The sequence below is a fragment of the Leucobacter chironomi DSM 19883 genome (assembly GCF_000421845.1).
Classification (GTDB): Bacteria; Actinomycetota; Actinomycetes; order Actinomycetales; family Microbacteriaceae; genus Leucobacter; species Leucobacter chironomi.
The window spans coordinates 228,051-268,438 of record NZ_ATXU01000005.1 but is presented as its reverse complement, the minus strand read 5'-3'; the positions used below and the strand labels follow the sequence as shown (position 1 = coordinate 268,438).

The 40,388-nt window shown below is 69.0% G+C and carries 28 protein-coding genes, 1 tRNA gene and 2 pseudogenes; 22 read left to right on the top strand and 9 right to left on the bottom strand.

What is annotated here, in order from left to right; genetic code table 11:
* Positions 1-293: IS256 family transposase (locus tag H629_RS0107485; RefSeq protein ID WP_024356669.1), on the top strand; the 293-nt coding region annotated here is incomplete at its 5' end.
* 41 nt (positions 294-334) lie between these two features.
* Here H629_RS0107485 and H629_RS0107480 read toward each other — a convergent pair.
* Positions 335-712, bottom strand: a pseudogene (locus tag H629_RS0107480) (IS5 family transposase); the annotation flags it as partial.
* 394 nt (positions 713-1,106) lie between these two features.
* Between H629_RS0107480 and H629_RS14080 the strand changes: the two are divergent.
* Positions 1,107-2,783, top strand: a complete 1,677-nt coding sequence (locus H629_RS14080; RefSeq protein ID WP_338034114.1) for a heavy metal translocating P-type ATPase — start codon at positions 1,107-1,109, stop codon at positions 2,781-2,783.
* Here the strand turns inward: H629_RS14080 and H629_RS0107470 are convergent.
* The gene (locus H629_RS0107470; protein ID WP_029746707.1) at positions 2,746-3,747 is read right to left on the bottom strand and encodes a hypothetical protein; all 1,002 of its coding nucleotides are present in this window, start codon (positions 3,745-3,747) and stop codon (positions 2,746-2,748) included. The genes H629_RS14080 and H629_RS0107470 overlap by 38 nt on opposite strands.
* A 135-nt stretch (positions 3,748-3,882) precedes the next feature.
* On the opposite strand from H629_RS0107470, the gene H629_RS0107465 reads away from it, so the two are divergent.
* From H629_RS0107465 to H629_RS0107430, 7 genes are all read left to right on the top strand, one after another.
* Entirely contained in the window at positions 3,883-5,469 is a 1,587-nt protein-coding gene (locus H629_RS0107465; RefSeq protein WP_024356666.1) for a helix-turn-helix transcriptional regulator, read from the top strand.
* Positions 5,470-6,049: 580 nt separating this feature from the next.
* Positions 6,050-16,012, top strand: a complete 9,963-nt coding sequence (locus H629_RS0107460; protein ID WP_161607999.1) for an isopeptide-forming domain-containing fimbrial protein — start codon at positions 6,050-6,052, stop codon at positions 16,010-16,012.
* A gap of 99 nt (positions 16,013-16,111) precedes the next feature.
* Positions 16,112-16,456, top strand: coding sequence for an ATP-binding protein (locus tag H629_RS0107455; protein WP_024356664.1), 345 nt, complete (start codon positions 16,112-16,114; stop codon positions 16,454-16,456).
* 46 nt (positions 16,457-16,502) lie between these two features.
* A protein-coding gene (locus tag H629_RS0107445; protein ID WP_152485663.1) for an IS3 family transposase occupies positions 16,503-17,725 on the top strand; the annotation gives its coding sequence in 2 pieces (ribosomal slippage) (positions 16,503-16,788 and positions 16,788-17,725; 1,224 coding nt in all).
* A 426-nt stretch (positions 17,726-18,151) separates the two neighbouring features.
* Entirely contained in the window at positions 18,152-18,427 is a 276-nt protein-coding gene (locus tag H629_RS0107440) for a hypothetical protein (RefSeq protein WP_024356662.1), read from the top strand.
* Positions 18,428-18,590: 163 nt separating this feature from the next.
* Positions 18,591-18,884, top strand: a complete 294-nt coding sequence (locus H629_RS0107435; RefSeq protein ID WP_024356661.1) for a hypothetical protein — start codon at positions 18,591-18,593, stop codon at positions 18,882-18,884.
* Positions 18,885-18,922: 38 nt separating this feature from the next.
* A complete protein-coding gene (locus H629_RS0107430; RefSeq protein ID WP_024356660.1) occupies positions 18,923-19,588 on the top strand; it encodes an SOS response-associated peptidase family protein in 666 nt (221 codons plus the stop codon).
* Positions 19,589-19,865: 277 nt separating this feature from the next.
* Here H629_RS0107430 and H629_RS15155 read toward each other — a convergent pair whose 3' ends face one another.
* A complete protein-coding gene (locus H629_RS15155; RefSeq protein ID WP_152485662.1) occupies positions 19,866-21,167 on the bottom strand; it encodes a hypothetical protein in 1,302 nt (433 codons plus the stop codon).
* A gap of 334 nt (positions 21,168-21,501) precedes the next feature.
* The gene (locus H629_RS0107425) at positions 21,502-22,146 is read right to left on the bottom strand and encodes a YoaK family protein (RefSeq protein ID WP_024356659.1); all 645 of its coding nucleotides are present in this window, start codon (positions 22,144-22,146) and stop codon (positions 21,502-21,504) included.
* 220 nt (positions 22,147-22,366) lie between these two features.
* Between H629_RS0107425 and H629_RS0107415 the strand changes: the two genes are divergently transcribed.
* From H629_RS0107415 to H629_RS0107405, 3 genes are all read left to right on the top strand, one after another.
* Complete coding sequence (locus H629_RS0107415; protein WP_024356658.1) at positions 22,367-22,588, top strand: hypothetical protein; 222 nt, start codon at positions 22,367-22,369, stop codon at positions 22,586-22,588.
* A gap of 135 nt (positions 22,589-22,723) precedes the next feature.
* A complete protein-coding gene (locus tag H629_RS0107410) occupies positions 22,724-23,515 on the top strand; it encodes an SDR family NAD(P)-dependent oxidoreductase (RefSeq protein WP_024356657.1) in 792 nt (263 codons plus the stop codon).
* 84 nt (positions 23,516-23,599) lie between these two features.
* Positions 23,600-23,977: a hypothetical protein gene (locus tag H629_RS0107405; protein WP_024356656.1), complete on the top strand. Its 378-nt coding sequence runs from the start codon at positions 23,600-23,602 to the stop codon at positions 23,975-23,977.
* A gap of 163 nt (positions 23,978-24,140) precedes the next feature.
* Here H629_RS0107405 and H629_RS0107400 read toward each other — a convergent pair whose 3' ends face one another.
* The gene (locus H629_RS0107400; RefSeq protein ID WP_152485661.1) at positions 24,141-24,485 is read right to left on the bottom strand and encodes a hypothetical protein; all 345 of its coding nucleotides are present in this window, start codon (positions 24,483-24,485) and stop codon (positions 24,141-24,143) included.
* 319 nt (positions 24,486-24,804) lie between these two features.
* Here H629_RS0107400 and H629_RS0107395 point away from each other — a divergent pair, with 319 nt between their 5' ends.
* On the top strand, positions 24,805-25,962 hold the full coding sequence (locus tag H629_RS0107395) for a carboxylate-amine ligase (protein ID WP_024356654.1): 1,158 nt from the start codon (positions 24,805-24,807) through the stop codon (positions 25,960-25,962).
* A gap of 389 nt (positions 25,963-26,351) precedes the next feature.
* Here H629_RS0107395 and H629_RS0107385 read toward each other — a convergent pair.
* Positions 26,352-26,428: transfer RNA gene (locus tag H629_RS0107385), tRNA-Arg, on the bottom strand.
* A 219-nt stretch (positions 26,429-26,647) separates the two neighbouring features.
* On the opposite strand from H629_RS0107385, the gene H629_RS0107380 reads away from it, so the two are divergent.
* The gene (locus tag H629_RS0107380; RefSeq protein WP_024356653.1) at positions 26,648-27,217 is read left to right on the top strand and encodes an adenine phosphoribosyltransferase; all 570 of its coding nucleotides are present in this window, start codon (positions 26,648-26,650) and stop codon (positions 27,215-27,217) included.
* 87 nt (positions 27,218-27,304) lie between these two features.
* On the top strand, positions 27,305-29,041 hold the full coding sequence (locus H629_RS0107375; RefSeq protein WP_024356652.1) for an AMP-binding protein: 1,737 nt from the start codon (positions 27,305-27,307) through the stop codon (positions 29,039-29,041).
* A gap of 44 nt (positions 29,042-29,085) precedes the next feature.
* Here H629_RS0107375 and H629_RS0107370 read toward each other — a convergent pair whose 3' ends face one another.
* The gene (locus tag H629_RS0107370; RefSeq protein WP_024356651.1) at positions 29,086-30,204 is read right to left on the bottom strand and encodes an o-succinylbenzoate synthase; all 1,119 of its coding nucleotides are present in this window, start codon (positions 30,202-30,204) and stop codon (positions 29,086-29,088) included.
* A 79-nt stretch (positions 30,205-30,283) separates the two neighbouring features.
* Here H629_RS0107370 and H629_RS0107365 point away from each other — a divergent pair, with 79 nt between their 5' ends.
* From H629_RS0107365 to H629_RS0107345, 5 genes are read left to right on the top strand one after another with little or no spacing between them, the layout of a single operon-like run.
* Complete coding sequence (locus tag H629_RS0107365; RefSeq protein ID WP_024356650.1) at positions 30,284-30,613, top strand: TfoX/Sxy family protein; 330 nt, start codon at positions 30,284-30,286, stop codon at positions 30,611-30,613.
* 10 nt (positions 30,614-30,623) lie between these two features.
* Positions 30,624-31,577, top strand: a complete 954-nt coding sequence (locus H629_RS0107360; RefSeq protein ID WP_024356649.1) for a 1,4-dihydroxy-2-naphthoyl-CoA synthase — start codon at positions 30,624-30,626, stop codon at positions 31,575-31,577.
* A 53-nt stretch (positions 31,578-31,630) separates the two neighbouring features.
* Entirely contained in the window at positions 31,631-33,055 is a 1,425-nt protein-coding gene (locus tag H629_RS0107355; protein ID WP_024356648.1) for an MFS transporter, read from the top strand.
* 9 nt (positions 33,056-33,064) lie between these two features.
* On the top strand, positions 33,065-34,324 hold the full coding sequence (locus tag H629_RS0107350; protein ID WP_240471075.1) for an AMP-binding protein: 1,260 nt from the start codon (positions 33,065-33,067) through the stop codon (positions 34,322-34,324).
* Positions 34,321-35,274 (top strand): 1,4-dihydroxy-2-naphthoate polyprenyltransferase, encoded by a 954-nt coding sequence (locus tag H629_RS0107345; protein WP_024356646.1) that lies wholly within the window; start codon positions 34,321-34,323, stop codon positions 35,272-35,274. The genes H629_RS0107350 and H629_RS0107345 overlap by 4 nt, the downstream gene beginning before the upstream one ends.
* A gap of 60 nt (positions 35,275-35,334) precedes the next feature.
* On the opposite strand, the pseudogene H629_RS14075 reads toward H629_RS0107345, so the two are convergent.
* Together H629_RS14075 and H629_RS14500 are read right to left on the bottom strand one after the other, a co-directional pair.
* A pseudogene (locus H629_RS14075) lies at positions 35,335-37,087 on the bottom strand (bifunctional 3'-5' exonuclease/DNA polymerase).
* Positions 37,088-37,360: 273 nt separating this feature from the next.
* Complete coding sequence (locus tag H629_RS14500) at positions 37,361-37,843, bottom strand: DUF4229 domain-containing protein (RefSeq protein ID WP_152485660.1); 483 nt, start codon at positions 37,841-37,843, stop codon at positions 37,361-37,363.
* Between the two features lie 185 nt (positions 37,844-38,028).
* Here H629_RS14500 and H629_RS0107330 point away from each other — a divergent pair, with 185 nt between their 5' ends.
* Together H629_RS0107330 and menD are read left to right on the top strand one after the other, a co-directional pair.
* A complete protein-coding gene (locus tag H629_RS0107330) occupies positions 38,029-38,436 on the top strand; it encodes a PLDc N-terminal domain-containing protein (protein WP_024356644.1) in 408 nt (135 codons plus the stop codon).
* A complete protein-coding gene (menD, locus tag H629_RS0107325) occupies positions 38,433-40,262 on the top strand; it encodes a 2-succinyl-5-enolpyruvyl-6-hydroxy-3-cyclohexene-1-carboxylic-acid synthase (RefSeq protein WP_024356643.1) in 1,830 nt (609 codons plus the stop codon). The genes H629_RS0107330 and menD overlap by 4 nt, the downstream gene beginning before the upstream one ends.
* Positions 40,263-40,388 lie beyond the last annotated feature (126 nt).

The window sequence follows — 40,388 nt, the reverse complement described above, 5'->3', positions numbered from 1 at the left end:
ACATCCTCGCGTTCACCGGGTTCCCCGAAGGACTCTGGCAGCAGATCTGGTCCAACAACCCCAACGAGCGCCTCAACCGGGAGATCCGCCGCCGCACCGACTCCGTCGGCATCTTCCCGAACCGCGACGCGATCATCCGCCTCGTCGGCGCCGTCCTGGCCGAGCAGACCGACGAATGGGCCGAAGGACGCCGCTACCTCGGCCTCGATATTCTCGCCAAAAGCAGACTCACCCTCGTCGCCGACAACAACCCCGAGGAGGTGACCGACAGCATCCTCGAACTCAGCGCCTAACCCCACACATCGAAGGACCCACCGCTACACCACTACCGGGGACTTGACCCTGTGTCCTGATCCGGGCGCGGCAGATTCGTACCGTGCTGATGGGCACGGTTGATCGTCGCATCGACCGATACACCCCAGTCGATGTCACCGGCAGCGTCGGCCTCGGCAAGGATCTGCATCAGCACGCGATCCCAGGTGCCATCGACGGCGTATCGACGGTGCCGCTTCCACACTGTCTGCCACGGACCGAACCGCTCTGGGAGATCCCGCCACGGGATCCCGGTCCGATACCGGTAGACAATGCCCTCGACCACCCGGCGATTGTCTTCGAACGGACGGCCTTTCCGGCCCTCGTTGGAGGGGAGTAGCGGATCGACTCGCTCCCACTGCTCGTTCGTGAACTGCGTAAACCTCGACCGGCGAACCATGCACTTCAGTCTGCCGAAACATCACCCACCGATATAGGAGACACGCCCTAGCCGCTGACGCGCTCGCGGGGCCCGGGTCGGATTCGTTCCGATCCGGGCCCCGCGGCGTTTCCGGCCGAGGCCGACGGTCGCGCGGATGAGGTGAGGCTCGCCTTCGATGCGCCCGGCACCGCACCCGGCCAGAATGGAGGCATGAGCAGGCTGCGCACGGCGATCCGGTCCTACCCGCTGGTCGCGGTGACGCTGCTCGTGGGCGCGGTCGGCCTGCTGCTGCTCGCCACTCCGGCCCGCCCGGCCGCGGCCTGGATCGTGGGCGCCTACGCGATCGGCGTCGCGGTGTGGCAGGGGTTCGGCATGATCCGCCAGCTCGTCCGCGGGCACGCCGGCCGTGCTCGTGGGCGAGCCGTGGGCCGCGCTCGTGGTGGTGCTGATGCTCACGGGAGGCGAGGCGCTCGAGGACTACGCGCAGCACCGCTCGAAGAGGGAGCTCACGGCGCTGCTCACCCGGACCCCGCAGCGAGCGATGCGGATCACCGGTGGCGGTGCGAGCGGCGGTGCGGACGACGCCGAGGATCGCTCCGGCGCCGACGACGGCGCCGGTGAGCGCACCGAGACCGTGCCCGTGGAGCAGATCGAGGTGGGGGACCTGCTGCTCGTGCGGCCGGGCGAGGTCGTGCCGGTCGACGCGATCCTGCTCACCGCCGAGGCGGAGTTCGACGAGTCGTCGGTGACCGGCGAGAGCCTGCCGGTCGAGCGCGCGGCGGGCGAGCGGGTCGCGAGCGGCGTCGTCAACGGCAGCACCGCGATCCGGATGCGGGCGGCGGCCGGCGCCGCCGAGAGCCAGTATCAGCAGATCGTCGAGCTCGTGCGGCAGGCTCAGGGCAGCCGCGCGAAGACGGTGCGCCTCGCCGATCGCTATGCGGTGCCGTTCACGGTGCTCTCCCTGCTGATCGCGGGGACGGCCTGGGTGCTGAGCGGAGACCCGGTGCGCTTCGCCGAGGTGCTCGTCGTCGCGACCCCCTGCCCGCTGCTGATCGCGGCTCCCGTCGCCTTCCTCGGCGGCATGAGCCGGGCGACCCGCTTCGGTCTCATCGTGAAGGGCGGCGGCACGCTCGAGCAGCTCGCCGAGGTGAGGTCTGCGGCCTTCGACAAGACCGGCACGCTCACCACGGGCAGGCCGGAGCCTCGCGCGGTGCGGCCCGAGCCGGGCTTCACCGAAGAGCGACTGCTGCAGCTCGCCGCTTCGGCCGAGGTGTACTCGTCGCATGTGCTGGCGGGCGCGGTCGTGTCCGCGGCGAAGGCGCGGGGCGTCGCGCTGCTGCCGGTCGCGTCGGCAGCCGAGAGCGCGACCAACGGGGTCGAGGCGCGAATCGAGACGCAGGTCGCCGAGGGCGTGATCCGCGTCGGCAAGCCGTCCTGGGTCGCCGAGTCTGCGCCCGAGCTGCGGCGCGCTTCGCTCGACGCGGGCGAGCTCGCGATTTACGTCGCCCTCGACGACCGGTTCGCAGGCACCCTCGTGATGCGGGATCGATTGCGGGAGGAGGCCCCGGCGACGCTCGCCGAGCTGCGCGAGCTGGGGATCGAGCGCATGGTCATGGTGACGGGCGACGTCGCCGCGACCGCTGACGCGATGGCGGCGCGCGCGGGCATCTCCGAAGTGCACGCCGAGTGCAGCCCGGCCGACAAGGTGCGGATCGTCGCGGGTCTGCGACCCCGCCCGCTCGCGATGGTCGGCGACGGGCTCAACGACGCCCCGGTGCTCGCCGCCGCCGATGTCGGATTCGCGATGGGCGCGCGCGGGGCGACCGCTGCGAGCGAGTCCGCCGATGTGGTGAACCGCTTCGACCGCATCGACGGCGTGACGCGGGCGATCAGGATCGGCCGCGACACCGTGCGCATCGCCCTGCAGAGCATCTGGCTCGGCATCGTGATCAGCGTCGGTCTCATGGCGGTGGCGGCCTTCGGGTTCCTGCCTGCTCTGGCCGGCGCGTGGCTGCAGGAGGCGGTCGATCTGGTCGCGATCCTCGGCGCGCTCAGGGCCGTGGGGCCACGCTCCGAGCGGCGCCGATAGCCGCGAGCACCCGTTCGCGCAGGGCGTTGCCGCATTCTGCGAAGCCGCGCTGCAGCTCCGCGTACTCGCGCTTGCCGGCCGCCGTCTCGATCGCGATCGGCGCGAGCGGCGTCCCGTCCGCCCCCGCGTATCCGGTCACGTCGTAGGGCGAGGCCCGCATGTCGACCTCGCGGATGTCGCGCGCCAGCACGAACGCGTCGAGCAGCACCTCGCCCGGCACGATCGGGCCGAGCTTCGCGGCCCACTTGTAGACGTCCATGCCGGCGTGCAGGCAGGCGGGCTGCTCGAACCGGGGCTGCGTCTCGCGGGTAGGGCGCAGCGTGTTGAGCGGCGACGCCTCGGGCGTGAAGAAGCGGTAGGCGTCGAAGTGGGTGCACGCGATGCGGTGCGACTCGACGACCCGGTCGGTGGCCTCGTGACCGATGCGGAGCGGCAGGCCGGCGTGCCGCACCTGCTCCGGCCCGAGGCGGTAGACCATCGCCCACTCGTGCAGGCCGAAGCAGCCGAACTGCGCGGGGCGCTCAAGCGTCGCGCCGAGCAGCCGCTCGACGTAGTCGACGGTGCCGCCGCGCTTCGAGAAGTAGGCTGGCAGGTCGAGGGCGGCATCGGGTTGCGATCCTGAATCGATCGAGGATCCCGGGCCAACTGCAGATCCCGACACCTTCCGGTAGTAGCGCCAGCCGGCGCGATCCTCTGCTGCTCCTTCGAGCACCACTCCCGCACCCGGGTGCCACCGGCGCAGTTCGCCCGGCTTCACCGAGTAGTAGGTCCAGAGGAAGTCCTCGACCGGATGCCGCTCGCGCCGCGACCGGCGCGACCGGTGGCCGGCGGTGAGGGCGTCGGCTCGTTGCTGATGCTCGTGCTCGCGCCGTGACCACTCTGCGCGGGGCAGCAGCACCGTCGCCGAAGCGTGCGCCCGAGTGCGGGTGCGGGCGCGCGCTTCGGGGCCGGCGGTGACGGGCATCATCCCAGGTTACTGCGCACGCGGGAGCGCGGATGCGCGACTTATGCGGTGAGCCCCGGTGTGCGCTCTGCCGGCGGAGCAGGGCCTGCGCTACTCTCGAAACAATGTGATTACGGCGAACGCTGGGAGTTGTCGATGTCGAATGCGGAGCATCAGCCGCCGAACGACCCGGTCTCCGCCCGCCCGCCCATGGTGCTCCGCCGCGCAAGCGATCGCACGCCGCTTGGGAGCATCATCGGCAGTATCGAGCGTGCGTTCGACCTGGGCGATTACGATCTGCTCGCCGAACTGCTCGATCGCAACATACTGGCCGCCTGGTTCGGCCTTCGGCCCGAGCGTCTCGGGCTGATCATCGCGACGATGACCGAGGCGGGTGCGCCGGTCAACCTGGTACTGCGCACCATCGCCACTCTGCTCGCCTCACCGGGCTCGGCGCACGCCATCGGCGAGCAGCTGAGCGACAGCGCACCCGAGGCCGGCACGCTCGACGAGCTGGCGGCGCTCTCCCAGCGCATGTTCGCCCTCCGACTGCAGGGTCGCCCGGTCGAGGCGATGCAGTTCTCGGCGAGCCTCGACCGCCGATCCGGCATCAGCTACCCGTTGTTCGACACGCAGAACGGGTGGGGGCTGTTCGCGCCGGTGCAGTTTGGGGTGACGGCCATGCTCGCGGGAGATTTCTCGGCCGCGCTGGCGAGCTTCACGCAGGCCCGCATGCATGTGATCGTGCCGCACCTCGCCTTTCTCACGCGTGATGCCTACGTCAAGTCCGCGCTCATCGAGGCGCTGTACGGGGATGCCGAGCGTGCCAGCGCACTGCTCGACGATGCGAGCAGGGTGCTGCGCACCGAGAGCTGGGCCGAGGGCGGGCTCGACGCCTGTGCCGTGATCGCCGGGTCGCTGCTGCCGAGTCGGGCTCCCACCGAGGCGCTCCGGATGCTCGAGTCGGTGCCCCTGCACGAGGTCGGCGAGATGTGGCCCTTCCATGCTGCGGCCGTGCATCGTGCCCTTGTGGCGGCCGGCTATCAGGAGGAGGCGAGACGGCGGGTTGAGATGTTCGAGGGCATGCCCTTGCCGCGCCAGGAGGGCCAAGGTTATACCGGCAGCGTGCTGTTGCTTTGCCGCATCGCCGACTCGGTGGCGCATGGGGATCTGCTCGATGCGAGGGAGAGGATCGGCCGAGCAGACGATTCGATCGCCGTCACCCGGCTCGTCGCTGCGCGACTCGAGCTGGCCGCGGGCAGGCCGAGGGAGTCGCTGCGGCGGCTGGAGGGCGTGCGCGAGCAGACTGGCAGCCTGCGAAGTCTTGAGGTGCAGCGTCTCGCGGTGATCGCGGGATGCCATCTGGCTCTCGGATCGGCCGATGAGTGCCGGGAGGTGCTCGAGCTGGCGGCGCGGCTGCCCGGAGGTTTGAGCCCGCACGAGGCGCAGTTCTTCCCTGCCGACGTGCACCGGTTCGCCGGCGCCGGTGTGGGAACGTGGCCCTTCGCCGAGGAGCCGGGGTTCGACGACTCCGAGATGTTCCAGACGGGGGTGCCGCTCACGGCCCGTGAGCTCGATGTGTTGCAGCAGCTCTCGGGTGGGCATTCGCGGGAGGAGATCGCGCGGTCGCAGTTCATCTCGCTCAACACGCTGAAGGCTCACTTGCGATCGATCTATCGCAAGCTGGGTGTCAGCTCGCGGGCGGGCGCCGTGCTCGAGGCGGAGCGCCGCGGGATCGTCTGAGTTGCGGATCCGAATGTCTGGTCTGGGCGCAGCGCCGTGGCCGCATCGCGGTCGTCGCACCGATCGCCGGGCCAGATATCGCCCCCGATTTCACCCTCGTCGCCATTTTGTGCAGCTTGCTGTGGCATAGGTTTGTATGAGATAGGTGGTCTTGTTTGTTCGGGGCCGTCTGCTGGAGTAGCTTGTTCGAGCGCCCAGATGGATGCGTTCGATGCGGACATCCAGCGTTGACTTAGAGGAATAGGGTCGGCCGCCCGTGTGCGGCCGGTTTGCTTGGGGGAGCAGCATGTCGCGTCATGCGGAAGAGAAGACCGAGCGGTCGAGCGTGAACGCTCGCATCAAAAAGTGGATCGCGGGCGTCTCAGCTGCGGCTCTCGGTGCTGGCTTGCTCGTGGTTGCTGGCTTTGGCGTGAATTCGGCATTGGCGGGAGCGCCTGCGCCCGGTGTCTCCGTCGCTCAGAGTGGCACCTACCTGGCGGGCGAGGATCTGTCGCTGAATCTCACGTTTACCAGTGCTGGTGCAGCTGCGGGTGATGAGTACAACCTGAGCGCCGGTGTTGTGATGCCGCAGGGGATCACCGTGGTTGATTCGGGCACGCTCGGCGCCTCGGTCGTCCACACCGGCCGCGCACTGCCGCTCGACCCCGTGAGCCCCGCTGCGCGCGTGCAACTGCCCGGCAACTACTCGATGAGCGAAGCCCAGTGCGCCGCGCTCGGGCTCGAGCCCTGGACTCCGGACCAGGCCTCCGGCAAGTGCGTCGTGCCCGACGGCATGCAGTACCTCGTCTTCCAGAACATTTCCGACCTGCCCGAGGGCGCCTCGGCCACGCATTCGGTGACGCTGCGCCCCGATGCCTTGGTGTTCCCGGTGGGTTCGCGGGTTGAGCTCGACGTCACCGCCTTCACGAGCGAGGATGTGAGCTACATTCCCGTGTTCCCGGGAAGCACCGGCGTTGCCGATGACTCCGGGAAAACTTCGGCCCCCGGTTTTCCGGCCGCACCCAACCGCACCACCTCGGTGCTCGTGAACGCCCTGCGCCTTGAAAAGAGCGAGCCCAGCCCCGAGAGCGAACTGCTGCGCGGGGTGCACGCGAACTCGACCACATACACCTTGCGTGTGTGGCACACGGGCGAGGGCGACATCGACGATGTGACGGTGACCGACTTCATCCCGGCCGGCCTCGAATACTTGGGACTGGGCAGCGCGGTTGACCCCGACCGCACGACGAATGCGAACGGCACGCAGGGGCTCGTCGAGTACCCGGGTGCCCCGCGCCTCGACAGCACCCCGGCCCCTGCCGGCAGCACTTACGCTGGCACCGGCGTGATTGACGCCAGCCGCAACGCCGCGAACATGGGCGAAGAGACCGTCACGACCAGGGTGGCGACCGCCGCCGACGCTGCGGCCCACCCCGGCGTCGTCGCAGGCGACGTCTACACCGTCGTGAGCTGGAACATCGGCGAGCTCTTGAAGACGGGTCTCGCAAGCTACAGCATTCTTGATCCGGTTGCGCAGACGTATGACGCTATGCCCGGTACGCCTGGCTTCTTTGAGATTCGCTACCGTGCCGCCGTGCCGCTGTTCGAGAACACCGTCGACTTCGATGGCAACGGCAACCAACCGACCGCAGATGGCGGGCGCCACCAGATCGCAAACCTCGATAACAACCGTGGTGCCTCGACACGTCATGGCTCGGTGCAGACGACGCCCGGTTTCGGCGACGACGGCGATGCGAAGAGCTACACGAACGTGGCCACCGCCGCGGGTGTCTATAATGGCGAAGTTGCGGACGAGGCGGATCGCATCCTCACCGACACCGACACCGAGACGATCGACGCGGTCGACGTGCGTCTGCTGAAGTCGGTCGACTATGAAGAGTTCACGCAGGGTGGGCTCGCCACCTACACGCTCGACATTCACACGAGCGAGTACACGAGCGCCGACCTGGGTGCTGGTGGCAGCGGTGCGATCCGCCCGAACCGCCTCGTTGATGACCTGGGCGACGGCATCTGCCCCGTGTTCCCGGCGGGTGTCGCGGTCACTCCGGGTGCGAGTACGGCAGGCACCGATATTCCCCGCCTCGTCATCGGCAACCCGAATCCTGGTGGGAGCGTGGGCCCCGACTTGACCGCGGCGGATTGGACCGCTGCGCTCGGTTCGAGCCTTGCGAGTGCCTGCGGCTTCCCCTCGTCTCGCACCGGTGCGGCGCTGACTGGCACCCCTGGTGCGACGACACTGACGGGCATCGCCTACGACCCCACGTCGGGCCACTTCTACCTTGACCTCAACACGGCAGCACTCGCCGCGAACAGCCAACAGGTCATCACGTATACGGCGTTGCAGAATACCGTCTACTCAGAAGGCGGCGGCGTGCCCGGTGCGACGACTTCAGGCGACACCATCGTCAACACCGCTGAGCTGATGATGACCACGCAGTCGATTCCGGCCCTTGACAATGTGGAGTCTGCCTCGGGCGCCGAGGCTGATGGCACATGGCGCGCCTGGGACGACTCGGATGCGACGCTGCAGGCTAGTCTCAGCGAGCTGAATAAGTGGGTGCTGAAGCGAGAAGCTGGGGTGCCTGCTCGCAATGTCGTGATGAACGTAGACGACGATGACTGGGTGAAAACGCCCGAAGAGAACACGCCGTTCGCGGTGGGTGACCAGGTCTGGTACAAGATCAAGGTCACGCCACCGAGCGGGGCCGACGTGCGAAATGCGAAGCTCACCGACTTCCTCCCCGAGGGCGTGAGCTTCGATAGCACCACCATGAATGGCAGCACGAAGCGGCTCGAGGATATGTGGATCGTGCCCTCGGGCGACTGGGGTGCCGCTGGAGAGAACCTACCCTGGATCGGCACCTGCACCGCAGCGAACGCCCCGATCCCCTCTGACATTGTTGGTACTCCGGGTGATAACAATTTCACGCGGTGGCTCTACACCTTCGTGCCGAACCCGACAGTTTCAGGCAACGTTCTCACCTTTGAGCTGGGGCAGAATTGCGGATTGGGCGGCACGGATCGCTTCATGCCGCTGGCCGCCCCGCTCGAGGTGTACCTGAAAGTTTCCGTCAAGAATCCGGCCGCCTTCGCCGAGGTCGATCTGCCGCAGAACCTCGCGAAGTACCAGCAGAACAACGTCGACGGCGAGATCTTCTTCCTGCGTGACATGGCCGAGATCGAAGTCGACGGCAGCCCGCGCCTGTTGAAGGGCATCCGCAGCAACACCAACGCCGACAGCCCTTCGCGCCCTGCCGTGCTGCCGGGTGGCAACCTATTCAACACCAACGTCGACGGCACGCCGACCTCCGAGACCGTCGTGCAGGGCGATGAGGTGACCTTCCGCCTCGACGTGTCGGCGCCGCGCACCGGCACCACGAACTACCAGGTCTGGGACGCGCTGCCGGTGGGGATCAAGGCCGCTGACGTGAAGCCCGGCAGCTACACCGCCGCCGACGTGAACCAGGTCTGGGTGCCGATCGCGGCGCCCAACCCCGGGCATCCCGGATTCTGGGAGGTCGCCGAGACCCCGGTTCCCGCAACCTCGGGCGCGACCACGAACTGGACCGCCGACGTCTACGACTACGATCCCGCGTTCAACGCCGGTGCGGGCGGCTACCCGGGTGCACCGGCAGACGTCAACGATCACCTGCGCGATGAGATCAAGGATGCCGAGCGCAGCATCGTCGTATGGAGCTACAGTGCGCCCGTGCTCGGCTCCATCGCCGAGGACGACTCGGTCGATCCGGTGATTCCTGCCGCCTTCCGCGGCATCACGCTCGGCTACACCGTCGTGGTGCCCGACGGCACGACCGGCAGCGCCGCGGCGGAGCTGACGCAGCGCTACCAGAACGACGCCTCGATCGTGCAGTTCGCCTACCAGGGCAACAGCAGCACCCCGGGCAACGCGGTCAACAACGAGGTCATCGTCAACGGCACCGAGAACCTCGCCGACGAGCGGCATCCCGCCCCCGGCTCCGGCGTCTTCGAGCTCGACGACGAGGACAACACGACGAGCGACCCCTCGCAGGTCTACGTGCTGGGCACCGGTATCGACAAGGTCCTCGTCGAGACCGAGGTCAAGCCCACCGGCTCGAACCCGGCGGACGCGAATAACACCTCGAATCTCGGCCCCGCTCCCGCGGCGCGCCCCGACGACGCGATCGTGCAGGGTGAGCACGCGACCTTCCAGTACTCGGTCGTCATCCCCGGCAACACGACGGTGAAGGATGCGAAGCTCTCCGACGACGGCAAGCTCCGCTGGACGGGCAGCCCGAGCACGCCGAGCAGCCGCGAGGTCGACTACAACTTCGTGGACGGCAGCGCCGTGTTCGAGGTGCGCGACAAGGACGGCGCAGTGATCCCGGGCTTCGTCTGGACCGGCTTCGACCGGGTGGGCGCGACGGGGGGCGCCGAGCGCCCCGGCACGCTGGTGTTCCCGGCCACCTACACGAACACGGGGGCCGATCCGCTCACCTTCGTCGTGCAGATCAAGGTCTGGGTAGAGGATCGCGACGAGACCGACAACACCTACAACCCGGATTTCCCGCACTCCAAGACGCTCACCAACACCGCGCGCCTCGAGTTCACCAACCCGAACTACGATCCGGGTCTGCCCCCAGGTCCCGACAACCGGCAGAAGATCGAGGCCGATGACGACGCGAACGTGACGTATATCGAGCCGCTGCCCACGCTGTCGAAGACGGTCGTCGGCACGCCCGGCGGAGCAGACGGCCTCGTCACCTTCGAGCTCACCGCGGGCAGCACCGCGGGGCTCCCGGCGCTCTACGATGCGGTGGTCTATGACTGCCTGCCCGCCGGATTCGCGGAGCCCGCAGCTGCCCCAGGCTGGAACTTCACCACCGCCAACGGTACCGCTCAGGTTTCGGCGCTGGCTGGCGGCAAGTGCCGCGTCGACGGCACGGGCGCCGATCAGCGCGTGATCCCCGATGCGGCGGGCACCGGCACTCTTATAGAGTGGACGGACATCGGCCGCCTCGATGCGGGCAGCCCCAGCACGCTGCTCTTCACCGCCAAGCTCGACCCCGCCGCCGGCGGCGGCGCGAGCTACATCAACCGTGCGCACATCGTCGGATATACGCTGCCCGGCACGATCGGCGGCGAGAGCACCGCTGATCGCCGCGGCGATCGCGCAACCGGTGCCGAACGGGACGTCACGCTCACTCGAGCCACCCTGGCGAAGACGGTATCCCCTGCCTACGCACCCGTCGGCGGCACCGTGCGCTACACGCTCACGACCACCATCCCGGCGAATGCAAACTTCTGGGATGCTCAGCTCGTTGACACCCTGCCGCCAGGGTTCAGCTACGCGGGCAACCCGACGGTCTCCTTCGTCGGCGGGCCCGCGGTGACGAACGATCTGCACGTCTCGGGACAGACCGTGACCTGGCCGGCGACCGCCGGCCCGCCGTCCGCGGGGTCCAGGATCGACATTCCGTTCGATACCGTCAGCCGCACGATCGTGATTTCCTTCGATGCGAGGGTGACCGACAGCGTCGCAGCGAGCCCGACGGCAGCCAACCGCACCAACCGCGCCACATTCTTCTGGAACATGAGCGATGGGGTCGACAGCACGCGCACGAACACTGATGAGGCGACCGCAATCATCACCGTGCAGCACCCGCGCGTGGGCCTCGTGAAGAAGGTTGACGCACGCACCGCGAGCCCGGTGAACCAAGATGCGATGACGTTGAACCCCGACGGTACCTTTAGGTATGCCATCACGGTGAACAACACCGGTACCGGTGCTGTCGGTTCAGCCAACCGCACCCCGGCACACCATGTCTCCATGCAAGACGTGGTGCCCGCGGGCGTGATTGTTGACCCGGCATCGATCTCGCCAGTGCCCACGAACCTGGCAGCCATCAGCACCGCGCTCTCAACGGGCACCGGTGCCACGATTCAGTGGCAAGATTTCGGGCCGCTCTATCCGTTGGCCGATTCCAACGGCACCACCAGGCTGAACTCGATGGTGTTCTCTTACAATGGCTCGTTCGTCGGTGCAGCGAACCTGACAGATGCGACGAAGACCAATACGGCGACGGTTACCGAGTACTTCTCGTGGGATCCGAGCAATGAGGGCCGTCGCTACGTGCCAGGCGCCGGCGGGGTACCGGCGGCTACCGACACCGCGCAGGTCACGCCCGTGTTCCCGAACGTGGCGCTGCTGAAGCAGGTCTCGCCAGACAACCCAGCGAACCCGGCGATCGACGTGGCCTACGTTGACACACCCTTTGCCTGGACGCTGCGCGCCACCAACAACGGCGCCGGCCACACGCAAAACATCGAGATCCAAGACGAACTGCCGGAGAACTGGAGCTACGACGGCGACCCCTCACGCGCACCCCAGATTCGCCTCAACGGCGGGGCTTGGGTGACGCTCGCAGCACCGACGGGCACCACCAACCTGGTGTGGAGCGAGGCGAGCGTTCGTGCGGCGCTTGAGAACGGTGGCGTGATCGCGGCCGGTAGCCCGGTGATCCCGGGCAAGGTCGGGAGCAATGCGAGCTCGTACCTCGAGATTCGCTTCAGCACGATCCCACAGACCGGGGCGCTCACTGACGCGGGCGTCACCACCGACGCAGGCGTAGCGGTGCCGCACACCAACACGTTGACCGCGGTCGCGAAGGACACCCGTGGCGACACTGGCCGGCAGGGCGTTCCTTCGTACTCGCCGGGCAGCAGCCCCGCGAACGGCTACATCCACTCAGCCGACCTGAAGCTGGTCAAGGATGCCGTCGGCGGCACCACGGGCAACGCGCCCGCGGGCCACCCGCTGCACGGGGTACCGGCCGACCAGTGGGTCATCGGGCAGAGCCTTGAGGCAGGTGTGTACACTCAGCCGCAGTGGCGCATCACCGTTGACAACCACGGCCCCAATGCGAGCTACGGCCCGTTTGAGATCACCGACACGCTGGATCTACCTGCGGGTGTGACGACGACCGGTTGGGCAGCTCAGTACTTCGCTCCGGGAGCCACGACGGGCACGCCGATCTCGTTGAGCACCTCGGGCAGCGGTACCACCGCTGATCCTTACCGGTTCACCGTGGGCGGAAACACTACCAGCCTGAACGCGGCGGGCACAGACAGGATCGTGCTGACCGCGAACGTGAACATCACGACGGCCGCCGACCCGGGCGCCAAGCCGGCAAACGACGCGAGCGTGCTCGGCCGCACCTATGAAGCGCCGAGCAAGTTGCCCAATGACGGCACCAACCCGAACCCCAACGAGGATGACGCCGAGCGGACGCTCACCGAGAGCGCCGACCTCGCAGTGGTGAAGACGATGACGAACGCCGGCGGCACCGTGAACGCGGGCGGAACGATCAACTGGTCGATCCAGCCCGTGAACAACGGGCCATCGGTCTCGCGAAATTCTGCAGCCAATCCGATCACCATCACCGACACGATCCCCACGGGAGTGAGCGGTGTGGCCGACCCGTCGAATGCGACATGGATCGCGACGCTGAACGGCGCGGCCTGGCCCGTGGGCACCACCGCGACCGCAGGCGATACGATCACGTTCACACTCGACCCTGCGATCTCGTCACTCGGGATCGGCGGTGCCGGAGTGCATGCGCCGATTACGATGAGCGGCACCGTCGATGCGGCATGGACCCCGACCTCGGGGCCGGCCGGAAACGGCAGCATCGTCAATGTTGCGGTCATCACGCCCGGCTCGACCCCCGATCCGGTGACACCGAACAACACCGACGACGCCCCGGCAAACCCGGCGTTCGACGCGACCCTCGGCATCACCAAAGTGCGCGTGATCTGGGACACCACGGCGAACGCCTGGGTGCCAGCCGCCACCCTGTCGCCGGTGCCTCCGGTCAACGCAGGCGATCAGGTGAGCTACCTGGTGACCGTCTCGAACAGTGGGCTCGCGGTCGCCCGCGGCGTGCAGGTGGTCGATGAGCACCCGACGACGCTCTTCAACGCGACCTGGGTGACCCACGCGGCGACTGGTGATCCTACCGGTACCGCGGTGTGGACGCGAGCAGACCACGCGGCCCCCAACACCCACTGGGATGTGTTCTCGCTCACCGGCAATCTGCCGGTCGGCCAGTCGCGCGCGTTCGTCGTCACCTACGACACCGCGCCGACGCTGCCCGCCAACGTCACCAACTGGGTCGAGGCGAGCTCTGAAGACAACCCCTCGAAACCGCGAGACGACGAGCCGTTCGATTCAGACAGGCTCTCGATGCTCTCGATCGAGAAGACGCACACGGTACCCGCGGCAGGAGCCGCTGCGCTGGCCGGTCAAGCCGTCACCTATCGCATGGTGATCACCAACGATGGGCCGAGTGACTCCCTAGGTGTGATCAGCCTGAGCGATGCGCTCCCCACGAAGTTCAGCTTCGTCCCGGGATCAGCCACGGTCGACGGCGTCGGCGGTGAGGCCTCACAACCGACCGTAACCGGCGATCCAAATGCCGGTGGTCAGACGTTGACCTGGGCGGCTCTTCGCGACGCGACGGGCACCCTGCCCGCCACGGCACCGAACAATACGATCGTCGTGACCTTCCAAGCGCTCGTCGCAGCCGATCACCCAGAACAGAACGGGGTGCAGAACGCTGCAACGGTGACCGGGCCCGATAACAGCGACACCGATCGCGATCCGGTCGATATCGACACCGAGGCGACGATGACGATCGTCAAGACAACGACAAACCCAGCCGACCCAGGCCCATGGCATGCGGGTACCGACGTCGAATACACGCTGACGGTCACCAACAACGGCCCATCTGCGGCTCCCGCGCAGGTCGTTGACACGCTGCCTGCAGGGCTCACTCTGGTCTCGATGAGCGGCACAGACTGGACCTGCACGGCGACCCCGGGCACCCAGAGCGGCAGCTGCACCTACGATGGTCTGCACCCGGTGGGCGCAGCAGCGGCGACCGAGATCACCGTCGTCGCGCACATCGCGAGCGACCTGCCCACGGCGACGTTGACGAACCCGTTCGTCAACGAGGCGGTGCTGACGTGGACCGACAGCCGCCAGTTCCCGGATCCCACCCAGGATCCGCGCAAGGACGACGACGACGCGTCGATCATCGTCACCGCGCAGGCCGACCTCGGCCTGGTGAAGACCGCGGTCGATCCGGCAGACGATGTCACAGAGGTGACGTCGGCCGTCGCCGGCGAGCAGGCCCGCTACCGCATCGACGTCACCAACTACGGCCCGAGCGATGCGGCGCCCGACCTGGTCGTCACCGACACGCTGCCGCTCGGCGTCAGCTACGTCGGCCCGGCCGGCGACACAGCAAGCAACTGGAGCATTGTTGCCTCGGCCTACAACCCCGCGGTGCAGCAGACGGTCACGTTCACTCGAACGGCGGGCGGCTCCAACGTCGGGTTGCCGATGGTGGGCACCAGTGCGACCCCGGCACCGGTGATCCTCTTCGACGTGCTGCTCGACCCGAGCCTGCAGCCGACCGATCCCGCGGCTGCACCCCCGGTGACGCCGCTCGTCAACACGGCGACCGTCACCTCCGGCACTCCGGAGCCTGCGGTAGACCCGCACCCGAACACCGACACCGCTCCGCTCGACGTGGCGCGCTCCGCCGACCTCGCGGTAGTGAAGTCGCACCCGACCGACCTGAACGGCCAGCTGCACGTCGGCGATCCGCTCGACTACACCATCCAGGTGACGAACAACGGGCCGTCGATCTCGAGTGGCTTCACCGTGACCGACACCGTGCCGGCCGGCATCGAGGTTACGAGCACCACCGGGCCCGTCACAGGCACCGCGTGGACGATCGACTCGATCACCTTGGTCGATCCGCTCGACCCGACCGGTGGCGCGATCGTGGTGGCCACCTACGCCGGTACGCTCGGCGTAACCGCCGGTATTGATACCGAGGCGGATCCGCTGATCATCTCGACGCTGATCCACGAGAACGCCCGCGGCACGGTGCCGAACCACGTGGAGATCACGAGTGCGAACGAGCCCGATCCCGACACGAGCAACAACGAGTGGTCGGATCCGCTCGACGTGACCCCGGTCGTCAAGCTCGTGGTCGAGAAGACCGCCGTCGGGCAGTTCCAGGTCGGCAAGGTCGGCACCTACCGCATCACGGTCGAGAACCAGGGACCGCATGACGATCCCGGCCCCATCACCGTGACCGACGTGCTGCCGAACGGCCTCGCCTACCACTCCTCGCCGAGCCTGCCCGCAGGCGTCAGCATGGCGGTGAGCGGCAAGACCGTCACCTGGACGCTCACCGGCGGCCTCGCCGTCGGCGACACCGCGGAGCTCACGCTCAAGGTGAACGTGCTGCAGGCCGCCTACCCGCAGGTGACCAACACGGTCGTGATCGACTCGCCCGCCGACCTCACGCCCGACTCGGTGCTGAGCGACGACGCGACGGTGCCCGTCAAGGCGCTCGACCCGCTGTCGATCACCGGTGCGAGCGCGGTCGGCTACCTGGCGATGCTCGCGGCGCTGCTGATGCTCGGCGGCGCTGTCGCCGCCGCCGCACGCGGTCGTCGCGAGGTTCGCGGAGTCCGCGCGGACTAGCGGCAGAAGCTGGGGGGAATCGGGGCCCGGAGGGATGAGCCTCCGGGCCCTCGCCCGTTCCCGAGCACGAATGTCAGCCGTGAACGATAGCCTGAATCCATGGACTTCTGGAGCGAGATCGTCGGGCAGCCCGCGGCGGTCGACGCGCTCGAGCGCGCCGCCTCGCCGGGGGGCGAACTCGCCCACGCCTGGCTCATCACCGGCCCGCCCGGCTCGGGCCGCTCGAATCTCGCCCTGCGCTTCGCGGCGGCCCTCACCGCCCGCGAGCCGGGCGATCGCGAGCGCGTCTTCGCCCAGGTGCGGGCCCGCACCCATCCCGACGTCGCAGTGCTCACGACCCAGAAGGTCGTGATCGGCATCGACTTGCGCGACATCGCCACCACCGCCCACTACGCTCCGGCAGAGGGGCGGCATCGGGTGATCGTGATCGAGGATGCCGACTGAATTGGCCTGGTTTGAGTTCCGATCTTTATACAAGGATGGAACTACGATGCCAAGCAAATATGACCCTGAACTTCGCCAGCGCGCACTTCGGATGCTCGCCGAAGCCCGCCCCGAGCACGAGTCGCTGACCGCGGCCTGCCGACACGTCGGTGGGCTCCTCGGAGTGAGCCCGGAGACGCTGCGCGTGTGGCAGCGCCGCTACGACATCGATACCGGCGCGAAGCCTGGCACCTCGATCGATATGGCCCAGGAGAACCGGCGGTTACGCCGCGAGGTGAGCGAGCTCCGGAAGGCCAACGAGGTACTCAAAGCCGCGAGCGTGTTTTTCGCGAAGGAACTCGACCGGCCACGAACGAAATGATCAGATTCATCGACGAGTACCGTGATCGTTTCGGGGTCGAGTTCCTCTGTCGTACGCTGCGTGCGGCAGTTCGTGGGTTCCTCATCTCCCGCGGATACCGGGCCGCGAAAGCCCGGTCGGCCTCAGCCAGGCAGCTGCGCGACGAGTTGCTCCTCCCTGAGATCCGGCGGCTCCACGCGAAGCACTATGGCGTGTACGGGCGCCGGAAGATGCATGCCCTGCTGAAGCGTGAGGGGTGGAAGATCGGCCGCGACCAGACCGAGCGTCTGATGCGGCTCGCCGGCGTGCGCGGGGTACGGAAATCAAAGCGCGTGTTCACCACACGCCCCAACAAAACGGCGGCACTGCCTACCGATCTCGTCAACCGGAGATTCGCCGCTGACGGGCCGCGCAAGCTCTGGGTGTGCGACGTGACCTACGTCGCCACCTGGTCTGGGTTCGCCTATGTCGCGTTCGTCACTGACGTGTACTCGCGCAGAATCGTGGGCTGGAATGTCGCTGCGACGCTGAAATCTGAGGTTCTGCCGATGCAGGCACTCGATATGGCTGCGTGGCAATCGGGCGGCAGGCTCGATGGGCTGATCCATCACGCCGATCACGGGTCGAATTACACCGCCATGGTCTATACGGATCGCATTGCGGAACTCGGAGCAGTGCCCTCGACCGGGACGGTCGGCGACAGTTTTGACAATGCCATGGCTGAGGCGGTCAACAACCTCTACAAGGCCGAACTGATCCGACAGCAGGGCCCCTGGCGGACGGTTGAGCAGGTCGAACTCGCGACCCTCGAATACGTGTGGTGGTGGAACCATGAGCGCCTTCACGGGGAGCTCGATATGCGTACCCCGATCGAGGTCGAGCAGGCCTACTATGCTGAGGCCGAGGAACTTCTGTCACCGACAGGTTGACAGGAAAACCGGTCGGAACTCAAACCAGGCCAATTCATAGCGGCGTCCCTTGTTCTTGTGTTGGGGCATGAATCCATTCTCCATCCGTAACTCTGGAGCCTCCAACAAACCCAGGGCGCTTCAGCATGCGAGTGGCAACGGAATGGCAACACCCTGTCTTAATCAACGCGAGGTCGCCATCGTTCTAGAAATCAAATTGCCGCGTGAAAACAGTGATCTGAGATTGGCGTTAGCGGTGCACTCGGGTCTGGCAGGTTTCAAATCCCCCCGTCTCCGCCAGACGAACAACAGATAGAAGCCCCCGACTCCCCTAGGAAACACTGGGAAGTCGGGGGCTCATCTGTTTCTGGGAGACCGGCCGATTTGGGCCTTTGCCCACATTTTGCCCACACTCTGCGCGCCCAGACCGGGCGGTAGGCTCGTCTCATGCTGCATGCCACGATCCGTCGAGTCGAGACCGTCTCTGTCGAGGTGGCAGGTGAAGGTCTCGACGCGGTGCGGGCCGAGTTGGAGGCGAAGCGTCCGGCGGGATTCGATCTGGTTTCGGCGCCAGTCGCGATGCGAGCCGGCACGACCGCGCTCACTGCGGCCGGTGTTTTCGAGCGCCGCGATGAGGTCGGCGAGATCGAAGCAGAGACGATGGACGACCTGCGCAAGCTGATCCCCGAGGGCTGGCAGATGATCTCCGTACGGCGTTCCTGATCATGTGGCCCTGCCCTGGCTGCGGTGCGGCGATGAGGCGCGTCGACATGGCCCGGCTGACGTGCCCGACGTGTGGGCTTGAGCGCATCCTTGCTGCCCCGCAGGATCGTCTTCCCTGGGAGCCCGAGGACTGAATGTCGGGGGCGGGGCGTACCCTGCCCACATGACCAGACCGGCACCCATTCGCCTTGACGTAGACACGTGGGCCATAATGCGTGAGGCTCCCGATCATCCGGCCGCGATTGTGCACCGCGTCACCGACACCGTTGGCGAGGCGCGCTATCTGGTGCTCGCCTGGCACGTCGAACCGTCCCGGCGGCGCATGACCGCGATCCACACCTCACTCGCCGATGCCGACCTCTCTGTGCGATACCAGCGCCCGACGCAGAGCAGCGAAACTGCGAGTCGGATGGGCGCGCCGAACGGCGGCGGCACCATCCACCCCGGGGAGAGGTAGGGCTACCGGGCCCGGGCCGGCGGGCGTAGCCTGTGCGCATGTGCGCTTCATACGGTCTCAGCGGCGACAGTACCCCCATCCCTCTGCCGGGCGAGGACGAGCCGATCAGCGAACCAGGATCGCTCGCGCTGCTCAACGACTGGATCACGCAGCACAACGGGCACGCAAAGATCACCGGGCGCAAAGCGAAAAACCTGAACCCAGTCCTCATCGGAGACCGCCTCGAACTCGGATGGTGGTCGCTCTGGGCAGACGGCAGGGGTCCCCGCGGACGCAACAGCTTCAACGCGAGAGACGACTCGCTCGTGAGGCGATGGAGCCACGCCTTCCAACACCGCGCCCTCCTGCCGGCGAGCTGGTACGACGAGGGCAAGCCCAGATGGTCGCTCGCCGATGGGTCACCGTTTTGGCTCGCTGCCGTCACTTCGACCGTCACGGACGATGAGACCGGTGAGACCCGCCTGACCTACGCCATGGTCACCAGACGAGGGACCGGCAAGGCCTCGGCCGTGAAGTCGAAGAGTAGCGGCGGCACCGAGTCGCGCATGCCGCTCCCCATCCCCGCGGACTTCGCCGCCGAGTGGCTCGACCCCGAGCGTGCAGGTGACGCCGAGCTCGTGGCGGAGGCGCAGATCGCATCGGAGGAGCTCAGCCGGGCGATGCAACCCGATCGCCCAGTCGAGACGCTGCCTACGCTGTTCTGAAATGACGAAAGCGCCCCCGCACCCACTCGTGAGAGTGTGCACGGGGGCGCAGTGCGTTGGTGAGGTCAGTCGGCAGCTTAGCCGCCTGGGCCGCGAGTAGCGGGGATGCAAGCCGCGTCCCCGTAGATACAAGGAAAATCCCTCTGTGGAGCCAAGGCAGAACAGGAGAGTGGCGTGCGGAATGCGAGTATTACAGATCTGCAGTGCCCATGATTATCCCTTCTCTGACTACTTCATGCTAATGGTCCGCTGCTCACACCGAAGTGAATCTTCTCAGCTACGACCAATCTGTATGATCGCGAACATTTTTCAGGAGCGGCCAGGTCAGGATGTGAGCGGGCTTTAGTTCCCCGCGCGCGAGGAGACTTCGTGCGAACTCTACGGCTTCATCAATCTCGTCCAATAGCGCGGCTTTGGCCATCTTGTATCGATCATCCTTCGAACGTGCGTTGAATGCTTCGACCTCGCCCCGGATCTTATGGAACTCACCGCATTCTTTGAATGCGAGCCATCTATTGATTCTAAGAATCCAGGAGAGTTCTTCGAGCTCGGGAGTCTTTTCGAGCTCTCGGTGTGGTGCCGCCTGGGAAATCTGTTTCACAAGGTCCAGTCGTCCCTCTTGAATCAAGAACATCGTGCGATCTCCTAGAGCACCTATCGCGCGCCCGAGCGCTTCTCTGTCATCGAGCGCTTTCGTGGCGAGAGCCCATGTGAGGCTGTAGGCGACCATGAAGAGGCTGTCCGCCGCCTTTGCTAGGTAGTCAGCATCGACCTTGAGGTCGTCGTCTACTTTAACTTTTGTTTTTAGATCCGGCAGGTTGTCGATATAGGCCTGGGACACTTTGCTTCCGTTGTGCACCACGCAGTTCCGTCGTTGAATTGCTTCACGCGCATCGAGAGATTTTGCCGCCTTGTTTTCGGATAGACCGAAACGATCCTGGAAGAAGCTCATCCAATCGGGAAGGCCTTTTCGAAGAAGATTCTTGACTATCGAGTCCACAAGTTCGTCCCGCATCTCGTCGATCGAATTATGGGCGGATATTTCTGCCCACGTGAACTTCTTCTCGCTCTGGGTCAGAGGTTCAGGGTTGTATTCGAAGGCGACTCGCGCGATGAGATTAATGAAGACTTCGAGTTCTCCCACGAGTGTTGTGAGCATTGAGCCGTAGAGAAACGTCACACCGACTGCCGGGCGCATCGAGTTCAAGATCGATTCGGCGTACGTCTGAGCGATTCCCTCAGGGAGCTCGTTGGATACCTCCGCAAATGCAACCCGGAAGGCATCCATTCTCTCGGAACTCGGAAGAGAGCCTTCCTCGCCATCTTGTCTCTCGGTTTCAACTGACTGAAAAAGTGCGATCAAGCGGTCGAGCACATCCTCGTCGACCTCTGTTAGCTGTTGGCTGATAGCGCGCTTCGCCCGCTCCTTCGCATCATGAAGCTCATGTTCCCGTTCTCTTACGAACTCTGACATTCGAAGAACTTCCAGCTGACGTTCCGAGAAGACACCGATGAGATGTTCGAGGTAGTGAGCGAGTGCCATCTGCGGCGACATCTCATCAGCTTCCTCAGCTGCCAAGGCTTCTTTCTCAGGCTGGTCAGTTTCGGTGCCATCAGACTCAAAGGACCTAGCCGGTACTTTACACAGCTACACATCTATCGGGCTTATGGGGAATAGTTGCTACCACCTGAGGCCAAAACCACCAACCTCATGGACGCGAAGAGGCCCTGCACCCAAATGCTGCACGGCGTGCCTGATCGAGTGCAGCACTACCGGGGTGAGCCCTGCTGGCCTCGCCTTTGACCGAAGACTCCAGCACATTTTCGGAACCAAGGAGTAGGCGCCCGGCAGCGGGTGGGGCTGCGAAACGGCTCCCACGCGGTCCGCCCTTCGTTGACTATGTCGCCAGAGGTCAGATCACGCGACGACTTCGAGTGCGCAACATCTGCGCGACACCGAGCAGGACGAGCGTGACCGATGCGATGACGAGCGACCACAGCCCGCACAACCGCCAGGTGATCGCCCCGACCACAGCACCACCGCTGATCGCTCCCCAAAGCAACAAAGGCCGGAGCCAACTGCTGCGGCTACTCCCGTTCATGCGCTCCGCGACGCCGAGCCCGAAACTCACGAGCGTCCCAGTCGCATAGGTCAGTGCGATCCGAGCCCGCCCATCCACCACGAACAGGGTATTCATCGCACCCATCACGGCTGCGAGACCAATCAGCGGAGCGCCCGCGGTGGGTACGAGCGCCAAAGCGCCGGTGGCAGCGCCGAGCCCGAACGCGATGGTCACAATCCGGCCGCCTACCCCGTACCCCGGAAAGCGCAACGTCAACAGCCGCCCCAGCACGACCCCACCGACAAACGACGCGACGAGGCTGAGAGCCAGCACCGCAGTCTCAGTATCGCCTCGGGTCAATTCCACACCCGCCTGGGTCGAGTTCCCGCTCATAAACGAGACAAACAATCCGCCAGAGAGAATGAAGCCGATCGCGTCCACAAAGCCGGCGACACCGGTGAGCACGAGAGACCCGCCGTACGCGGCCCCCGACATTGACTTCACCTCTCTGTTATACCCCCTGCCGGAACACCGCGAGCGTGAGCGTAGGAGGCGATGCCAGAATCCGGACCGTCACTTCATCGAACTCGACCGACATTCCCGACCTCCTCGTCAGGATCGCGCAGGGTGATCCGCCCGGCGCGAGCCGGGTGGGCGAGTCGTGAGATATGCGACGTGCGATGAAATGTCAGTGGCTACGGCTACTCTCGGCGGCATGGGGATTCGAGAGAACGGAGCACTCGATGCAGCGGCGTCGCGGTACGACGCCGCGCACGCCGAGACCGTGATCGCCGAACTCGAAGAACAGTACGCGGCGGGTGCGATCGAGCGGCACGCGTATCTCGAGAAGAAGCGCGGTCTCGTGCGCCTCTTCCTCAAGTCGACCACGCAGCCGAAGAAGCGCCGCCGCCCCGTCGAGAACTACGACGGCGACTAGTTCCGGGCGGCTGTCGTGCGGTGCCGCGACGCTGCTCGTCGACTGCGCAACCCCACTCGCCGTGCACGTGCACTCGTCGCCGTATGGTGCAGGATGTCGCTTCGGAGATGCCAGGCGCATCGCTAGGCTCGCGACATGATCAGAACTGAGCGGCGGAGAACAGCAATCGTGACCGGAGCCGGGGCGGCGGACGGGATCGGCTTCGCGATCTCGCGGCGACTGCTCCACGCGGGCATGAACGTCGTGATCGGTGCGACGTCGGAGCGCATCCACCTGCGGCGAGAAGAGCTGCTGGCCGAGCTGTCGGAGACCGGAGCCGAGCAACGCGTCCGGGCGAGCGTCGGAGATCTGTCCGACGAAGCGGGAGCGGCTGAGATCGTGGAGGAGGCGGTGTCGGCGTTCGGAGGGGTGGACGTGCTCGTCAACAATGCGGGCATGACCTCGGTCACCGACCCCCAGGATCCTGCCGCGATCGATGGCATCGGGCTCGCGGGCTGGAACCACGCTCTGCAACGCAATCTGACCACGAGCTTTCTGGTCACGAGGGCGGCCCTGCCGTGGGTGAATGCGAGCCCTGCGGGCCGCGTCATCATGATGTCCTCCGTTTCTGGTCCGCTGCTGGCCTACCGGGGCGACATCGGATATCACGCGGCGAAGGCCGGCATGGTGGGGCTGGTTCGAGGCCTCGCGGTCGATGTCGCCCAGCACGGCACCACCGTGAACGCTGTGGCTCCGGGTTGGATCCATACCGGGTCGGCCACCCCGCACGAGGATGCGATGGGTCTCGCGACACCGTTGCAGAGGTCGGGCACTCCCGATGAGGTTGCCGCCGTTGCGGAGTTCCTCGCGTCGGAGGGCGCCTCATACGTGACCGGACAGCTGCTGGTCGTCGACGGAGGGAATTCGATCCAGGACGAGAAGGGGTGACTGCTTCGGGGCATTCGACCGGTTCGGCTGCGGCATCGGGCTTTCCGGCGCTCCGCGTGGTGCCTACGATGGGCGCTATGCCGCATGCACGCGAGAGACGTCGTCGACGTGTTCGTCTACACCGTTGTCCTCGCCACCTTCGCCCAACTCTTCCCCGAGGTCATCAGCGAGTCCTTTCTCACCTCGCTCATCACGGCGGTGCTGCTGAAGGCGGTGCTCGAGATCGTCGTGCGGGTGAAGACCCGCATCGTCGCGAAGTTCAAGCGCGCTGCGACGGCGCGGGAGCGCGCGGTCGCAGCGGTGGCTCTCGCCCTCGTCGCGGGTGGCAGCAAAGCCCTCATTCTCTGGCTCACCGACCTCCTGCTCGGCGACGCCGTGCACCTGGGCGGGTTCTTCTCGGTCACGCTCCTGGTAGTCGTGCTGATGCTGGCGCGCGCCGGCGTGAGGCGCCTCCTCGACTGAGACGGTCGGCGTGGCCGAGATGCGCGGCGCGGAAGAGATGCGCGGCGCGGCCGAGATGCGCGGCGCGGCCAAGATGCGCGACTCCGCCCGAACAGCACGGAGGCCCCCGCCGTAGCGAAGGCCTCCGTTTCCCTCTCCCCCCGGAGTCGGGTGGCGGATCCGGTCAGTCGGGCGTGTCGAGGGTGATCTGATCCTCGTCCCGCCGTTCCGGTCCGCCGGTATACGCCCCCGAGTCGGCCTCCTCGGGGGTCTCGAAAGCGTCGGCGCCCTCGTCGGCGTCGAGCTCTGGTTCTGCGTCGGCCCCGCCGTCGCCCGAGCCTTGTTCCTGCTCGTGCTTGCCGGCCGTCCGCGGCGGGTCTGCGGCGTCCGGGCCGGTCTTGCCGGCGTCGTCGGCCGTGGGCACCGACCGGTCCACCGAATCCGGTGCGGTCGCGGTGGGCTGCGCGGGATCCTGGCCGCGACGCTCGTCGGGCGAGGGGATGTTCCGCTGGTCGTCCTGCTCCATCACGCGCACCGCCTTTCGAGTCGTCGGGCGTCGATGCTACCGCCGGCGGGAATCCCTCGGAGAGGGCTTGTTCGCGGGTGGCGGCTCTGCTAGAGGGGCCCAGGCGGCGTCGCCGATCCGCTGCGATGCATCGGGAGGGACCGAGTTCTGCTCGGCCCGCAGCCGAAAAGTCAAGGGGCTGACCCGGCGGTGCTCCACCCTTGAAGCTGGAGACGATTCCCGACGGGGTGTCGGCGGCGCAATCGGCGGGCCGGATCGGCTCGGGATCGGCTGACCGCCGGTGCAGAAGCCCGGATCGAGTGCGGTGAACGGGAGAAGCAGGATGGTCGCGAGGGACGCCGGTTCCGAGCCCCGCACGGTCGGGGTGGAGGAGGAGCTGCTGCTCGTGGACGGCCGGTCGGGGCAGCCTGTCGCGGTGGTCGAGGCGGTGGTCGCAGCAGCAGAGGCGGCACCCGGTGAGGCGGCGTCTCCCGGGCTCGAACGGGAGGTGAAGCGGGAGCAGATCGAGGTCGTCTCGCCCCCGTGCCGCAGCCTCGACGAACTCGCGCGATCCATCCTCGTCGGGCGACGCCGGGCGGACGACGCGGCGCGGCGGATCGGGGTGCGGGCCGCAGCGCTCGGCACGAGCGTGCTCCCCGTCGACTCGCACGTCACGCCGAGCCCGCGCTATGCCGCGATCGGCAAGCGCTTCGGCCTCACGATGCGCGAGCAGCTGACCTGCGGCTTCCACGTGCACGTGGCGGTCTCGAACGATGCGGAGGGGGTCGCCGTGCTCGACCGGATCAGACCGTGGCTGCCCGTGCTGCTGGCGCTGAGCGGCAACTCGCCGTTCTGGCGGGGAGAAGACACCGGCTATGTCAGCTACCGCTATCAGGCGTGGGGGCGCTGGCCCTCGGCGGGCGCATACGATCTCTTCGGCTCGCCGGGTGAGTACCACCGCGTCGTCGCCTCCCTGATCGCGAGCGGGGTGGTGCTCGACCCCGGCATGGTCTACTTCGACGCCCGCTTGAGCGCTCACTACCCGACGGTCGAGGTGCGGGTGGCTGATGCATGCATGGATGCCGAGGATGCCCTGGTGATCGCTGCGCTGGTGCGGGCGCTCGTCGAGACCGCCGCTCGCGAGTGGCGCGGCGGCATCGCTCCAGCGCCGGCCGAGAGCGCGGTGCTGCGGCTCGCGATGTGGTCGGCGAGCCGGTTCGGGACCGGCGGCACGGGTCTCGTGGATCCGGTGACGGGCGCCCCTCGCAGCCCCCGTGCCGCTGTTGCGGAGCTGCTGGGCCACGCGGCCGTCGCGCTGGAGCACGCCGGCGACCGCGAGCGCGTGGAACGCGGGGTGGCCCGCATCCTCGCCGAGGGCACCGGGGCGGACCGTCAGCGCCGTGTGCTGGCCGGCACCGGCAGCCTGCGCGCCGTCGTGATGGACGCCGTCGAGCTCACCAATCGTGGCTCGAAGCCGTCGAGCGCCCCGTCGGCGGCGTAGCGGAGCTTGATGCGCTCCTGCGCGGCGAGCAGTTCTCGGCTGTGGGGGCCGTGAGCGTATTGCGCTCAGATGAGACGCTCGGGGCGGTAATGGGGGAGCGGGATCGTGGCTTCGAGATCGTCGGAGTCGTCGTGGCTGACCGCGGCGGGCGGGGTCACGGGGGACGGCGTGATATCGGTCATGGAGCGCTCCTTCGTGCGGAATCCTCAGTATCCGGGAGCGGACGGTGGCGCGGGAGGGGCTGGCGCCGCCGAGCGCTCGCCGGATAGGATGCGCGGTCGAGATGCGGGCTGCGGGAGGGGGAGGCCGACCCGGAGGCCCTGTGATCCACATGATCCGAGTATCAAAAAACCCGGGGTTCCGCATCTGCGTGCAGAACCCCGGGTGAGTGGTGCGCCCCGAGGGATTCGAACCCCCGACCTTCTGATCCGTAGTCAGATGCTCTATCCAGCTGAGCTAGGGGCGCATGTTGGCTTCACCAACCAGAAGAACATTACACGACTCGGGTTCGCTCTTCAAATCGGGGCGGCTGCGGCGTCGGGCGGGCGTGTCGCGCGGTGCGGAGAGGCGGTGCGGGACGGTAGAACCGGAGGAGCGCGGCGGCATCCGGCGCACGATCGCAGTCATCGGGCCATCGGGCGCGCTCGCACTCCGCCTCGTCGAGACTCCCGGTACCCTGGGTCGAGTGACGGAGACCACGAACGAGCCCCTCGACCTGCCCAGCTTTCCCGAGCCGAGTCCTGAGCTCGAGCGCGCCGAATCGCTGATCCTCGAGATCCCCGACTACCCGAGCGCGGGCATCCTGTTCCGCGACATCACGCCGCTGCTGGCCGACGGGCCCGCGCTGCGCGCCACCGTCGACGCGCTCATCGCCCCGTTCCGCGGCACCTTCGACGTGGTCGCAGGCCTCGAAGCGCGCGGCTTCCTGCTCGCGAGCGCCGCCGCCTACGCCACCGGTGCAGGCCTCATGCCGATCCGCAAGGCCGGCAAGCTGCCGCGGCCGGCGGCGAACGTCGGCTACGCGCTCGAGTACGGCATCGCTGAGGTCGAGGCGCACGCCGACTTCCCGCGCGGCTCGCGCGTGCTCGTCATCGACGACGTGCTCGCCACCGGCGGCACTCTCGCGGCAGCCCATCAGGTGCTGCGCGAACTCGACTACGAGGTGGCCGGCACCGCGGTGCTCTTCGAGATCGAAGGTCTGGGCGGCCGCGACGCGATCCGCGATCCGCATCTGCACACGGTCTTCCGCAGCTGAAGCCGCCGCCGGTGCCCGGCACCGCGCCCAACCCGCCGCGGACGTCGGCGCCGCACGCGACCCGCGGTCGCGAGGCAGAATAGTCACATGACCCACACCGATGCCACGCGCGCGTTCTTCGCGGCCCGCGACCAGCTGCTCGAACTCGCCGGCGATCCGGCCCGCGCCCGCGCCGAGTTCCGCTGGCCCGACGTGGGGCCGAGTTTCAACTGGGCCCACGACGTCTTCGACGCGATCGCCGAAGGCAACGACGATACCGCGCTGTGGATCGTCGACGCCGACGGCAGCGAGCAGAAGCGCAGCTTCGCGCAGATGAAGCAGCGCTCCGATCAGGTCGCCAACTGGATGCGCAGCATCGGAGCGCGCAAGGGCGATGTCGCGATGCTCATGCTCGACAACCGGGTCGAGCTCTGGGAGATCATGCTCGCCGCGCTCAAGCTGGGCGTCGTGATCCTGCCGACCTCGACGGTGCTCGGCGCGCATGAGCTGCGCGACCGAGTCGACCGGGGTCGCGTGCGCTGGGTGTTCGCCGCCGCGGCCGACGCGCTCAAGTTCGCCGAGGTGCCCGGCGGGTACGGCCGCGTGGGCGTCGGCTTCGAGCAGGCGAACCGCGACCAGCGCGCCGCCCTCTTCGACTGGCACCGCTACGAGGAGTCGAGTGCCGCGTCGCTCGCCGCGATCCCGCGCACGACCGCGAGCGCCGAGCCCTCGCTCATCTACTTCACCTCGGGCACGACGAGCCTGCCCAAGATCGTGGAGCACTCCCACACCAGCTACCCGCTCGGGCACCTCACCACGACGGCCTGGATCGGGGTGCGCCCCGGCGACGTGCACTCCGTGGTGAGCGCGCCGGGCTGGGGCAAGCACGCATGGTCGAGCTTCTTCTCGCCCTGGAACGTGGGCGCCACCATCTTCGTGCTGAGCTACGCCCGCTTCGACGCCGAGCACTTCGTCTCCGAGCTCGATCGCGCAGGCGTCAGCACCTTCTGCGCGCCGCCCACGGTGTGGCGCATGCTCATCCAGCACCGCCTGGAGCGCAAGCCGCGCGCCCTGCGAGAACTGCTCTCGGCCGGCGAACCGCTCAACCCCGAGGTGATCGCCCGCATCCAGGAGTGGTGGGGGCTCGAGATCCGCGACGGCTACGGGCAGACCGAGACCACCGCGCTCATCGGTAACATGCCGGGCGACCCCGTCGTGCCGGGTGCGATGGGCATCCCGCTGCCGGGCGTCGACGCCGTGCTCGTCGATCCGCTCACGGGTGCGGAGGCCGACGAGGGGGAGATCTGCCTGCGGCTCGCCCCGGAGCCGCCCGAGAACCTCATGACCGGGTACTTCGGCAACCCTGATGCCACCGCGAAGGCCACCGCGGGCGGGCTCTTCCACACCGGCGACGTGGCGCAGCGGGACCGCGAGACCGGCGTGCTCACCTTCGTGGGGCGCACCGACGACATCTTCAAGTCGAGCGACTACAAGGTGTCGCCGTTCGAGGTGGAGAGCGCGCTCATCGAACACGAGTTCGTCGCCGAGGCGGCCGTGGTCGGCGCCCCCGACGACACCCGGCTCAATGTCACGAAGGCGTACGTCGCGCTCGCCGCGGGCGCACCCGCCGATGCCGAGACGGCCCGCGCGATCCTCGCCCACGCCCGCATCGCGCTGCCGCCCTACATGCGCGTGCGTCGGGTGGAGTTCTTCGAGCTGCCCAAGACCTCGTCGGGCAAGATCCGCCGGGTCGAGCTGCGGGAGCGCGAGCTCGCCGCGCATCGCGCAGGGGAGCGGATCGCCGCCGAGTGGCGCGAAGAGGACTTCCCCGGGCTCAAAGGCTGAGCCGCCGCGCGCGGCCGGCGGAAGCGCTCAGCGAGCGGTGACGCTCAGTGAGCGGCAGCGCTGAGCAGCGCGTGGCAGCGGGTCACGCGCTCCCGCCACCACCGCTCGCGCTCGGCCGGGGCCGCGTAGCGAGTGAGCTGCTCGGGGTCGAGCCGGGGGCGGCGCACCTCGATCTCGCCACCGTTCGGCAGCAGCGGATCGGCGGTCACGTCTCCCTCCAACAGGGCGGCCGTGCCGAGGCCGCACGCCCCGGCGAGCACGGCACCGCTGGCCCCCTCGCCCTCGGCGAGCGGGAGCGCGGCCGCGAGCTGCAGCCCCATCGCAATGCCCACCGAGGTGTCGAGCGCGCTCGACACGACCACCGGCAGGCCGGCCTCGGCCACGATCCCGAGCGCGCGCCGGATGCCGCCCAGCGGCTGCGCCTTCACGATCAGCAGATCCGCCGCACCGGCCCGCGCCACCGCGAGCGGATCGGCCGCCTTGCGCACGCTCTCATCGGCGGCGATGCGCACGAGTGGCGAGGTGCGGGCGTGCAATCCCAGGGTCGCGGCGGCCTCGCCGAGCAGCGGGCCCTCGCCGGTATCACCCGGGCTCAGCCGTCGCCGCACCTCGACGAGCTCGTCGACGCCCCCGCACGGCTGCTCGGCGTAGTCGAGGTCGAACTCGGCGAGCGCTCGCAGCGCCGTCACGGCTTCCTCGACGCCCCAGCCCCCGTTCGCGTCCACGCGCACCAGCGCGTCCGGCCCCATCACCTCGCGCACCGCCCGCACCCGCGCCGCATCGTCGGCGAGACCCTGGCCGCGCTCGGCGACCTTCACCTTCGCGGTGCGGCACCCCGGGAAGCGGGCGAGGATCTCGGGCACCCGACCCGCCGCCACCGCGGGCACGGTCGCGTTCACCTCGACGCGGTCGCGCAGCGCCGCCGGCTGCTCGCGCCAGCCGAAATCGAGAGCGGCCGCCAGCCACGCCGACGCCTCGGCGTCACCGTACTCGGGGAAGGGCGAGAACTCGCTCGCCCCCAGCGGCGAATCGAAGATCGCCGCCTCCCGCACCGAGATCCCGCGGAACCGGGTGCGGGTGGGGATCGCGACCACGCGCATCACCGCGAGCACCTCGTCGAGCGGGGGAAGGGCGGCCGTCTCGGGGCCCCGGGCATCACTCATGCTCCGATCCTGCCACGGCCCCTCGAACTCGCGCCCGCGGGGGTGGTGGCGCGAGCGCGAGCGGCGATACTCTGGCGGCATGAGCACCCGGGCCGAGACTATCGAGTTCCTCACCGACCAGCTGAGCGCGCTGCCCGCCATCCGCAGCCGCAAGATGTTCGGCGAGTACTGCCTCTACTGCGATGACAAGCCCGTCGCCCTCGTCTGCGACGACGAACTGTTCGTGAAGCCCACCGATGCCGGCCGCGAATACCTGGGCGAACCCGAGGAAGCGCCCGCCTACCCCGGATCGAAGCCCTACTTCCGGGTGAGCGGCGACCGCTGGGAGGATCGCGAATGGCTCACCGAGCTCATCGACTTGACGGCGGCGGCGCTGCCCGCCCCGAAACCGAAGAAGCCGCGCAAGTAGGCTGGGTGGCATGACGCAGCGCGATCCGCACCCCGCACCGCAAGACCCGCAGCACGAGCGGGTCTCCGAGCTCTTCGACCCCGCCGAGTGGGAGACCGCGCCCGGCGCCGAAAGCTACACCGACATCACCGCGCATCTCAGCCGCGACGGCCGCATCGCGCGCATCGCCTTCGACCGGCCGGAGGTGCGCAACGCGTTCCGGCCGCACACCGTCGACGAACTCTACGACGCCCTCGACCGCGTGCGGGTGAACCCCCGCGTAGGCGTGGTGCTGCTGACCGGCAACGGGCCCTCGCCGCGCGATGGCGGCTGGGCGTTCTGCTCGGGCGGCGACCAGCGCATCCGCGGCCGCGACGGCTACAAGTACAGCGACTCCGAGACGAACGTCGGCCCCGAAGCCACCGCACGCGCCGGCCGCCTGCACATCCTCGAGGTGCAGCGCCTCATCCGCTTCATGCCGAAGGTCGTCATCGCGCTCGTGCCCGGATGGGCGGCGGGCGGCGGGCACTCGCTCAACGTGGTGTGCGACCTCACGATCGCGAGCCGCGAGCACGCGAAGTTCAAGCAGACCGACGCCGATGTGGGCTCCTTCGACGCCGGCTACGGCAGCGCCTATTTCGCCCGCCAGGTGGGCCAGAAGAACGCGCGCGAGATCTTCTTCCTCGCCCGCGAGTACGACGCTGATCGCGCCCGCGAGATCGGCGCCGTCAACGAGGTCGTGGCGCACGCAGACCTGGAGCGCACCGGCATCGAATGGGCGCGCACCATCCTCGGCAAGTCGCCCACCGCGATCCGCATGCTGAAGTACGCGATGAACGCAGTGGACGACGGCATCGTAGGCCAGCAGCTCTTCGCGGGTGAGACCACGCGCCTCGCCTACGGCACCGACGAGGCCGTCGAGGGCCGCGACTCCTTCCTCGAGAAGCGCGAGCCCGACTGGGCGCCGTTCCCGTACCACTACTAGGCCGGGCGCACCGGGGGCGGCCTTGCCGGCCCCCAGGTGTAGCCTGGCAGGTGATGACGAAACCCAGCCCGCCACCGCCCGGCTGGACCACCGTCGGCGCTCTCGCCTTCGTCGGTCTCGTCTCGGCGTTCATGTTCACGCTGGTGGTGCCGCTGCAGGCCGAACTGCCCGAGCTGCTGCAGGCGTCCCGCGAGGACACCTCCTGGGTGGTGACGATCACGCTGCTCGTGGCAGCCGTGGCCACGCCCATCTCGGGGCGGCTCGGCGACATGTACGGCAAGCGGCGCGTGGTCTTCGTGCTGCTGGTCGCGCTGATCGTCGGCTCGCTGGTCGCGGCGCTGTCGTCGTCGATCCTCGGGGTGATCGTGGGGCGCGGTCTGCAGGGCATCACGACGGGGGTGATCCCGCTCGGGATCGCGATCATGCGCGACGTGCTGCCGCCCGCCCGCCTGGGCACCGCGGTGGCCCTCATGAGCGCCACGATGGGCGTCGGCGGCGCCGTGGGCATGCCGCTCGCCGCGCTGATCGCCGAGACGGCCGACTGGCACGCGCTGTTCTGGCTGTCGGCCGCGCTGGGCGCGCTCGGGATCGTGGCGGTGCGGTTCGCGGTGCCCGAGGACACGCTCGTCACGGGCGGCCGCCTCGACGTGATCGGGGCGTTCGGGCTCGCCGTGGGCCTGACGGGCCTGCTGCTGTTCGTGTCGCGCGGCGCCGACTGGGGCTGGGGATCGCCGCTCGCGCTCGGCTCTGCGGGTGCCGGCGTCGTGGTGCTGCTGATCTGGGGCGTGTATCAGCTGCGGGCGCGCGATCCGCTCGTCGATCTGCGGGTGGCGGCCCGGCCGACGGTGCTGCTGACGAACCTCGCCGCGATCGGCATGGGGTTCTCGCTGTTCGGATCCAACGTGACGTTCCCCCAGCTGCTCGAGATGCCGCGCGAGACGGGCGCCGGCTTCGGCCTCACGATGATCGAGGCGGCCATCTGCATCATGCCGGCGGGCCTCATCATGATGGTGCTGTCGCCGCTGTCGGGCAAGCTCGAGCGCATCTTCGGCCCGCGGCCGCTGTTCACGATCGGCACCTCGTCGATCGTGGTCGCGCACGTGTTCGTGCTGCTGTGGTCGAGCGAGGTGTGGCACGTCGTGGTGGCGAACGCCATCATCGGCGTCGGTATCGCGTTCTCGTTCGCCGCGATGCCGATGATCATCATGGGCGCCGTGCCGGCCCACGAGACGGGGGTCTCGAACGGCCTGAACGCGCTGTTCCGATCCGTCGGCACGTCGAGCGCCTCAGCCGTGATGGGCGGCGTGCTCGCGGCGATGAGCGTCGAGCACGAGGGCCGCGCCGTGCCCACCGCCGAGGCCTTCGCGACCTGCTTCTGGATCGCGCTCGGCGCGGCGGTGGTGGCGACCGTGCTCACCCTGCTCATCCCGCGCGGCAGCCCGGAGCCGCGACCGTCGCTGCCCGCCGCCACCGAGTAGCCTGGAACGGTGACTGCGCCCAACGGACTCCGCACCATCCCGACAGGGGATCGCGCCTGGCTCATGGCCGCGCTCGGCGACGCGCTGAGCGGCGGTGCGCCCATCCTCCCGGTCGCCGACGACCGCGCCGACGCCGAGGCGGTCGCGGCGCTGCAGCGCGCCGAACTGCCCGAGGGCACCGCGGTGGTGGTGCGCACCTCGGGCTCGAGCGGCGTGCCGAAGGCGGTCGCGCTGTCGGCCGCCGCCCTGCGCGCGGCCGCCGAGGCGACGCACGAGCGCCTCGGCGGCGCGGGCCAGTGGCTGGTCGACCTGCCGTCGCACCTGATCTCGGGGCTGCAGATGCTGGTGCGCAGCGAGGTCTCCGGAATCCCGCCGCGGTTCTTCGACGCGGCGGGCGGCTTCGACCCGGCGGCGCTGCTCGACGCGGCCGAGGGGCTCGACGGGCAGCGCCGCTACGTCTCGCTCGTGCCGCTGCAGTTCTCGCGGCTGCTCGATCTCGCCGAGCAGGATCGCGCCGCCGCCGACGCACTGCGCCGCTTCGACGCGGTGCTCGTGGGCGGGCAGGCGGTGTCGTTGGAGATGCGCCGGCGAGCGCACGAGCTCGGCGTCGCGCTGAAGCGCAGCTACGGCATGACCGAGACGGCGGGCGGCTGCGTCTACGACGGGGTCGAGATCGGCGACACGCGCGTGCGCATCCGCGCGGGCGAGGTGCAGCTGGCCGGCCCGTCGCTGGCACTGGGCTATGTGGGCGACCCCGAGCTCACCGCGGACCGCTTCATCGAGGACCGGGATCGCGACGGCTCGGTGCACCGCTGGTATCGCACCGGCGATGCGGGCGAGCTGCTCGGCGGCATGCTCACCGTCACGGGACGGCTCGACCGGGTGGTCATCTCGGGCGGCGTCAACGTGTCGCTCGACGAGGTGGAGCGCGCCGCCCGTGAGTTCGCGGGCTGGTCGAGCGCGGTCGCGGTCGCGGCCCCGCACCCCGAGTGGGGTGAGCGTGTGAGCCTGGTGGTCGAGACGGGCAAGGCAGAGGCCGACGGCGAGGGGGCCGGCGGCGCCGCGCCGCGGGCGACGTTCGACGAGGTGCGCGATGCGATCCGGAATCGCCTCGGCGCGGCGGCGGCCCCGGTGTGGGCCACCGCAACCGACGAGCTGCCGCGCCTCGCGGGCGGCAAGCCCGATCTGCGGGCGATCGAGCAGTGGCTGGAACGGCTGCGGGCGAGCTTCCGCGAGACGCGGGCCGTCGCAGGGGAGGAGCAGGAGTGAACGCGAAGGATCGGCGCAAGTCGGGCAACCCGGCGGTGCGGGCCGCCGCCGAACGACAGGTGGGCTCGGGCGAGGCGCCGCGCATCACCTGGCGAAACTGGGTGGGCGGCGCGCGGCTGCGCACCCTGCCCCTGGCGGTCGCCCCGGTGGCCGCGGGATCCGGTGTGGCGCACATGGTGCAGGGCTTCTCACTGCCGCTCGCACTGCTCGCGCTCGCCGTCGCCGTGTTCCTGCAGATCGGCGTGAACTACGCCAACGACTACTCCGACGGCATCCGCGGCACCGATGCGTACCGGGTCGGCCCGGCCCGGCTCACGGGCTCGGGTCTCGTGAACCCGAAGCGGGTGCTCGCGGCGGCGCTCGTGTTCTTCGCGCTCGCCGCCGTCGCGGGCCTCGTGGCCGTGGTGCTGAGCGGGCGCTGGTGGTTCCTGGCGCTCGGCGTGGTCGCGATCCTCGCCGCCTGGTTCTACACCGGCGGCAAGCGGCCCTACGGCTACGCCGGCCTGGGCGAGGTGATGGTGTTCATCTTCTTCGGGATCGTGGCGACCGTCGGCACGGTCTACCTGCAGACCGAGGTGCAGACGCAGGAGGCGTGGATCACGGGCGCCGGCGTCGGCCTCTTCGCCGTGGCCGTGCTCGTGGTCAACAACCTGCGCGACATCCCCACCGACAGGCTCGCGGGCAAGAAGACCCTCGCCGTGCGCATGGGCGATCGCGCCTCGCGCGCCCTCTACATCGCGTGCGTGGTGCTGCCGTTCGCGGTGCCGGCGCTCTACGGCTTCGTGAACCCCGGCATGGTGCTGGTGTGGTTCGTGCTGTTGATCGTGGCGCCCTGCGTGCTCATCGTGATCACGGCGAAGACACCGCGCGAGCTGATCCTCGTGCTGCAGCTCACGAGCCTCGCGGCGCTCGCCTACGGCGTGCTCGTGGGCATCGCCTTCGCGTTCTAGGGCGCCGCGCTCCGCTCGGCGCCTGCCGGGGCTCGGGCTTCGCACCGCGCCCGGGCGGCGTCACTCCTTCGCGGCGCGCTCGGCGACCCGCACGTCGAGCGGGAAGTCGACGGGTGCTCCGCCGAAGAGCAGTCGTCCGGCGGCCTCGGCCGAGGCCCGCACCGCCTCGGCGACGGCGTCGGCCTGCGCGGCAGGCGTGTGCACGATCACCTCGTCGTGGAGGAAGAACACGAGGTGCGGCCCGTGCGAGAAGACCGGCCCCGACGCCGGCGCGGGTGCCGCGTCGACGGCGGGCATGGCGGCGAGCCGCAGCCGCAGTTCTGCGAGCCAGGCGAGCGCCCACTCGGCGGCCGTGCCCTGCACCACGAAGTTGCGGGTGAATCGCCCGAAGTCGCGCGCGGCGCGGCGGGCGCGCGCCTCGTCGCGGGGCGTGGCCGAGGGCAGGCTCGCGAGCGCCTGCAGCTCTGACCACTCGGGCCCCGGCAGGGGAGAGGAGCGTCCGAGCCAGGTCGACACGACACCGCCCTGCTCGCCGACCTCGGCGGCGCGATCCACCAGGCGCATCGCGGCGGGGAAGCCGCGCCGAAGCCGCGGCACCAGCCGCCCGCTGTCACCCGTGGTCGCGCCGTACATGGCGCCGAGCACGGCGATCTTCGCCTCCTGCCGGCTCGCGACGATACCGCTCTCGACGATGCCGGAGTAGAGATCCTTGCCCGATCCCGCCGCGGCCATCGCCCGATCGCCCGACATGGCGGCGAGGACGCGCGGTTCGAGCTGCGCGACATCGGCGGAGACGAGCGTCCAGCCCGGGTCGGCGCGCAGTGCGGGGCGCAGCGCCCGCGGCAGCTGCAGCGCGCCCCCGCCGCTCGACGCCCAGCGGCCGGTGACCACCCCGCCGGGCACGTAGACCGGCCGGTATCGGCCGTCGCGCACCCACTCGTCGATCCAGGACCAGCCGTTCGCGGTCAGCAGCCGAGAGAGCTTCTTGTAGCGCAGCAGCGGCTCGATCGCCGGGTGCTCGCTCTCCATCAGCTCCCAGCGCGAGGTCGACGCGACGTCGATGCCCGCCCGCCGCAGCGCGCCCAGCAGCTTCGGCGGCGAGTCGAGGCTCGCCCCGGGGTCGCCGAGCGCAGACCGCACCTCCTCGGCCAGCGCCACCATCCGGGCGGGCTTCGCGCTGCCGACCGAGTCGCGGGCCCAGCACCTCGCTCAGCAGGCGGTCATGCTCGGCCGCGTCCCATGGCACGCCGGCGCTGCGCATCTCGACGGCCACGAGCGCGCCGGCCGACTCGGCGGCGAGCAGCAGCCGCAGGCGGTTCGGGTCGGTGGACGCGGAGATCGCGGCGAGCTGCCGTTCGAACTCGGCGCTCACCGACTCCGGGTCGTGCGGCACGGTCGGCGGTCCAGTGCCGGCCTCGTCGAAATCGAAGAGCGTCGAGTCGTCGGGCCTCTCGTCGGCGTCGAGACCCGGCGGGGCATCCCACTCGCGGGCCGCGAGCAGCGCCGTCCGCTCGCGCACCAGCTCGCTCTGCCGCAGGATCGCGTGTCCGAGCCGCAGGTCGTGGCAGCGCTCCACGCGCACCCCGGCGGCCAGCAGCTGCGGATACCAGCTCGGTGCGTCGCTCCACACCCAGCGCGTCGCCGACCCGCTGCGCTCGCGCTCGGCGATGAATTGCGGCAGGGCGGCGGCTTCGAGGCGCACGGCTTCGCCGCGGGAGCCGTCGGCGAGCACGTCGACGACGGTCACCGCAGTGTCGTCGCGGCGGCCCAGCAGGCTCCACCGGGGTGCGGGCTGCGCGCTCGTCTCGGTCACGCCTCCACGCTACTGCGCACCACTGACACCGCAGATGCCGCGGCCCGCGGCCTGCGGCCTGCGGCCTGCGCTTGCGCCTGCGGCCCGCGGCCTGCGGCCCGCGGCCCGCGGTCGGTCCTGAAAATCGGGGTCACTTTTGGCCGCGTGTCGCCCTGCGACACGGCAAAAAGTGACCCCGATCGTGAGAAGCAGGTGGTCGGAGAGGGGGCTGAACCGCAGCAAGCGTCGGGGCCTCAGTCGACGTCGTGCGCGGCGGCCCCGGCCGTCGCGAGGTCAGGGACGGTCGGAGCGCGCGGGATCCGCGTCGCCGCCCGCGACCGGCTCGACCGCAGCCCGCTCCGGCTCGTCCGCGCCGCGCTCCGGCTCGTCCGCGCCGCGCTCCGGCTCGACCGCAGCCCGCTTGGGCTCGTCCGCCGGGGTGTCGGCGCGGTCAGCGCCGTCGGCGAGCGCCGGCTCGGCGTCGCCGCCCGCGGCCTCCGCGGCGTCCATCGCGTCGTCTTCGATGATGTCGTCCGCCGTGCGCTCGCGGTTGCGCCAGTCGTAGATGCTCTCCGAGGCGACCTCGCGCGACTTCGAGAGCAGCAGCACCGAGAGGGACACGCTGATGAGCGCCGCCAGCACCGCCGCGATGAGCGCGGACACCATCATCGAGAACTGCAGCGAGAGCCCCAGCACGTAGAGAAGGGCGAACGGCACTGCGAAGAAGAGCAGGCGCAGTGCGGTGTACGTGATCCAGGCGGAGCGGGGGTTCTTCACGGGCACGAGTGTAGCGAGGCAGGCTGAGCCGACGCCGAACCGCGGGCGGCTCCGGGGGCGGGCGCCCCCGACGGGCCATGAACCGGAGCCCCGGCGGCGGCCCGCGATCCGCCATCGTCTGCGGCTGCGGCTGACGGGTTCGACACGGTCGAGATTGGCACAGTTGAGGTCGGTAGCATGGGTGTATGGTGCGATTCGTGATTATCGGAATCGTCATCGCCGTGGCGTTCACGCTGTACGCGCTTGTCGATGCGGCGATGACTGACGGGTCGCGTGCGCGGGGCGTCTCGAAGCCGGTGTGGGTGGTGCTCGTGGTGGTGCTGCCGGTGATCGGCGGGGTGCTCTGGTTCATGATCGGCAAGGGCGCGCCTCCCGCCAAGCGGCCCACGCCGCCCGATGACGATCCGCGCTTCACGGGCACGCGCATGTCCTCCGCCGATCTCGACTCGCACATGCGCGATCTCGAGCAGCGCCTGCGCGAGCTCGACGACGAGAAGTTCCCCGGCGAGGAGGGTCCGGAGCGGCCCGCCGCCGACGGCGAGTCCCGGGGTGAGGAGCAGCCCGGCCCCGACGACGACGCGGCGCAGAAGTGAGCGGCGGGCCGCACGGCTCGGACCGGACCGGCCGCCCCGCTGCGGGGCTCGCCGCCGCCTCGGTCTTCGCGGTCGAACTGCTCGGCGAGCTGATCCGGCGCGGCGTGCGAGACGTGGTGGTCTGCCCCGGATCGCGCTCGCAAGCCCTCGCCCTCGCGGCGGCCGCCGCTGAGCAGGCCGACGCGATCAGGCTGCACGTGCGCCTCGACGAGCGCTCGGCGGCGTTCTTCGCGCTCGGCGTTGCACGTGAAACAGGGCTGCCCGCGCCGGTGATCGTGACCAGCGGCACTGCGGTGGCCAATCTGGCGCCGGCCGTGCTCGAAGCCCATGAGGCTCGGGTGCCGCTGCTGCTCATCACCGCGGATCGCCCCGATGAGCTGCGCGGCATCCGCAGCAATCAGACCACGCGCCAGGCGGCGCTCTTCGGCTCGGTCGCCCGGCTGTCGCTCGACGTGCCCGCGCCCCGGTTCGGCGAGGACGGCGATCTTGCGCGGGATCCGGACCGCGATCCGGGATCCCTCGCCAGGGCCGTGCTGCACGCTTCGCTCGGGGCGCCGGGCGCCGCCCCGGCCGGCCCCGTCCAGCTCAACATCGCGTTCCGCGAACCGCTCTCGGGAACGCACGGCTTCGACGAGATGATCGGGCGCGGTTTCGAGGCCGCCGCCGAGGAGAGCGCAGCGCTGCGGGCGGAACCGGAGCGGGCGGTGGATCGCGTCGCCGATCCCGACCCCTACCTGCACCGCGGCGACACCCTCGCCGTGGTGATCGCGGGAGAGGGCGCGGGCCTGGAAGCCGAGGCGTTCGCCCACGCCGCGGGGCTGCCGCTGCTCGCCGAGGTGGTGAGCGGCGCCCGCTTCGGCCGCGAGGCGATCGCGGGCTACGCCGCTCTGCTCGCCGCGCCGCGCGCCGAGGGCCCGCCCCTCGGTGAACTCGTGGAGCAGGCGATCGTGTTCGGCCACCCCACGCTCACCCGCGCCGTGCCGGCCCTGCTGCGCCGCGACGATGTCGAGGTGGTCGTGGTCGATCCGCACCCCCGAGCCGAGCACTACGACCCGTCGCGCGGAGCCCGCGTGGTGCGATCGGCCCGGGTCGCCGATGACCACGACCCGCGCGCGCTGCGCCGCTGGCTCGGCGCCTGGGTCACCGCCGACCGGGAGCTGCTGCGCGAACGTACCACCGTGCACGAACCCGACCTCGAAGCGGCCCTCGCCACCGGCTACAAGGAGCGCAACGCGTACGCCCGCACCGAGGTGGCCGTGATGCGGGAACCGATCTCTCGCGCGCTGCTCGTCGAGAGCGTCTGGCGGGCCACCTGGCCGCACGACCGGCTGGTGCTGGCCGCCTCGCGCCTCGTGCGCGTGCTCGACGGTCTCGCCCCGGCCCGCCGGGTCGACGTGCACGCGAACCGCGGCCTCGCCGGTATCGACGGCACGGTCGCCACCGCGCTCGGCATCGCCGCCGCGAGCCAGGGCGACGCCGACCCGGCGAAGGCGGCGGGCACCACGCGCGTCATCATCGGCGACCTCGCGCTGCTGCACGACGCGGGTTCCCTGCTGCTGTCCGAGGGCGAGCCCGCCCCGCGCATCCAGCTCTTCGTCGGCAACGACGGCGGCGGCACGATCTTCGACGGGCTGGAGGTCGCCGGATCCGCCGATCCCGAGCTCTTCAGCCGGGTGATGCGCACGCCGCAGCAGGCCGATCTCGCATCGCTCGCCCGCGCCTACGGCTGGGAGTACCGGCGCGTCGCGACCCGGGGCGAGATCGAGAAACTGCTCACGGAGCCGGTGACCGGACCGAGCCTCGTCGAGATCCCGCTCGCTCCGTAGCTCTGCGGCCTGTGTCATGCCTGCGCGGCCGAGACCCGCCGTCAGCGGCTTGGCGAGCCGGGTTCTGAAATCGGGGTCACTATTGGTCGCGTGCCGCCGCGACACGCGACCAATAGTGACCCCGAA

What these genes read in the sequence shown, in the direction of transcription:
- H629_RS0107470 (WP_029746707.1), bottom strand. Translation starts at nt 3,747, where the DNA reads ATGCCCGTCACCGCCGGCCCCGAAGCGCGCGCCCGCACCCGCACTCGG.
- H629_RS0107465 (WP_024356666.1), top strand. Translation starts at nt 3,883, where the DNA reads ATGTCGAATGCGGAGCATCAGCCGCCGAACGACCCGGTCTCCGCCCGC.
- H629_RS0107455 (WP_024356664.1), top strand. Translation starts at nt 16,112, where the DNA reads ATGGACTTCTGGAGCGAGATCGTCGGGCAGCCCGCGGCGGTCGACGCG.
- H629_RS0107440 (WP_024356662.1), top strand. Translation starts at nt 18,152, where the DNA reads ATGCTGCATGCCACGATCCGTCGAGTCGAGACCGTCTCTGTCGAGGTG.
- H629_RS0107435 (WP_024356661.1), top strand. Translation starts at nt 18,591, where the DNA reads ATGACCAGACCGGCACCCATTCGCCTTGACGTAGACACGTGGGCCATA.
- H629_RS0107430 (WP_024356660.1), top strand. Translation starts at nt 18,923, where the DNA reads ATGTGCGCTTCATACGGTCTCAGCGGCGACAGTACCCCCATCCCTCTG.
- H629_RS0107425 (WP_024356659.1), bottom strand. Translation starts at nt 22,146, where the DNA reads ATGTCGGGGGCCGCGTACGGCGGGTCTCTCGTGCTCACCGGTGTCGCC.
- H629_RS0107415 (WP_024356658.1), top strand. Translation starts at nt 22,367, where the DNA reads ATGGGGATTCGAGAGAACGGAGCACTCGATGCAGCGGCGTCGCGGTAC.
- H629_RS0107410 (WP_024356657.1), top strand. Translation starts at nt 22,724, where the DNA reads ATGATCAGAACTGAGCGGCGGAGAACAGCAATCGTGACCGGAGCCGGG.
- H629_RS0107405 (WP_024356656.1), top strand. Translation starts at nt 23,600, where the DNA reads ATGCACGCGAGAGACGTCGTCGACGTGTTCGTCTACACCGTTGTCCTC.
- H629_RS0107395 (WP_024356654.1), top strand. Translation starts at nt 24,805, where the DNA reads ATGGTCGCGAGGGACGCCGGTTCCGAGCCCCGCACGGTCGGGGTGGAG.
- H629_RS0107375 (WP_024356652.1), top strand. Translation starts at nt 27,305, where the DNA reads ATGACCCACACCGATGCCACGCGCGCGTTCTTCGCGGCCCGCGACCAG.
- H629_RS0107370 (WP_024356651.1), bottom strand. Translation starts at nt 30,204, where the DNA reads ATGAGTGATGCCCGGGGCCCCGAGACGGCCGCCCTTCCCCCGCTCGAC.
- H629_RS0107365 (WP_024356650.1), top strand. Translation starts at nt 30,284, where the DNA reads ATGAGCACCCGGGCCGAGACTATCGAGTTCCTCACCGACCAGCTGAGC.
- H629_RS0107360 (WP_024356649.1), top strand. Translation starts at nt 30,624, where the DNA reads ATGACGCAGCGCGATCCGCACCCCGCACCGCAAGACCCGCAGCACGAG.
- H629_RS0107355 (WP_024356648.1), top strand. Translation starts at nt 31,631, where the DNA reads ATGACGAAACCCAGCCCGCCACCGCCCGGCTGGACCACCGTCGGCGCT.
- H629_RS0107330 (WP_024356644.1), top strand. Translation starts at nt 38,029, where the DNA reads ATGGTGCGATTCGTGATTATCGGAATCGTCATCGCCGTGGCGTTCACG.